Genomic DNA, 45,632 nt, shown 5'->3' on the forward strand with positions numbered 1-45,632 from the left:
AGATGACCTCCGCTGACTCCGACAGCACCAGGAAACCGTGGGCGAATCCTTCCGGCACCCACAACTGAGCTTTGTTGTCAGCGCTCAGGAGGTCGCCCGTCCACTGTCCGAACGTGGGCGACGAACGCCGCAGGTCAACGGCGACGTCGAACACGCTGCCCGCCACGACCCGCACCAGCTTGCCCTGCGTCTGCCGTATCTGGTAATGCAGGCCGCGTAGCACGTTCCGCACCGACGTCGCATGGTTGTCCTGCACGAAAGCCACCTTGCGTCCTATTGCCTCCTCGAAGCGGGCCTGCTGGAAACTTTCATACACCGAGCCGCGCTCGTCGGCAAACACGCGCGGCTCGATCCGCACGACATCCGGAATAGCGAGGCGGGTCATCCGCATCAGATCACCTTTTCGCTCAGGACTCGTAAGAGGTACTGTCCGTAACCATTGTTGCGCATCGGCGCGGCCAGTTCAGCCAGCTGTCCGGCACTGATCCAACCCATGCGGAACGCGATCTCCTCCGGACATGCTACCTTCAGCCCCTGGCGACGTTCGATGGTGGCGATGAACTGGCTGGCGTCGAGCAAGGACTCGTGGGTGCCGGTATCGAGCCAGGCGTAGCCGCGACGCAGGATCTCTACCTGCAGGCGCCCGAGCTCCATGTAGATGCGATTCATGTCCGTGATCTCGAGTTCGCCGCGCGCAGATGGTGTCAGCGAACGGGCGATCGCGACGGCATCGCCGTCGTAGAAATACAGGCCGGTCACGGCATAGTTCGAGCGCGGCACGCGCGGCTTTTCTTCCAGGCCGATGGCGCGCCAAGTGGAATCGAATTCCACGACCCCATAGCGCTCGGGATCCTGCACGTGGTAAGCGAACACGCTTGCCTCACTGCGCGCCGAGGCCTGGCGCAACATGTGGGGCAGATCGTGGCCGTAGAAAATGTTATCGCCCAACACAAGCGCCGATGGGCTGCCCGACAGGAAGTCGGCACCCACCAGGTAGGCTTGGGCGATTCCGCCGGGAGTAGGCTGAACCGCGTAGGAGATGTTCAGGCCGAAGCGAGCACCGTCACCGAGCAACTGCTCGAAGCGCGGGGTGTCCTTGGGAGTCGATATGACGAGGATGTCCTGGATCCCGGCCAGCATCAAGGTGCTGAGCGCGTAATAGATCATCGGCTTGTCGAACACCGGCATCAGCTGCTTCGACACCGCGAGCGTTGCCGGATACAGGCGCGTACCGCTGCCGCCTGCCAGGATGATGCCCTTGCGCCGCGGAGATTCGTTCATTGTTTTCCTCATGGGTTGCCGCCTGCCGCCAGCTCTGCGACGAGGCAATTGACGTGGTCGCGCCACTCCGGCAGCGCCAGGCCGAAGGTGGTGCGAAACCTGGTGGTATCGAGCAGCGAATTTTCCGGACGCGCCGCCGGGGCACCCCAGTCGACCGCCGCGACGGGCACGATCCGGTCCGGCGCAGCCGCCAGTCGTGCGCCGTGCGCCAGCGCCAGCTCGACGACATGGCGTGCATAGGCGTGCCATGTCGTCCGGCCCGATGCCGTCACGTGGTAGGTTCCCGACAGCGCGTCTGCTCTCTCACGCTCCAAGGCGATGCGATACAGGGCCAGCGCGGTAACGTCCGCCAACAGATCCGCACTGGTCGGCACCCCGTGCTGGTCGGCGACGACATCGAGCTGCGCCCGCTCCTTCGCCAGGCGCAGTATGGTCTTCGGAAAGTTCGCGCCATGCCGTCCGAACACCCAGCCGGTGCGCAAGACCATATGACGCACCCCGCTCGCACGGACGCGTGCTTCGCCGTCGAGCTTGGTACGGCCGTAGGCGGACAGCGGCCCGGTCGGGTCGTCCTCGACCCAGGCGCCATCGATACCACTGCCCTTTCCGTGACCGAACACGTAGTCCGTCGAATAATGCACCAGCCAGGCGTCGCAGGCACGGGCTTCCTCGGCAAGCACGCCCGGGGCCAGCGCATTGACGGCGTACGCGACGGCTTCGTCACGTTCGGCACGGTCGACCGCCGTGTAGGCGGCAGCGTTGACGATGACGTTGGGCCGGTGGCTACGCACACAGGCGCGCAGGATGTCCGGGTCGGCGAGATCGGCTTCTCTACGGCCGAAGGCACGCAGTTCACCCAGGGGTGCGAGCGCACGCCGCAGCTCCCAGCCCAGTTGCCCGTCCTTGCCGAACAGGAGAATCTTCATATACCGGGACGCCCGCCGGCGTATTGCTGCGCCACCCAGTCGCGGTAAGCGCCGCTGGTCACCTCCCGCACCCAGTCCTGGTGCGCCAGGTACCATGCGACAGTCTTGCGGATGCCGGTCTCGAAGGTCTCCACCGGGCGCCAGCCGAGTTCGCGCTCGATCTTGCCGGCGTCGATCGCATAGCGGCGGTCATGGCCCGGGCGATCCTTTACGAAGCTGATCTGCGCCGCGTAGGGCGCACCGTCCGGCCGCGGGCGCAGTTCGTCCAGGATGGCGCACAGCGTGTGCACCACGTCAATGTTCGCCATCTCGTTCCAGCCGCCGACGTTGTAGGTCTCGCCCGGTTTGCCGGCCTCGAGCACGCGGCGGATCGCGCTGCAATGGTCGAGCACGTAGAGCCAGTCGCGTACCTGGCGGCCGTCACCGTAGACCGGCAGCGGCTTGCCCGCAAGTGCATTGTGGATCACCAGCGGGATCAGCTTTTCAGGGAAATGGAAAGGACCGTAGTTGTTGGAACAGTTGGTGGTCAGCACCGGCAGGCCATAGGTGTGGTGCCAGGCCCGCACCAGGTGGTCCGACGACGCCTTGCTGGCCGAATACGGACTGTTCGGCTCGTAGCGGTGCTGCTCGTCGAATGCCGGGGCGTACGGAGGGAGGGAGCCGTACACTTCGTCGGTCGAAACATGCAGGAAGCGGAAGACCGCGCGCTCGCCTTCATCCAGGTCGCTCCAGTAAGCACGCACCGCTTCCAGTAAGCGGAAGGTACCGACCACGTTCGTCTCGATGAAGGCCGCCGGGCCGGCAATCGAGCGGTCAACGTGGCTCTCTGCGGCAAAGTTCAACACCGCCCGTACCCTGTGCTTGCGCAGCACGCTCGCCACCAAGGCGCTGTCGCCGATATCGCCTGCCACGAAATGATGGCGCGGGTCACCCTGGAGGCATGCAAGATTGTTCAGGTTGCTGGCATAGGTCAACTTATCGAGGTTCACGACGGGCTCGTCGCCACCTACCAGCCAGTCGAGCACAAAGTTGGAACCAATGAAGCCGGCGCCACCGGTTACTAGGATGGTCATACGTTATCCGGGCTGGTTAAATCCGGGCATGCGCCCGCTGCCCCGAATTATGGCGCGTTTAGGCGAACAGCGGGAAGCTCATTGCCCGGCTGGATCAAGGAAGAATCGGTCTGGCCGATGGCAAAGGCCCGTGGCGCACTACGCGCGATGCGGCGCTGCTGCGCCCACGAGGCCGATATCACGAGGGCGTACACCGCCTGGTACAGCAGGAAGCTGGCCAGCATACTGTGCATTAGGACTTCCGGCATCGCGGCGAAGCGCACCGCCGTCACGGCAGGCATAGCGCGACCGCCCACCAGAACGGCGCCACGCAGGCATTGCGCAACGGCGCCGGCAGGGCGCGAAAGTAGCGCGCCGCGATGGCCATCTTGACTAGGCTGCGCAGGTGCCAGCTATCCGGCAGGCCCGAAACGAGCATCACCGACGTCCAGGCCAGCAGGAAACCGAGAATACAGGCGCCGCCATCGCCGGGGAACAGTTTGCCGAACGGGAAATTCACGACAAAAAAGCCGACTGTGACGGCGCAGACGACAAAGCACAGCTGGGCCAGGCCAGGGTCGCCCGCGTCCTGCGCCAGGCCCAGCGTGGCTATGCCGATCAGCACGACGGCTCTGGCCAGGCCATTGAAACCGTCGATGATGTTGACCGCGTTGACTATGCCCCCCAACCACGAGTGCGGTGAACAGCACCGAAGCGGGCAGCCAGCCCAGCAGCATGTCGAGCGGCGCGATGCCGATGTGCAGTAGCGTGACACCGGTCACGCCCCAGCAGCAAACGCCGCTAGCCACGGTCAAAAGAAGATGCGCCCACACCGACACCTTGCGAGTCAGGTCTTCGGCAAGCTCGAACATGAAGGCCGGCATGGCCGCCACCAGCACCGGCAGCAGCAGTTCATGCTGCTCCGGCGGCGGCATGCCGAGCGTGAGCCACAGGCCGAGCATGATGGCGGCGCCACCAATGCGCGGCGTCGGGGTGACGTGGAATTCTTGCACGCCATGCATCGCGTCGAGCGAATACTACCCGTGCCAGCGCGTCGTCAGGACGAGCAGCAGGGGACAGGCGAGCGAAACGGCAAAGCCGAGCTTCAGACCGGTAAAAGGAAATTAATGATGCTCATACAACCATTTGGTAAACTCAAAAATTTTACCGCATTTCCATTTAGCTAATGCCAGATTTTGTCGCAGCCTGTTTGCCGGTCGTGGGCAGGATGTAAATATGCATGAGTAATCGGGCGATTCTATGGCGCTTGATATATCGCAATCAACTGTCCCGAAACTTCTCCTAATCTTTTCGACAGTTTCTTACATTTATTGCAGGCAATTATTTCTGTTTATACCAGTACAGCCGAAAGCTGCCATGTCGCGTACCCGTTCTCTTGTCGCGTTCCCCTGGTCCCGCTTTCCGGCGCTGCCGTATTTTGCGGCCTGCATCCTGTTCGTACTGCTAGCCCTGCCATGCGCGGCGGCACGTGCCCAGCCCTCGACTGAACTGGCCGAGCTGCGCACCCGCCAGCTCGAAGCCGAGGCACGCCAGGCCCTGGCCGAAGCCGAGCGCGCCGAACTGCTCGCGCGCCTGCCGCCCGCCCAGTCGAAACCGCTAGCCGGAACGATCGACACCCGCCAGTTCGGCGCTGCCGGACTGGTACGCGCGGTCGACCTGGCGCGCGAGCTGGCCGTCGGCCTGTGCAGGCGCCTGCCGCCGGACCGGCCCACTGTCCTCTACGATCCCGCCACGGCCCAGGGCATGGTGGCGGCCCGCATGGTGGACAGCGCCCTCACCCGCCTTGCCATTGAACTGGCGGAGCGGAACCGGGCGCTGCAGCGTCTGCTCGACGCCTTCCGCCCAGCCGGCACGGCGGCGCTGGCGCCAGGCTTGCCCGCGCTATTGACCGTGGTCCCGGCCACGGTACGCGCCGGCGCCGACCTCACGGCCCTGCTGCGCAGCGACGTCGCCGTGGCGGGAATGGCTTATGGCGACGGTGCGCGCAGCCTGTTCGCCAGCGCCTTGGCCCAAGCCTGTCCGGAGCGCATCAGCGGACTCGGCGGCGGCTACCTCGGCGAACTCGACTGGCAGCGCTACGAGCAGCTGCTCGGCCGCCTACAGGGTCTTGCCACCCAGCGCGCCACCTACGCCCAGCGCATTGCCGAGCTGCAGGGACTGGTCGATGCGGCCAAGGGCGAGCAGAAGAAGGAGATTGCGGCCGTGGTCCAGGCCGCGCAGGCACAGCTGAAGGCGGTGGATGCCTTCGTCGATTCGCTCAGGGCCGGGGAAGCCAGCGACAGGAGTCCGCTGTTTAATACGGCGCGCTATCTCGGGTATGGCGAACGGACGGCGGGCAGCCTGGTACTCGATGTGGACCTGCGCCTGGAAGGCATGAGCATCGTGAAGGAGAACCTGTTTACGGGACAGCACCTGCGGCTGTCGGGGGTGGCCTTGCTGTGGTATCGGCTGCATGAGCCGGATGGGCGGCTGGTGGCGGCGGAGGTGTTGCGGCGGATCAGCCGGCCGGTCGAGGTGGATTTGCGTGGGGATGGCGCGCTGGATTCGTTTTGGTCCGTAGGGTGGGCGGCTTCGCCGCCCACGCGGTGATAGGTAGCGGCGAGATCATCGGGCACGAGAATGGAGCCGATCGCGATCACCGCGTGGGCGGGGGACCCGCCCACCCTACGCCAGGCGTTTCACAGCCTGGTCGATGGCGCCGAAGATCGACTTGCCCTTCTCGTCTAGCATCTCGATGCGGATGGTGTCGCCGAAGCGCATGAAGGGCGTGCTGGCTTCGCCATCGGCAATCAGTTCCAGGCAGCGCTGCTCAGCGATGCATGAGTAACCGCGCGACGCATCCTTGTTCGACACCGTACCCGAGCCGACGATGCTGCCGGCACGCACATTGCGCGTCTTGGCCAGGTGCGCGATCAGCTGCGGGAAGTTGAACACCATGTCGGTACCGGCATCCGGCCGCCCGACAAGGTGGCCGTTCCAGGTCGAGCGCAGCGGCAGGTGCAGCTTGCCGCTGCGCCATGCGTCGCCCAGCTCGTCCGGCGTGACCGCCACCGGCGAAAAGCTCGTCGCCGGCTTCGACTGCAGGAAACCAAACCCCTTGGCCAGTTCGTCCGGGATGAGATTGCGCAGCGAGACGTCGTTGGCCAGCATGAGCAGGCGGATCTGGCCGTGCGCCTCGTCCGGCGTCGCGCCCATCGGCACGTCGCCGGTGATCACCGCCACCTCGGCCTCGAAATCGATGCCCCATTCCTCATGGGCCAGCACGATGTCGTCCTGTGGACCGAGGAAATCGTCGCTGCCGCCCTGGTACATCAGCGGATCTTCCCAGAACGAGGCCGGCATCTCGGCCTTGCGCGCCTTGCGCACCAGTTCCACGTGGTTCACGTAGGCGGAGCCGTCGGCCCACTGGTAGGCACGCGGCAGCGGCGCCATGCAGCGCGCGGGATCGAAATCGAAGGGGCGGCGCGCCGTTCCTTCCACCCGCCCTTCATTGAGCAGCAGGGACAGTTCGGCCAGCTGGGGCGCGATGAATCCCCAGTCGTCGAGGGCGGCCTGGAGCGTGGGCGCAATGCCGTCGGCGACATGGGCGGTTTTCAGGTCGCGCGCGACGACGATCAGCTGGCCGTCGCGGCTGCCATCCTTGAGTGTGGCGAGTTTCATCGGTAGCGAGGTGTATTGGGAACCCGCTATTGTAAAGCCTCAATACTGGACAACGACGCCCGCGCCGATCGTGCGCTGGAAGTAGTTGTAGTCGATCAGGCTCTGGCCATAGCCCGAGAACCAGTGCACATATCCCTTGAGCGGCCCCACCAGCGGGAAGGCCCAGCCGAGCTGGGTCGCGCTTTTGCTCGTATGGAAATTATGGCGCACCATGGCCGAGAACTCGTGCCCGTCCATGCGGTAGCTGCCGCTCAGCTCCATGCGGCCCATGTAGTCGACGATGTCGGGGTTGTTGTCGTCTTCGAGCGCTTCATTGATGCGCTTCCAGACGCGCCCGGTCAGCGCCAGCCGCCCGCGCTCGAGGCCGACCTGGGCATAGATCCGGTTCCAGCTGCGCGACAGGCTCGATGCCTGGCCGTTGGACTGGTGGTTCAGGCCCAGGTTCAGGTATTTCAGGTTGGCGCCGAACACGCTCACGTTCAGCGGCGTCACCAGCATGACCTCTGGCTGGTAATTGGTCTCGCGGAAGGGGCTCGAGGCTTCGCGGTTGCCGGCCTGCCAGAAGCTGTTCTGGGTATAGCCGAACCAGAGGTCGACCGGCAGCGAGAACGCGGTCTCGATCGCCTTCATCTTGAAGCCGAGCTGGTACTGCAGTTCGGCGTGCGACAGCTTGCCGGTGAAGTCGGCCGCGCGGAAAGGCTTGTAGGGCGCTTCATTCGGACGGTAGGTGCGCGCCCCGATCAGGTAGTTCGGATTGTGCGGACGGAAAATGAAGATGCCGCGCTTATGCTTGTCGTCCAGTTCCCAGTGGCTGGCCATGGTGTACTCGGCGGCCGCCTCCACGGCAGGGTCCACCGAAGCGCTTGGGTTCGGCAAGGTCTTGGTTGGAAAGGCGGTGGGCGCCTGGCCGGGCGTGGCGCTGGCGATCGGCGGCGGCGCGGGCTCGGCGCCGAGAGCGGTGGCCGGGACAGCCGGTGCGGCCGGGGTGGCGCCATGGGCAGCGGCCAGGCTGTCGAAGCAGGCCAGGCGCTGGCGGGTATCGGTGAGCCGGGTGCACTCACCCAGTTGCTGGGTCAGCGCGGGAGCGGATTGCTGGGCAAATACGGGCGAGGCGAGCAGGAACGGCAGCAGGGCTGCGGGAAACGGTTTTAATTGCATGGTTTTCTTTGGAAGCGGCCATGACATGGCGAATTGTCAACAGCAGTGTCGCGGAAAAGCTGCGTTGGTGTCGCACCGTTAGGCGTGATGTGCACGTAGGGTGGGCGGCTTGTCCGCCCACGCGGTGATAGTGATAGCGGCAAGATCATCCGGAGTGGAAGCAGAGCCGGTAACAATCACCGCGTGGGCGGGAAACCCGCCCCACCCTACACGAGTAGGTCCAGCTGGGCCTGTTCGAGGAAGCACCACTCCCCTTCCTGCAGGCCCAGCGCTTCCAGGGTCAGGCCGCCGATCTGCGAGCGGTGCAGCGCGCTGCAGTGGTTGCCGGCGGCGGCCAGCATGCGCTTCACCTGGTGGTACTTGCCCTGTTCGAGCACGATCTCGAGCTGGTGCTCGCCGCGCTGCACGCAGGAGATGGCTTTCAGGGGCGCCGGCTCGTCGTGCAGCTGGACGCCGGCCAGCAGCTGTGCGACCAGCGCCTCGGTGACCGGTTCGGCGGTCGTCGCCTGGTAGACCTTGGGCACATGGCGCTTGGGCGACGACTGGGCGTGGATGAAGGGACCGTCATCCGACATCAGGAGCAGGCCGGTGGTGTCGTGGTCCAGGCGGCCGACCGGCTGCACCTCGCGCCAGCTGAACTGTTCCGGCAGCAGGGTCAGCACGCCCGGGTGGTGGCTCGGCTTGCGCGAGCACTCGTAGTTGGCCGGCTTGTACAGCGCGATGTACAGGTGCTCGCGGTAGCGCCATTCCTCGTCGAATACGGTCAGCACCAGGTCGGTGGTGTCGAACGTGGCCTTGTAGTTGTCCTCGAGCGTGCCGTTGACCAGCACGTCGCCGTCCTCGATCAGGGCGCGGCAGTATTTGCGGGTGCCGAATCCCTGCGATTGCAGGATCCGGTCCAGGGAAAGTTTGCTCATGGGGCGCCACTTTAACAGAAGGGCCAGCACCCAACCAAACGCCGCCACGGCCGCGCGCATCCCCGGCGCCCCCATCGGGGGTGGAGCATCCCCTGCGGTCGCGTTAGATGCGTGCGCTCATTTGATTAACGTCAAACTTTGCGGGCTTCTCATTGATAGACTTCAACGCGTTAGGAATCCGCCTAACGCACTAGGGAGTTCTTACCGTAGAGCTTCCGCGCATCGACGAGGACCCATATCGTGCACACCGCCCCCCAATCGAGCGATCGATCATCCCCGCCCACAAGCGACGCCGAACAACGGCGACGCCGCGCCCGCCTGCATGCCGCCCTGTTTCCGACCCGGCTGGCACTCGACCGCTGGCAGCACGGCAGCCCCCTGCTGCACCTGCAGCGCGGCAGCCCGCTGGCCCTGCGCAGCGGCTGGCATGCGGCCGCGCAGCGCAATTTCCAGGCCTGGCTCGATCGGGGCGGTTTCAGCCAGTATGACGAAGCGCCGCAGTCGCCCTGTCCGCAACCGCCAGCGGCCTACCGTCCCGCGGGCGAAGGCGATGCGCAGCAGATCGGCACCTGCACCTGATACCGGAGACGCGATGGCGACGGGAATACGAAAACGACGGCCGAAGCCGTCGTTTCCACTTCCTGGGAAGTTTTCACTACTGTGAGGAATTGAATTCTCTCGAAGCTGCACCGCTGGTGCAGTTGGGGAGCGGCTCCTGATCCGGGTGATCACGATGGATGGTGTCGTGGCCGGCCCGTCTCCAAGTCGCTACACGTAATATAGAACATGTTCCGCCGGATGCAAGCAAAATGTCATCGCACCTGCGGCACGGCGCCCTTGAATGCCGCGCTGACGGCGCCATTGCCGACCGCGGCGCCGAATCTCTTCAGGACACGTTCTGGCAAGCCTTCATGGGCCGTGTAGTCGACGATGTCCTCGGCCTTGACGATGTCGCGCGCCACGCTGTCCACGGTGCCGAAGCCATCGGCCAGGCCCATCTCGACGGCCTTGGCGCCGGTCCAGTACAGGCCGGAGAAGGTTTCCGGCGTTTCCTTCAGGCGCTTGCCGCGGCCGGCGCGCACCACCGAGATGAACTGCTGGTGGATTTCGTTCAGCATGGCCTGGGCGTGTCCCTTGTGGCGCTCGGACTGTGGGCTGAAGGGGTCGAGGAAGCCCTTGTTCTCGCCGGCGGTCAAGAGGCGCCGCTCCACGCCCAGCTTCTCCATCGTGCCGGTAAAGCCGAAACTGTCCATCAGCACGCCCACCGAGCCGACGATCGAGGCCTTGTTGACATAAATGCGGTCGGCCGCCGAGGCGATGTAATAGCCGCCCGAGGCGCACATCTCGTCCACCACGACGTACAGCGGCTTGTCGGGATAGCCGCGCTTGAGGCGTTGGATCTCGTCCACGATGATGCCGGCCTGCACCGGACTGCCGCCCGGGCTGTCGATGCGCAGTACCACGGCCGCCGAACCGGCGTCGGAAAAGGCTTTGTTGAGCGAGGGAATCACGGTATCGGCGGCGCCGCTGCCTTCCGATTCGATCTCGCCATTGATTTCGATGAGTGCGGTGTGGCGGCCCAGGTTCTCGTCCCCGCCCAGGCCGAAGGTCGAATCCATATAGGTCAGCAGGGCCAGGATGGCCACCAGCAGGAAGCTCAGCTTGAAGAAGATGCCCCAGCGGCGCGCCGCGCGGCGCTCCTGCACGGTGGCAAACACCAGCTTCTCGAGCGTTTCGCGCTCCCAGTTGCCCACGGTGGGATTGGCGGCAAGCAGCTTGCCGTCCGGTAGTTCGTGACTCGTTTGCTCGCTCATTCGCTCACTGTTTCGCTGATTTTCGCTGATTGTTCCATTCCACGCGGGGCTAGGCCGCGGGTGCGCGCACCGCGTCGTCCGGCTGCCACCAGATGCCGCCATCGCGCTCGCTGACGGCGATCGGCCGCAGCCGGCCGCCGCGGCAGGGTCCGCCGGCGCACTTGCCCGTGTCCGGCTGGTAGACCGCGCCGTGGGTCGCGCACATCAGGTAAAGCCCGCTCGACTCGAAGAATTCGCCTTGCGACCAGTCGAGTTCGATCGGCACATGTGCACAACGGTTCAAGTAGGCAAATGGTTTACTGTCGTAACGTACCACAAAGCCCGTGGCTGGGTGTCCAAAAGCAAGCACCGGGAAGCGCACGCCCTTGCCGCCATCCACCAGTGCCGCCGCATCGCAGACGAACAGCGCACCGTTCCCCTCACCAAGGGCGGCCATGCTCAGGCATGCTCCAGCAGCCATGCATGCAGCTCGGGGATCGAACGGGCCGAGAAGATCGGCTTGCAGGCCTGCAGCTGCTGCACCGGATGGGCGCCGAACTCGACCGCGATACCGGCCGCGCCGGCGTTGTTCGCCATCATCAGGTCGTGGGTGGTGTCGCCGATCATGACGGTGCGGCGCAGGTCCTGGCCCAGTTCGCGCGTCAGTTCCTGCAGCATCGCCGGGTGCGGCTTGGAGAAGGTTTCGTCCGCGCAACGGGTGGCATCGAACATCGACAGCAGGCCGGCCGCGTTCATGGCCCGGTTCAGGCCGACCCGGCTTTTTCCCGTGGCCACCGCCAGGAAGTAGCCCAGCTGCGCGAGTTCGGCCAACATTTCACGAACGCCCTTGAACAGCACCAGTTCGTGGTCTTTCGTCAGGAAGTGATAGCGGTAGCGCTCGATCATGCGCGGGTACAGCACCGGGTCAATGTCGGGCAGCACGGCCTGCATCGCTTCCAGCAGGCCGAGGCCGATCACATGCGAGGCCGAGGCGTCGCTCGGCACCGGCAGGCCGAGGTCGCGCGCGGCGGACTGGATGCAGCGGACGATGGCCGCGGTGCTGTCCATCAGGGTGCCGTCCCAGTCGAAGACGATCAGGTCAAATTGCTTTCTTGGCATTTTCTTTTCTTTTGTTGGGTGGACGGGGTAATTTCGGGCAATGCCCGGAATGACAAACGCCCACGCGGTCAACCAGTTGCGAGATCATCGTGATCAGTATTGTGAACGTCAACAATCACCGCGTGGGCGGCATAGCCGCCCACCCTACGTTTCTTTATATCAGTGGTTGCCCCAAGCTTACCAAGAATCGGTCGCACTCAGCAGGCAGCGGCGCCCGCAGGGTGAGCGGCTGGCCGGTATCGGGGTGGGTAAACGTGATCTGGTACGCATGCAGGAACATGCGCTTGAGCGCCCCGCGCTCGTTGTTTGCCTTCTGAAGCTGCTTGTTCAATGCGAAATCGCCGTACTTCTCGTCACCGAGGATCGGAAAGCCACTCGAGGCCAGGTGCACCCGGATCTGGTGCGTGCGCCCCGTCTTGAGCTCGGCTTCAAGCAAGGCGAAGTCCTTCCACTTGCGCTTCAGGTTGAACACCGTGTGCGCTTCCTGGCCGCCGGCCTGCACCACCACGCGCCGCTCGCCATCCGGCGTCGTGAATTTATGTAAAGGGAGCTTTACATGCTGGCGCTTGTTCACCCAGTCGCCGTACACGGCAGCCAGGTAGCGCTTGTCGGTCACCCCGTCGCGCATCTGGTCGTGCAGGTTGGTCAGTGCCGAACGCTTCTTGGCGATGAGCAGCAGGCCGGATGTTTCGCGGTCGAGCCGGTGCACGAGTTCCAGGAACTTGGCCTGCGGCCGCGCCGCCCGCAATTGCTCGATCACGCCATACGACACGCCCGAGCCGCCATGCACGGCCACCCCGGCCGGCTTGTCGATGACGAGCAGGTGCGTGTCCTCGAACACGACGGGAAACTCGGCGCCGGGCGTGGCCCCCTGGCTGGCCTTCTCGGCGATGCGGATCGGCGGGATGCGTACCAGGTCGCCTTCCACGAGCCGGTACAGCTGGTCGATGCGGCCCTTGTTGACCCTGACCTCTCCCGAACGGAGGATGCGGTAGATATGGCTTTTCGGGACGCCTTTGCAGACGCGCAACAGGTAGTTATCGATGCGCTGCCCGGCTTCTTCTTCGGTAATTGTGACGAATTGCGCCTGGATCGTTGCCTGTGATGAAGGGGAAACATCCTTGTTCTGGTCCACTGTTCGCATTGTCTTCCCAGAAATTCTCTCTAAGTCCTTCATTTTGAATATATAATCGACAGGCGGCGGTCAAACCTCTGCTGGTGTAAGAATTAAAACGATATTTTACACAAGGGGCGCGTTCCACCGGCCCTGCCCTGAGCAAATTCGGTGGAAAAAAACGTGTACGCACATTCAGGCGCGAATCAGGGTTGCACCTGCAGTTGTAATCGGGTTGCGCGGCTGAGTGCAGGATTGGATTGTCTGGATTTGTATGGATAAGTACCGGCAAGCCGCCCACTGGCGGCTTGCCGGTTGATGGTGTCGATAACGCTTGTCGTTGTGGCCCGACCCGAAGTAAGCCTCACCTGAAGGCTTGAGTGTTACAGAAGGCTGATTGATCGCCTCGGTATCGAAGTCTTGGTTGTTCGCTGGTTACGGTCTGGCACGTTGTTGCACACCGCCCCGCCGGTCCCGCCGTGCCCACCCCAACGTGGTGGCAGTCGGGACCAGTCGCTGGTTGCGGCGTGCGTAGACAATGACGTTCGGCTCCACTGCGCCCCGTGCGGCAGCGATGCATTGCGTCGCCCTGCCCCGTCCCGGGTATTCCCCCCTCCAGCATGTCTGCTCCGCGTACATCCCTGTACTTTCGCCGCGCCTGAAAAACGCGGCATGACACGGCCCCCGGGCCGCGGAGTTTATAAAAATGAAACGTATGTTGTTTAACGCTACGCAGCAAGAAGAGCTGCGCGTAGCGATTGTCGACGGCCAAAAACTGATCGACATCGATATCGAGACCGCCGGTCGCGAGCAACGCAAGTCGAATATCTACAAGGGTGTCATCACCCGCATCGAACCCTCCCTCGAAGCCTGCTTCGTCTCCTACGGCGAAGACCGCCACGGTTTCCTCCCCTTCAAAGAAGTTGCCCGTTCCTATTTCCGCGATGGCGTCGACGTGCGTAACTGCACCATCAAGGAAGCCCTCAAGGAAGGCCAGGAGATCATGGTCCAGGTCGAGAAGGAAGAGCGCGGCAACAAGGGCGCAGCCCTGACCTCGTTCATCTCGCTGGCCGGCCGCTACCTGGTCCTGATGCCGAACAACCCGCGCGGCGGCGGCGTGTCGCGCCGTGTCGAAGGCGAAGAGCGCCAGGAACTGCGCGAGACCATGGACAAGCTCGACCTGCCGCAGGGCATGTCGGTGATCGCCCGCACCGCCGGCATCGGCCGTACCGTCGAAGAACTGCAGTGGGACCTGAACTACCTGATGCAGCTGTGGCGCGCGATCGAAGGCGCCGGCAAGTCGGCCGCCGGCCCGTTCCTGATCTACCAGGAATCCTCGCTGGTGATCCGCGCGATCCGCGACTACTTCCAGCCGGACATCGGCGAAGTCCTGATCGACACCGACGACATCTATGAACAGGCGCAGCAGTTCATGTCGCACGTGATGCCCGACATGGCGCACCGCGTCAAGCGCTACAGCGACGACGTGCCCCTGTTCTCGCGCTTCCAGATCGAACACCAGATCGAAACCGCCTACGCGCGCACCGTGCCGCTGCCATCGGGCGGCGCGATCGTCATCGACCACACCGAAGCCCTGGTCTCGATCGACGTCAACTCGGCACGCGCCACGCGCGGCTCGGACATCGAGACCACCGCCTTCAACACCAATTGCGAAGCGGCCGACGAAGTGGCCCGCCAGCTGCGCCTGCGCGACCTGGGCGGCCTGATCGTGATCGACTTCATCGACATGGAAGTGGCTAAGAACCAGCGCGAGGTGGAACAGCGCCTGAAGGATGCCCTGCACCACGACCGCGCGCGCGTCCAGATGGGCAAGATCTCGCGCTTCGGCCTGATGGAACTGTCGCGCCAGCGCCTGCGTCCGTCGCTGTCGGAAGGCTCGCACGTGACCTGCCCGCGCTGCTCCGGCACCGGCCACATCCGCGACACCGAATCCTCGGCCCTGCAAGTCCTGCGCATCATCCAGGAAGAGGCCATGAAGGAAAACTCGGCCGCGATCCACGTGCAGGTGCCGGTCGACGTCGCCGCCTTCCTGCTGAATGAAAAGCGCGGCGAAGTGCTCAAGATCGAGAACCGCCACCGCATCACCGTGATCCTGATCCCGAACAAGCATCTGGACACGCCGCACTACAAGCTCGAGCGCATCAAGCACGACGATCCGCGCCTGGAAGACGCCGCCGCCAGCTACACCATGGCGGAATCGGCCGAGACCGACATGGGCTTCGCCAAGCGCCAGAAAGAAGAAGCCAAGCCGCGCCAGGAAGCCGTGGTCAAGACCATCACCCCGGCCCAGCCGGCCCCGGTGGTGGACCGCAGCGAAGCGGCCAAGCCAGCCAAGGCCGCCGCTCCTGCGCCGGCACCGGTGGCGCCCGCCGCGCCAGCGCCGAGCGAACTGGGCTTCTTCGCCCGCATCAAGAACTTCTTCATGGGCGCGCCGGTCGCACCAGCCCCGGCGCCGGCTCCGGTGGTGGCCGAGAAGCCCGCGGCGCCGGCAGCGGCCGAGCGCGGCGAGCGTGGCAGCCGTAACGGCCAGCGCACCCGCAATGCCCGCGGTCCGAAGGGCGGCCGCGAGCGCGACGAGCGCGAACCGGGCGCCAAGGTAGAAGACACCGTCAAATCCCTGGAAGCCGAAGGCAAGCCGGCGCGCGCACCGCGTCCGCCACGTGAGCCGCGCCAGCCCCGCGAGCAGCTCGACACCGCCCAGGCCGCACCGCGCGCCGAACGTGGCGAGCGTGCCGAACGCGAACCTGGCGAGCGCAAGGAACGCGCACCGCGCCAGCCGCGCGAGCGTGGCGAACGCGCCGCCCAGCCGGTCGAGGCCAAGGCGGAAGAACTGAAGCTGCAGGCCGTCCCGGTAGCGCAGGAAGAAAACGCACTGGCCACCACCACCCCGCACGGCGACGTGCTGGAGCACGCGGTGAAAGTGGCGGCGCATGGCCCGAACGGCGAGGAAGCGGATGCGGAAGGCGGCGACGAGCCGCGCCGCCGCCGCCGCCGCGGTGGCCGCAACCGCAGCCGCCGCGACCGTGACCAGGTCGAGGGCATGGAAGCGGGCGAAGGCGTCGACGGCGCCCCGGCGTTCACCCCGGTCGCCGACGAGGAAGCGGCCAAGGTCGCAGCCCAGGCCCGCGCGCCGAAGAAGCCGGCAAGCCCGTCGGAACCGGGCCCATGGCCGTTCCCCACCGCGGCCTCGGTGGCAGCCAAGGCCAGGGCGCAAGCCGCCGCTGCGGCGCCGCGCGCCGTGGACGCTGCTGCTCCTGCCGCGACCGCGGTGACCGCTCCTGCGGCGGCAGTAGCGCCGGCAGTCGCAGCCGATCCGGGTCCGTGGCCGTTCCCGACCGCGGCTTCGGTGGCTGCGGCCAGGGCGCCAGCTGCCCAGGCAGCGCCGGTCGCTGAGGCGCCGGCGGCATCCGCAGCGCCGGTCGCTCCTGCTGCGCCTGTCGCTCCGGCAGCGCCGGTTGCTTCTGCTGCGCCGGTTTCGCCAGCAGCGCCAGCCGCTACGGCGCCTGTGCAGGCCGCGCCGGCCGCGGTGGCCAGCGTCCCGGCACCGGCACCAGTTCCTGCAGCCGCTCCCGCCGACCTGAGCGACGTGCTGTCGAAGGCCGGCCTGCAGCTCGCTTCGACCGATCCGGAAAAGCTGCGCGCCGCCCAGGAAGCGGCCGCGCAGGCCAGCACGCCGCAGCGCGTGGGCCGCGCCCGCAAGCCGGCGCCGCCGCCAGTGAGCGAGCCGCTGATCCAGGTGGATACGCGCCAGTAAGCACGCCCCAGGCGCGCGTTTGCCGTGACAGCGAAAAGGGAAGCTTCGGCTTCCCTTTTTTTGGCCTGCAATATGGCTTGTCATGTTGACGGGTTAGGATAAAGAAATGCGATCCCCCATCCCCTTGCGTTCCGCGCTGCTCTACTGGATCAAGCTCGGCTTCATCAGCTTCGGCGGGCCGGCCGGCCAGATCGCGCTGATGCACGCCGAACTGGTCGAGCGGCGGCGCTGGATTTCCGAGCAGCGCTTCCTGCACGCGCTGAACTACTGCATGCTGCTGCCCGGCCCGGAGGCGACCCAGCTGGCCATCTACATCGGCTGGCTCCTGCACCGCAGCTGGGGCGGCATCCTGGCCGGGCTGCTGTTCATCCTGCCCTCGCTGGTGCTCTTGACCGGCCTGTCCTGGGTCTACCTGGCCTGGGGGCATCTTCCCCTCATCGCCGGCATCATGGCCGGTATCAAGCCGGCCGTGGTCGCGATCGTCATTGCCGCCGCCTGGCGCATCGGCACGCGCACGCTGCGCAACGGCCTCCTGGTCGCCATCGCCGTATCGGCGTTCCTGGCGATCGCCGTGCTCGACATCCCCTTCCCGCTGATCGTGCTGGGCGCCGCCCTCGCCGGCCTGGCCGGCGGGCGCATCTGGCCGCAGCGTTTCCAGCCCGGCGGCGGACATCCGGCCGGAAGCGTGCCGGCCGGCCCGGCCGTGATCGATGACGACACGCCGACTCCGGCCCATGCCCGTTTTTCGCCGGCCGGCCTGTTCAAGGTCTGTTTCACCGGCATCGGCCTGGCGCTCGGCGCCTGGCTGCTGCTGGCCACCGTCTATGGCGTGGACGGGACGCTGGCGCGCATGGGATGGTTCTTCACCAAGGCGGCGCTGATGAGCTTCGGGGGCGCCTATGCCGTGCTGCCCTATGTGGTGCAGGGCGCGGTGGAGCAATACGGCTGGCTCACCGCCGCCCAGATGATCGACGGGCTGGCGCTGGGCGAGACCACGCCCGGCCCCTTGATCATGATCGTGGCCTATGTCGGCTTCGTCGGCGGCTGGACGCATGTGCCTTTTGGCCCGGAAGCAGCGGTCGTGGGCGGCATTGCCGGCGCATGCGTCGCCAGCCTGTTCACCTTCCTGCCCTCCTTCGTGTTCATCCTGGCCGGCGGACCGCTGGTCGAGTCGGGACGCGGCAATGTGCGGCTGACAGCGCCCCTGAGCGCGATTTCCGCCGCCGTGGTCGGGGTGGTGGCCAGCCTGGCGGTGTTCTTTGGCCAGCACGTGTTCCTCGCCGGCGGCCAGGTCCGCTGGCAAGCCGTCGCCATCGGCGCCATCGCCTGCCTGGCCCTGCTGCGCTACCGGGTGGGTCCGATCAGGCTGATCGCCGCCTGTGCGCTGGCGGGCATCGTGCTATCGTACTGGCATGCCTGAAAAAACCATCCCGCTGAACGATTTGCGCTCGTCCGCGATGCCGGTCCCGGACGCGCCCGAGGCGCCCACCGGGCTGCTGCTGGATGCCCTCGGCCGGCCACTGCACGACCTGCGCATCTCGGTCACCGACCGCTGCAACTTCCGCTGCGTCTACTGCATGCCGAAGGAAGTCTTCGACAAGGACTACGCCTACCTGCCCCACCGCGAGCTGCTCTCGTTCGAGGAGATCACGCGGGTGGCGCGCCTGTTCATCGCCCACGGCGTCGAGAAGATCCGCCTGACCGGCGGCGAACCGCTGCTGCGCAAGGATCTCGAGCGCCTGGTCGGCATGCTGCGCGCCCTGGGCACGCCAAGCGGACGGCCGCTCGACCTGACCCTCACCACCAACGGCTCGCTGCTGGCGCGCAAGGCCCGTGCCCTGAAGGATGCGGGCCTGGACCGGGTGACGGTCTCGCTCGACGCCCTCGACGACAGCGTGTTCCGGCGCATGAACGATGTCGACTTCGCAGTGGCCGACGTGCTGCACGGGCTGGACGCGGCGCAGGCCGCCGGACTGGGGCCGGTCAAGGTCAACATGGTGGTCAAGCGCGGCTCGAACGAAGACCAGGTCCTGCCGATGGCACGCCATTTCAAGGGTTCGCCCTTCATCCTGCGCTTCATCGAATACATGGACGTGGGCGCCTCGAATGGCTGGAACATGGATGAGGTGATTCCCTCGGCCGAGCTGGTGCGCCGGATCGGCGCCGAGCTGCCGCTGGCGCCGGTGGCCGCCAACTACAGCGGCGAGACCGCCGCGCGCTGGCGCTACCTGGACGGGAGCGGCGAAGTCGGGTTCATCTCCAGCGTCACGCAGGCCTTCTGCCACGACTGCACGCGCCTGCGCCTGTCCACCGAGGGCAAGCTCTACACCTGCCTGTTCGCCAGCCGCGGCCACGACCTGCGCGCCCTGCTGCGCAGCGGACGGCCGGATGCCGCGCTCTCGGGCGCCATCGCCCAGCTGTGGCGCGGGCGCGCCGACCGCTATTCCGAGACACGCAGCGTGGACACCACGGGCCTGGCGCGCGGCGGCAGGAAGGTTGAAATGTCGTACATCGGCGGGTAAGACAACATGGACAAGCAACTCATCACGGGACTGATCCTGGCGGGCGGCCGTGGCTCGCGCATGGGCAATGTGGACAAGGGTCTGCAGCCCTTCCAAGGCAAGCCGATGGCCCGGCATGCGATCGAGCGGCTGCTGCCGCAGGTCGGCTCGGTCATGGTCAATGCCAACCGCAATATCGAGCGCTGGCTGGAGCTGGCCGCGCCGGTGTGGCCGGACGAAACGCCGGGCTTCGCGGGGCCGCTGGCGGGCCTGGAAGCCGGCTTGATGCACTGCGCGACGCCCTGGCTGCTGGCGGTGCCCTGCGATTCGCCCTTCCTGCCGCCCGACCTGGCCGGGCGGCTCGCCGCCGCCGTCGAAGAACACGATGCCGACCTGGCCTTTGCCGTCACCCAGGAGCCGGGCATGCGCCCGCAGCCGCATCCGGTGTTCTGCCTGGTGAAGGCGAGCCGGCTGCCGGTACTGTCGCAATACCTGGCGGAGGGCGGACGCCGCATGGACGGCTGGTACCAGGATCTGAAAGCGGTCGAGGTGCCGTTCGAGGATGCGAGCGCTTTTCGCAACATCAACACGATCGAGGAGCTGCAGGGCTACGACGACACGCTGCCCGTGAGCCTGGCAAAGGTGACGAGCTGTTTGTCCGGCTACGATCCCGACGCCCTGCCCGTGCGCGATGCCCAGCGCATCATCCGCGCGTTCGTGCAGCCGGTGCGTGCCATCGAAAAGGTGGCGCTGCGCGCCGCGCTCGGCCGCGTGCTGGCGCTGGATGTGATCTCGCCGATCGACGTGCCGGCGCACGACAATTCGGCCATGGACGGCTTCGCGCTGCGCGGCGCGGACCTGCGTACCGACGTTCCTGTCTCCTTGCGCGTGATCGGCACGACCTATGCCGGCAATGTCTCGGACGCGGTCCCGGCTGCGGGCGAGTGCGTGCGCATCATGACGGGCGGCGTCATGCCGCAAGGCTGCGACAGCGTGGTGCCGCAGGAATTCGTCACCCAGGAAGGCGACGCCATCCTGCTTCCCGCCGGCGTGATCCGCGCGGGCGACAACCGCCGCTTCAAGGGCGAAGACCTGAAGGCCGGCAGCCCGGCCCTGACGGCCGGCCGCGTGGTGCGCCCGCCCGACCTCGGCATGCTGGCCTCGCTCGGCATCGCCGAAGTCGCGGTGCAGCGGCGCCTGCGCGTGGCCTTCTTCTCGACCGGCGACGAACTGCGCTCGGTCGGCGAGCCGCTCGACGAAGGCTGCGTCTACGACAGCAACCGCTACACCATCTACGGCATGCTGCAGCGCCTTGGCGTTGATGTCATCGACATGGGCGTCGTGCGCGACGATCCCTCGGTGCTGGAAGAGGCGCTGCGCAGCGCCTGCGAGAACGCCGACGCCATCATCACCTCGGGCGGGGTGTCGGTCGGCGCGGCCGACTATACCAAGCAGATCATGGCCAGGCTGGGCGACGTGACCTTCTGGAAGATCGGCATGCGTCCCGGCCGGCCGCTGGCCTTCGGCCGCATCCATTCGAACGGCCGCAGTGCCTTCCTGTTCGGGCTGCCGGGTAATCCGGTGGCGGTGATGGTGTCCTTCTACTTCTTCGCGCGCGAGGCCCTGCTGCAAATGATGGGCGCGCAGGCTCCCCTGCCTTTGCTGCGTGCGCGTTCGCTTGGTGCGATCCGCAAGAAGCCCGGCCGCACCGAATACCAGCGCGGGATCCTGGCGCCCGGCGCGGACGGCGAGCCCGAAGTACGCATCACCGGTTCGCAGGGCTCGGGCATCCTGCGCTCGATGTCTGAGGCCAACTGCATGGTGGTGCTGCACGACGGGCAGGGCAATGTCGCGGCAGGCGACATGGTCGATGTCCTGGTCTTCGAAGGTTTGATGTAGGGTGGGCGGATTTCCCGCCCACGCGTTCAACGCACATTTGATCTGACCCACTGCCCGATACCGGCGCCAACTTACCATGCGCCGATGCCCCACTACCGCCGCGCCCTTGCAGGATCCACCTACTTCTTCACCGTCGTGACGCACCGGCGCCGTCCGATCCTGTGTGATGAACCCATGCGAATCGCCCTGCGCTCGGCGATCGGCAAGGTTCGCGGCCGGCTGCCATTCGATATCGATGCCATGGTCTTGATGCCGGATCATCTCCATTGCATCTGGACGCTCCCGGACGGCGATACCAACTTCTCTTTACGCTGGTCGCAGATCAAGCACCATGTGTCGTACACGTGCCGGCGCTTGTATCCTGCAACGGTTTCAGCATCCCGTCAGCGTCAGCGTACCGCCGCAATCTGGCAGCGGCGCTTCTGGGAGCACCAGATCCGGGACGAACGCGATTTGGAACGACACGTTGACTACATCCATTACAACCCCGTGAAGCACGGCTTCGTTCAGGCTGCATTTGCCTGGCCCTATTCGACGTTCAATCGTTTTGTACGCAATGGGATGTATGCAGTGGATTGGGGTGGAAACCCGGCGTGTGATGGGATGGAGTTCGAATAGCGCCAACACAGCGCACCCGACAGTTGAACGCGTGGGCGGAGAACCCGCCCACCCTACTCGTCGGGACCAAGCATGAGCTGGGCCGCCTCGCTCGGCAGCGCTTCCACCGATTTCAGCTTGCGCGCCATCTGGCGGCTGCGCACTTCGGCGCTTTCGATGTTCTTGGCGGCCTTTTCCAGGGTTGCCTTGGTGGTGGCCAGCACGTCGCCGAACTTGGTGAACTCGGTCTTCACCGCGCCCAGCACCTGCCACACCTCGGACGAGCGCTTTTCCAGCGCCAGCGTACGGAAGCCCATCTGCAGGCTGTTGAGCAGCGCACTCAGGGTGGACGGTCCGGCGATCGTCACGCGCAGGGAGCGCTGCAGGTCGTCGGCCAGGCCCGGACGGCGCATCACTTCCGCGTACAGGCCTTCGGTCGGCAGGAACAGGATCGCGAAGTCGGTGGTCTGCGGCGGCGACACGTATTTCTCGCAGATCGTCTTCGCCTCACCCCGCACCGCGCGTTCGAGCTCGGCGCCGGCGCGCGCCACGCCGTCGGCATCGGCCAGCTCGGCCGCCTCCAGCAGGCGTTCGTACTGCTCCTTCGGGAACTTGGCGTCGATCGGCAGCCACAGCGGCGGACCGCCATCGACCACGCCGGGCAGCTTGATCGCGAACTCGACCCGCGCACCGCTGCCATGGATGGTCTCGACGTTCTTCGCGTACTGGTCCACCGTCAGCACCTGCTCGAGCAGCATCTCGAGCTGCACTTCGCCCCAGGTGCCGCGGGTCTTGACGTTGGTGAGTACGCGCTTCAGGTCACCCACGCCGATCGCCAGCTGCTGCATCTCGCCCAGTCCCTGGTGCACCTTTTCAAGGCGCTCGCTGACCTGTTTGAAACTTTCCGTCAGGCGCGTCTCCAGGGTCGCGTGCAGCTTTTCGTCGACCGTCTGGCGCATCTCTTCCAGGCGCTTGGCGTTATCAATCTGCAGGTCGCGGATCTTGCTTTCCAGCGTGCCGCGCACTTCCAGCATGCGCTGGGCGTTCGATTCGGTCAGGTTCGACAGGGTCAGCTGCAGGGTGTCGGCGAAGCGCTTCAGCGCCCGCGCCTGCTCCTCGCGGCCGCTGGCGGAATGCAGCTGCATCTGCTGGCGCATGCCGTCCAGCTGCTGCACGGTGGCGGCATGGTACTGGCCCATGTGGCCCGCCACTTCCTGGCGCGTGGCCTGGGCGGTGGACTGCATCTCGCCGCGCAGCTCGCGCTCCAGGCGTTCGATATGGCGGCCGTCGCCCGCATCGGAGCCGGCCTTGCCGGCGCGCGCCAGCAGCAGCACCTGCAGGCCGATGATCACGGCCGCGGCGAGGAGAATCAGGAGTTCGACGATGCCCATGCTTGCTAATCCGCCTTGTTCCGCATCCAGTCGGCGGTGTTGTAGAAGGACTGCATCAGGCGCATGCGCAGGTCGTCGTCATAGCCCAGGTCTTCCATCGCCCAGGCCATGGCGCGCAGCCACTGGTCGCGCTCGCTGGTGCCGATGGCGAACCCCAGGTGGCGCGCGCGCAGGCGCGGGTGGCCGTGGCGTTCGACGAAGAGGTCGGGCCCGCCCGTCCAGCCGGACAGGAACATGAACAGCTTCTCGCGCGAGCTGTCGTTGGGGACCGGGTGCATGGCGTGGATGCCGGCGAATTCAGGCTCCAGCTGCATCAGGTCGTAGAAGCGGTCGACCAGTTCGCGCAGGCGCTCGGCGCCGCCCATGACCTCGTAGAGGGTGGGTGTTTCGGGGGTGTTCGGTTCGGACATGCCGCCATGATAGCGCAGCCGGGACAGCCCTGGGGCTGTCCCTTGCCCACTTGTTGCTATCCGCTTCAGGCTTCGCGCAGCGTCTGCAGCGGCGGCTGGCGCAGCACGCTGCGCAGGCCCAGCCAGCCGCCGACCAGCGCGCAGGCGGCGCCCACCGCGATACCGGCCAGCCATACCTGTGGCTCGAACTTCCATGGGAATTTGAACACGTACTCGGCCAGCACCCAGCCCATGGCCGCCGCGCCGCTCGCGGCCAGCAGGCCGGACAGGCCGCCGACCAGCACGAACTCGATGCGCTGCGCGGTCGCCAGTTGTCCGCGGGTGGCGCCGAGCGCGCGCAGCAGGCCGGCTTCGCGGGTGCGCTCCGACTGCGACCCCATCAGCGCCGCATACAGCACCAGCACGCCGGAGGCGAGCGTGAACATGAACAGGAACTCGACCGCCACCACTACCTGGTCGAGCACTTCCTGCAGCTGGCGGATGATGCCGGAGACGTCGATCACGGTCAGGTTCGGGTAGGCGCGCGTCAGCGCGCTGGTGAGGTTTCCTGCCCCAGTCCCCTCACCTTCGGGGAGGTGGAAGGCAGTCATATAGCTCTTCGGCGCATTCGCCATCGCCTGCGGGTTGATGATGACGAAGAAGTTGGCCCGCATCGAGCCCCATTCGAGCTTGCGCAGGCTGGTCACCCTGGCCTGCACTGGCATGCCGGCCATGTCGAAGCGCATCACGTCGCCCAGCTTCAGGCCCAGCGTCTTGGCCAGGCCCTGCTCCACCGACGCCTCGGCCACGCCCGGCGCATCCCGGTACCAGCTGCCCGCGACGATCTCGTTGGTTTCGGGCAGGTCGGCCACGGTGGAGAGGTTGAATTCGCGTTCGGCCATGCGCCGCGCGTCGCCGTCCTGGTAGGTGTTGCGGGTGAGCTGGGTGCCGTTGATGTGGGTGAGGCGGCCACGGATCATCGGATACAGGAACACGTTCTTCACCCCGGCCCCGGCCAGCTGCCGTTCGACGCCGGGCGCCTGCTCCGGCTGGATGTTGATGATGAAGCGGTTCGGCGCGTCCGGCGGCGTGGCGCTGCGCCAGGCCGCCATCAGGTCGCCGCGCACCACGGTGAGCAGCAGCAGCGCCATCAGGCCGAGCGACAGCGACACCACCTGTACCACCGTGGCACCGGGGCGGCGCTGCAGCGAGGTGATGGCGAAGCGCCAGCTCTGGTTGCTGGAGGCGCCGCGCAGGCGCCGCAGCAGGCGCAGGCCGAGCCAGGCGACGAAGGCGAACAGGGCCAGGCCACCCAGGAAGCCGCCGGCCGTCATCAAGGCCAGTCTGGTGTCGCCGGCCTGCCACAGCAGCAGCGCCAGGAACACGCCGATCCCGAGGCCGTAGGTGGCCAGCGCCAGCGGCTGCGGGGCGGCCGCTTCGCGCCGGATCACGCGGTTATGCGGCACGTTACGCAGCTGAAGCACCGGCGGCAGCGCGAAGCCGACCAGCAGCAGCATGCCGGTCGCCATGCCCTGCAGCGCCGGCAGCGGCGACACCGGCGGCAGGTCGGGCGGCAGCAGTTCGCCGATCATCTGGACCAGGAGGTAGTGCGCGCCGAAGCCGACCGCCACGCCCAGCAGGCTGCCCGCCAGGCCGACGATGGCGAATTCGGTCAGGTACAGGGTGCCGACCTGGTTCTGGGTCATGCCCAGGCAGCGCAGCATGGCGCAGGCGTCGAGGTGGCGCTGCATGAAGCGGCGCGCCGCCATCGCCACCGCGACCGCCGCCAGCATCGCCGACAGCAGGCCGACCAGCGACAGGAAGCTGTCGGCGCGGTCGAGCGTGGCGCGCATCTCGGGGCGGCCGTTTTCCAGCGTTTCGATGCGCACGCCGCGCACGTTGCGCGCGGCGATGTCGGCGCGCAGCCATTTTTCATAGGCGGCCACGGCGGACATGTCGTTCTTGGAAGGCGAGGCCACCTGCAGCCGGTAGGTGACGCGCGAAAAGGCATCCACCAGGCCCGTCGCGGGCAGGTCCTGCAGCGACAGCATCACGCGCGGCGCGAAGTTGGAGAAGCCGGCCCCCTTGTCCGGCTCGGTGGCGATCAGCTGCGCGATGCGGAAGCTTTTATCGCCCAGCTGGATCGTGCCGCCCACTCCGGTGCGCAGCGCCGGCAGCAGGTTGGCGTCGACCCAGACGGTACCGGGCGCCGGAATTCCGGAGGTTTTCTGTCCGATCGCGCGACTGGCCTCGTCGGGGTTCGTGGTGATGCTGAGCTGGCCGCGCAGCGGATAGCGGCTTGATACCGCCTTGACCGCGGAGAGCTGGGCCATGGAGGCGTCGCCCTCGCCCGCCTGGGCCATGCTCTGGAAGGCCGCCGTTTCGGCAACCAGGAGGCCGCGCCGCTTCGCCTCGTCTTTCCAGGCCTGCTGGACCGGGTCGTCGGCATTCACCAGGAGGTCGGCGCCCAGCAGCTGGTGCGCGTCGCGATTCAGGCCAGCGCGCATGCGGTCGATGAAGAAACCGACCGAAGACAGCGCCGACACGGCCACGATCAGTGCGACAAGCAGGAAGCGCAGTTCGCCGGCGCGCCAGTCGCGCGCGGTCATGCGGAGGGACTGGAGGAACATGGGCATGCCTTAGTGTGCGGTGGCGTTGGCGAAGAAGGCGTCGACCTCGGCGAGGAAGGCGCGCTTGCGCTCCGGGTCGAGGAAGGAGGCGGTAAAGCTGTTGCGGGCCAGCTGGCGCGCGTGGCCGGCATCGAGCGGCAGTGCCTCGAAGGCCGCGATGAAGTTGTCGTTCAGATAGCCCCCGAAATAGGCCGGGTCGTCCGAGTTGACGGTGACGGCCAGGCCGGCGTCGAGCAGCTGGCGCAGGTTGTGGCTGCCCATTACGTCGAATACGCGCAGCTTGATGTTCGAGAGCGGGCAGACGGTCAGCGCCATGCCTTCGCGTGCCAGGCGCTCGGTCAGTTCCGGGCTGTCGAGAGTGCGCACGCCATGGTCGATGCGCTCGACCTTGAGCACGTCGAGCGCGCTCTCGATATAGCTTGGCGGGCCCTCCTCGCCCGCATGCGCGACCAGGCGCAGGCCGAGCTGGCGCGCGCGCTCGAACACGCGCGCGAATTTCTCGGGCGGGTTGCCGACCTCGGACGAATCCAGGCCGACGCCCAGAACCTTGTCGCGGTAAGGCAGGGCTTCGTCGAGCGTGGCCAGCGCTTCTTCTTCGGACAGGTGGCGCAGGAAGCACATGATCAGGCTGGCGCTGATCGGCCCCTCCTGGCAGGCGCGCCAGATGCCGTTGATGACGGTCTCGAAAGGCACGCCGCGCGCGGTATGGGTCTGCGGATCGAAGAAGATCTCGGCGTGACGGACATGGTCGGCATGCGCCCGTGCGAGATAGGCGGCGGTCATGTCGTAGAAATCCTGCTCGGTCAACAGCACGCTGGCGCCAGCGTAATAGATGTCGAGGAAGGATTGCAGGTCCGTGAATGCATAGGCCGCACGCAAGTCCTCGACCGAGGCATAAGGCAAGGAGACACCGTTTCTTTGCGCCAGCGCAAAAATCAGTTCTGGCTCCAGCGAACCTTCGATATGGATGTGTAATTCTGCCTTGGGCATGTTCTGCACGATGCTGCGTAGCTGGTCATTCAGCATGATGGTCTCCGGCGCCGGATTCGATGGACGTGAACGAGAGTGTAACCGATGCGTGCTACCCCTCGCGCCATAGGGAAAAAAGGGGCCGGGAAAGCGCCATCCGGAAGCCGCGTCTTGACGATACGCGTGCGCCGCCGCTCGGGCATATCGTGCAAGATCGGTTCACCACAGTTGATATTTAAACAGCCTGAAGCATGCGGATCCGGACCTCCACATGGTGCATGAAGGGCCGTTCAGGCGTCGCGATAAACGCGCTTCCAGGCTCTGCCTGGTGTCTGTTTGGCGGTTGCCTGGAGGGGGCTTCATGGGGGCTTAATGGGGGCTTAATGGAAGCTTAATGGGAGCTCGGCACCCCCTCGAGGGCTCCGTCCGGGAATGCCATGGAATCGTACTTTTTTCAATGTTTTCAAATACTTGAAGAATCATCCAACACGCACACGGCAGCGCTTTACTTCACCACCCAATAGGCACATAATAAATTTCATAAACGCAAAAAAGACGTTCTCCAGCAACGGGAGACCCGGGCACGACCCGGGATGACAACAAGAAGACCGCCAGCATTTCCGGCGCCGGACATCCCGGCTCCGCACGCGTGGCGACCACGAGGAGTACGCCAGACAAAGACCGGGGAAGCAGGCAGTCCTTGCACAGCCGGCTGCCATGACAGTGACCGTTGTTCGCAATACGCAGTTGCACATAAAGGACATTCGAAATGAGCATCTTTGACAACTACGCAGCCCGCTATGAGCGTACCCGGGAAGAGGAATACTCCATGACGGAGTTTCTCCAGCTGTGCAAGAAGGATCCCCTCACCTACGCCAGCGCGCCGGAACGCATGCTGGCCGCCATTGGCGAACCGACCCTGGTCGACACCCGTCTTGACCCGCGTCTGTCGCGCATCTTCGCCAACAAGGTCATCAAGATCTACCCGGCTTTCCGCGAGTTCTACGGCATGGAAGAGGTGATCGAGCAGGTCGTCTCCTATTTCCGCCACGCGGCGCAGGGCCTGGAAGAGCGCAAGCAGATCCTCTACCTGCTCGGCCCGGTCGGCGGCGGCAAGTCCTCGATCGCCGAAAAGCTGAAGCAGCTGATGGAACAGGTGCCCTTCTACGCGATCAAGGGTTCGCCCGTGAACGAATCGCCGCTCGGCCTGTTCAGCGAGGAGGAAGACGGCACCATCCTCGAAGAGGACTACGGGATCCCGCGCCGCTACCTGCGCACCATCCCGAGCCCGTGGGCGGTCAAGCGCCTGCACGAGTTCGGCGGCGACATCAACAGGTTCCGCGTGGTCAAGCGCTATCCGTCGATCCTGAAGCAGATCGCGATCGCCAAGACCGAGCCGGGCGACGAAAACAACCAGGACATTTCCTCGCTGGTCGGCAAGGTCGACATCCGCAAGCTCGAAGACTATGCCCAGGACGATCCGGACGCCTACAGCTACTCGGGCGGCCTGTGCCTGGCCAACCAGGGCCTGATGGAATTCGTCGAAATGTTCAAGGCCCCGATCAAGGTGCTGCACCCGCTGCTCACGGCCACCCAGGAAGGCAACTACAAGGGCACCGAGGGCTTCGGCGCGATTCCGTTCGAGGGCATCATCCTGGCGCACTCGAACGAGTCGGAATGGAAGACCTTCCGCAACAACCGCAACAACGAGGCCTTCCTCGACCGGATCTACATCGTGAAGGTCCCCTACTGCCTGCGCGTGTCGGACGAGATCAAGATCTACGACAAGCTGCTGCACAATTCCTCGCTCGACAAGGCGCCCTGCGCCCCGGGTACGCTGCGCATGATGGCGCAGTTCGCGATCCTGTCGCGCCTGAAGGATCCGGAAAACTCCAGCATTTATTCGAAGATGCTGGTGTACGACGGCGAGAACCTGAAGGACACCGATCCCAAGGCGAAGTCGATGCACGAATATGTCGATTACGCCGGCGTGGACGAAGGCATGAATGGCCTGTCGACCCGCTTCGCTTTCAAGATCCTGTCCAAGGTCTTCAACTTCGACAATACCGAAGTGGCGGCCAATCCGGTGCACCTGCTGTACGTGCTCGAGCAGCAGATCGAGCGCGAGCAGTTCCCGCCCGAGACCGAGCAGCGCTACATGTCCTATATCAAGGAGCACCTGGCGCAGCGCTACGTCGATTTCATCGGCAAGGAAATCCAGACCGCCTACCTGGAAAGCTATTCCGAGTATGGCCAGAACATCTTCGACCGCTACGTGACCTTTGCCGACTTCTGGATCCAGGACCAGGAATTCCGCGACCCGGATACCGGCGAGAGCTTCGACCGCGAATCGCTGAATGCCGAACTGGAAAAGATCGAGAAGCCGGCCGGCATTTCGAATCCGAAGGATTTCCGCAACGAGATCGTCAACTTCAGCCTGCGTGCGCGGGCTACCAATGCCGGCAAGAACCCGGCCTGGACCAGCTACGAGAAATTCCGTAGCGTGATCGAGAAGAAGATGTTCTCGAACACCGAAGAACTCCTGCCCGTCATTTCCTTCAATGCGAAGGCGAGTGCCGAGGATGCCAACAAGCATGCCGACTTTGTCGCCCGCATGGTCGAGAAAGGCTATACGCCGAAGCAGGTACGGCTGCTGTGCGAATGGTATCTGCGTGTGCGGAAGTCCTCCTGAGGACCGCTCCACGCAGGGCGCAGGCGCGTGCGAAAGCGGCGCGCCGCCGCGGATGCACCGGTCCGGCCGCCTGGCCGGCCCGGCCCGCGCACCGGCGCGCGTGCGCCGCTGCGCGCGATTGCGCGGCGTATTAAGATAAGGGTACCGGGAAGCTTGCCGGTGCTGAGAGCAGGAGGCCAGTTTTGACTTACCTCATCGACCGTCGCTTGCAGGGCAAGAACAAGTCAGCGGTCAACCGCGAACGTTTCCTGCGCCGTTACAAGGCGCAAATCAAGGATGCGGTCGGCCGCGCGATCAAGGGCCGCTCGATCACCGACATCGAGAACGGCGAGAAAGTCACGATTCCCGTGAAGGACGTGAACGAGCCCCATTTCGGCCATGCCCATGGCGGGGTCTGGGAAACCGTCAACCCCGGCAACACGGAATACCAGAAAGGCGACCAGTTCAACCGTCCGCGCAGCGGTGGCGGTGGCAGCGGGCGCGGCCGCGCCGGCAACAGCGACCAGACCACCGAGGACGATTTCATCTTCGAGCTCTCGCGCGAAGAATTCATGAATTACTTCTTCGAAGACCTCGAGCTGCCGAACATGATCAAGACGCAGCTGTCGCAGACGGTCGAGTTCAAGAGCCAGCGCGCCGGCTACAACGTGTCCGGCACCCCGTCCAACATCCATGTCCTGCGCTCGCTGCGCGGGGCGCTTGGACGCCGCATCGCGGTGGGCGGCCCGGCCAAGCGGCAGCTGAAGGAGGCCGAGGCGGCGCTCCAGGCCCTGCTCGACGAAGGCGCGCCGGCCGACGACGAACAGGTGCTGGCACTGAAAGACAAGATCCACCACTTGCACATCCGGCTCAACGCGATTCCCTTCATCGATCCTTTCGATTTGCGCTACTCGAACCGGATCAAGGTGCCGAAGCCGAGCACCTCGGCGGTGATGTTCTGCATCATGGACGTGTCCGGATCGATGGACGAGACGCGCAAGGACACCGCCAAGCGTTTCTTCATCCTGCTCTACCTGTTCCTGAAACGGGTGTACGAAAAAATCGAGGTGGTCTTCATCCGCCACCACACGGCCGCGGCCGAGGTCGACGAAAACGAGTTCTTCCATTCGCGCGAGTCGGGCGGGACCGTGGTGTCCTCGGCCCTGCACCTGCTGCAGAAAGTGCTGTCCGAACGCTATGGCAGCGCCGACTGGAATGCCTATGTCGCCCAGGCCTCGGACGGCGACAACTGGGACAACGATTCGGTGCTGTGCAAGCAGATCCTGGGCCAGTCCATCATGCCGCGCGTCCAGTACTACACCTATGTCGAGATCACCGACGGCCCGCCCCAGAACCTGTGGGAACAATATTGCGAAGTGGCCGAGCAGCACCGCAACTTCGCCATGCAGAAGATCGTCACCCCGGCCGATATCTATCCGGTCTTCCGCGAGCTGTTCAAGAAACAGCCAAAGTAATCAACACGGAGGCCTGCCATGCCACGAGACCCGAACAACCCGCGCGCCCTGCCCGAGCAGTCGGAATGGACGTTTGAGCTGATCGAACAGGCGCACGAGGAGATCAGGCGGGTGGCCAAGCGCTACGGCCTGGATACCTATCCGACCCAGCTCGAGATCATCACCGCCGAGCAGATGATGGACGCCTATACCTCGGTGGGGATGCCGGTGTCTTACAACCACTGGTCCTTCGGTAAGCACTTCCTGACGACGGAGAAGAGCTACAAGCGCGGCCAGATGGGCCTGGCCTACGAGATCGTCATCAATTCGAATCCTTGCATCGCCTACCTGATGGAAGAGAACAGCCTGACGATGCAGGCCCTGGTGATCGCTCATGCTGCGTACGGGCACAACTCCTTCTTCAAAGGCAATTACCTGTTTCGCACCTGGACCGATGCCGACGCCATCGTCGACTATATGGTCTTTGCCAAGAACTATATTGCCGAGTGCGAACAGCGCTATGGCATCGATGCGGTCGAGGAGTTGCTCGATTCCTGCCACGCCCTGCAAAACTATGGCGTCGACCGTTACAAGCGTCCGGCCAAGCTGTCGGTGGCGCAGGAAACCGCGCGCCAGAAGGAGCGTGAGGAATATGCGCAGTCTCAGGTGAACGAGATCTGGCGTACCCTGCCCTTGCGCGAGGAACAGGTCAGCGCTGCGGCGCCAAACCGTTTCCCGCCCGAACCGGAAGAAAACCTCCTGTATTTCATCGAAAAGTACGCCCCCCTGCTCGAACCCTGGCAGCGCGAGCTGGTGCGGATCACACGCAAGATCTCCCAGTATTTCTATCCGCAGCGCCAGACCCAGGTGATGAACGAAGGCTGGGCCACCTTCTGGCACTACACCATCCTGCAAGACCTGTACAAGGAAGGCATCGTCGGGGACGGCTTCATGCTCGAGTTCCTGCAGAGCCATACGAACGTCGTCTACCAGCCGCCAGCCACCAGTCCCTATTACAGCGGCATCAATCCATATGCGCTCGGTTTCGCGATGATGTCCGACATTCGCCGCATTTGCGAAGACCCGACCGACGAAGACCGAGCCTGGTTCCCGGATCTGGCTGGCAGCGACTGGATCAAGACCCTGGACTTTGCGATGCGCAATTTCAAGGACGAGAGTTTCATTGCCCAGTACCTTTCGCCGAAACTGATCCGTGAATTTCACTTCTTCGCCGTACTCGACGATGACCGCAGCGACAAACTGACCATCTCGGCCATCCACGACGAGCAAGGCTACCGCTACGTGCGCCAGAAGCTGGCCGAGCAGTACAACCTCGGCAGCCGCGAGCCGAACATCCAGGTGTGGCAGGTGAATACCCGGGACGATCGCGCCCTGACCCTGCGCCATACCCAGTTCAACCGCCGGCCACTGAACCAGCAGGCCCAGGAAGTGCTGAAGCACGTGGCGCGGCTGTGGGGTTTCGACGTGCGGCTGGAAACGGTGGACCCGGGTGGCCACGTGGTCAGTTTCCTGGAGTGCCGGCGCGAAAAGCGCGGCCGCTGAGCGCACCGCAGGCGTAGAGCCCCATGCGGCCGGAGGCGATCCGTCCGCCTATCCCTTCCTTCGCCGCGGTCACCCGGTGCACCAGCATCCTGCCGGGCCCGCGCAGGTGCGCCAGCCTGGCAGCACTGCCCGTCCTGCACGGCAGCCGGACCTGCGAGCCCAGCTTCCTTGTCCTACCCATCTCCCCCAGACTCCCTTTCCATGCCTGACCGCAGCTTTTACTACCCCCGCCCCCTTCTTTCGACCATGCTGAGGTAATTTTTTTGCGCATCGGTGCGTGAACACACTGTTCAAAACGATGATTTCCATGTAGTTTTGCCATGTACGGCAATCAGATATGCCTGAGAAGCTTGTCAGACGCACAATCAAAGTATGCCAGAACAGGGATTTCCCATTACTTTGAGCTATGGCTGGCGGGAAGGAAAATCGCTGGGGCTGGCCTGCCTGGCCACAGGCGTGCGTATCGCCAAACTAGCTATAGTTTGCAAAAATAGCAGTAACTCAATATAGGAAATTTGCCGTTGAGCTTTTTTGGCATGAAAAATTTGGCAAAACCGGCATCCATGCCTGACGATCCACACATGGAGGAGAATCACTACGCAAAATTACAAAACATCCCTGCTTTCTGGACCACATGCACCCCGCGACCGCAGCTGTACAGATGAGCTTGTTTGGGCGTTTTTAGAGGCAGTTATGCCCTCTTTCAGGGGTGTAAAAATGTCTCCTCAAAAAAGAATTCGTAGGTATAATTCTTTGATGTCCCGGATGCGGCCCTAGGTTTTTGTCGTGTTTAGTGGGTTTAGTGGCAACAAAAAGAGTTGGTATTGGAGAAAGATGGCATGAATTTTACGCATGATAAGAACCCGGGGAAGAATTACACCGGTCTCGCCATTGTTATCCTGTTGCACGTGGTGGTCGCTTGGGCATTTATCAATGGCCTGGGCACCCGTATCGTCACCAAGGTAACCGAGGCTGTTGAAACAAAACTGATTGAAGAGGTGAAGCCGCCTCCCCCGCCGGAAACGCCGCCACCGCCGCCACCGCCGGAAATGAAGGCTCCGCCGCCGCCGTTCATTCCGCCGGTCGAAGTCCAGGTGCAGCAGCCGCCGCCGCCGCAGAACGCGATCACGACGGCCACCAATACGCCGCCGCCGACCACCCAGCTGGCGCCGCCGGCACCTCCGGCACCGCCGGCCCCGCCAGCAGCACCGCGTGGTCCGAGCCGTACCGAGGCAGGTGTGGACTTCAACACTTGCGCGCGTCCGGAATATCCGCGTTCGTCGCAGCGTAACGAAGAAACTGGTACCACGACCCTGCAGTTCCTGATCGGTGTCGATGGTCGAGTAATCGAATCCAAACTGCAGAAGTCGTCTGGCTTCCGCGACCTGGACCGGGCTGCGCAATCGGCCCTGAGCAAATGCCGGTTCAAGCCGGGAACTGTTGATGGCCAGCCGCAACAGTCGTGGACAGCGGTGCAGTACGTCTGGACGCTGGAATAAAACCGAGACAGACCATCGTCTCAACTCTATGATTTTCGTTGTTACTAAGTTCAGCGAACTGTCTATTTAATATTTTTGGAGGAAGCATGTTTAAGAATACCCGTTTGTCCGCTATGCTGGCGGCTGTCCTGTTCTCGGTAACGGCGGCATCGGCCCTGGTCTCCGCACCGGCCTTCGCTGACGCTCCTGCCGCAGGCGCTACCGCTCCGGCGGCTGACGCTGCTGCCCCCGCTGCCGACGCAGCTGCACCGGCAGCCGACGCTGCAGCCGCTCCCGCTGGCGATGCAGCCGCACCGGCCGCTGGCGGCGAAACGACTGAAGAAGTCCACAACCCGTACGGCATCGAAGCCATGTGGGAAGAAGGCGACTTCGTCAACAAGGGCACCATCATCATCCTGTCGCTGATGTCGATCGGTTCGTGGTACATCATCATCACCAAGCTGATCGACCAGCAGAAGATCATGCGCCAGTCGAAAGAAGCTTCGGCCAAGTTCTGGAAAGCACCGTCGATCGCCGCTGGCTCGGCTCAGCTGAAAGAAGGCTCGCCGTTCCGCTTCATCGCTGAAACCGGCACCAAGGCAACCCAGCACCACGACGGCGCCCTGCTCGAGCAGATCGACCTGTCGACCTGGGTGACCATGCAGATCCAGCGCGCCGTGGACCGCGTCCAGTCGCGCCTGCAGGATGGCCTGTCGTTCCTGGCAACCGTCGGTTCGACCTCGCCGTTCATCGGTCTGTTCGGTACCGTCTGGGGCATCTACAACGCGCTGACCGCCATCGGTATGTCGGGTAACGCGTCGATCGACAAAGTGGCAGGCCCGGTGGGTGAAGCACTGATCATGACCGCATTCGGTCTGTTCGTTGCAGTCCCGGCGGTTCTGGGTTACAACTGGCTGGTTCGTCGTAACAAGTCGGTCATGGAAGACGTCCGTTCGTTCTCGGCTGACGTGCACTCGGTCCTGATCTCGGGCGCCATGTCGACCTCGAACGCTGCCGCTGGTGCCAAGAAGGCTGGTTAATCATGTCGATGAGTGTCGGCTCCGATTCCGGAGATGAAGATACCGTGATGTCGGAGATCAACACGACGCCCCTCGTGGACATCATGTTGGTTCTCCTGATCATCTTCCTGATCACCAGCCCGGTGGTATTGAATCTGCAGAAAGTGAATCTGCCTGCCGAGACGAACCAGGTCACCAAGACCAAGCCGGAAGACGTCAACATCACCATCAACAAAGATGGCGAGATGTACTACAACCAGACGCGCATCGCGAACACGGACGAGCTGTTCAAGTTCCTCGCGGAGCAGTCGGTGAAGCAGCCGCAGCCTGCCGTCAAAGTTCGTGGCGACCAGGAGTCGCGCTACGAATCGGTCGGCCGGGTGATCTACACGGCTCAGCGTGCTGGGATTCAGAAGGTCGGTTTCGTCATCGAACCGCCTGACAAGGGCTAATACCCTGTCCGCGATATCGGGATTTTCCCCGGAAGGTCTTGATATCGCGTCCGAGACCCCAACATTTGAAAAGGAAACACCATGGGCATGAACGTAGGTTCGGGCTCCGCTAAAGGAGCTGATCCGGAACCGATGATGGAAATGAACATGACGCCGCTGATCGACGTCCTGCTCGTTCTCATCATTATGATGATTATCACGATTCCGAAGCAAAACCACTCGGTCAATCTGAACATGCCGGTTGGCACCCCGCCACCGCAAACCACCCAGCCGGTGGTCGTGACGATCGACGTGGACTTCGATGGCACCATCCTCTGGGATGGCCAGGTCGTGAATAACCGTTCGGAACTGGAAGCCAAGATGAACGCGGTCGCCGCGATGCCTGACCAGCCGGAAGTGCACCTGCGTCCGAACAAGCTGGTCGAGTACAAAGTCGTTGCCGGCGTCATGGCAACCGCACAGCGTCTCGGCGTCACCAAGATCGGCATGGTCGGTAACGAGCAGTTCCAGTAATCGATCCATGTTTGACCAACACGGCAGGGTTTCCCTGCCGTGTCCATTTTGAAGAAGGATGTTTTCAGATGATTAAATTCCGTCTCGCACACCTTGGCTTGGCAATGGCCGCCCTCGGGTTCACCGCTGCCCTGCCGGTCGTCGGCCTGGCACCTGTGCACGCCGCTGTCTCCCTGCGCCCGGAAGTCGGCAAGCCGCTGCAGCAGGCGCAGACCCTGCTGAAACAGGGCAACGCCAAGGGCGCCCTGGCTGCCCTGCGCGATGCGGATAAGGCAGCAAAGACCGATGACGAACGCTTCCTGATCGAGCGCGTGCGCGCATCGGCGGCCTCGTCGGCCGGTGACTGGAACACCGCTGCCAACTCGTTCGAAAAACTGCTCGATTCCGGCAAGCTGAGCGCAGGCGAGCGTTCGCAGTTCTCGGAAGGCCTGGTCGGCATCTACATGCGCGCCGGCGACCTGAACAAGGCGAATGCCACCATCCAGAAGCTGCTGCAGAAAGGTAACGATCCGAAGCTGCGCGCCTACCTGCTGCAGAACTATTACAAGCAGGGCAATGTCGCCGCGCTCGAGCAGGAACTGCGCAATGCCGAGAAGAGCGGCCGCCTGAGCGAAGACGAACTCGGCATGCTGGCCAACATCCAGCTCAAGAAGAACGACAAGGCAGGCTACGTCAACACCATCGAGAAGCTGGCCGCCAGCTATCCGAAGGCCCAGTACTGGAACGACCTGCTCAATCGCGTGCAGGGCAAGCCTGGCTTCTCCGGCCGCCTGATGGTGGACGTGTACCGCCTCAAGCTGGCCAATAACCTGATGAAGAAGCCGAGCGAGTTCATGGAAATGGCCCAGCTGGTGCTGCAGGCGAAAGCCCCGGCCGAAGCGCTGAAGGTCATCGACAAGGGCTACAAGGCGGGCGCCCTGGGCACCGGTGCGGACGCCGAGCGCCACAAGCGCCTGAAGGACCTGGCCGACAAGAACATGGCCGAGCAGAACAAGGGCGTCGCCGCCCTGGAAGCCGAATACACCGCCGCCAAGGACAACGATGCGCTGGTGGGTCTCGGCTATGCGCTGGTCCAGGCTGGCCAGGCCGACAAGGGCCTAAAGATGATGGAAAACGCCATCAAGGCCGGCGGCCTGAAGTACGGCGAAGAAGCCAAGCTGCGCCTGGGCGAAGCCTATGCCGCGGCCGGCCGCAAGCAGCAGGCCATCAACACGCTCAAGACCGTATCGGGCAAGGAAGGCACCGCCGACCTCGCACGCTACTGGATCATGGCGATCAACCGTCCGATCTCCGGATAAAGCGGTTCGCCCGAGCGACCGGAAACGCCGCCTGTTCGCAGGCGGCGTTTTTTTTCACCTGCGCATGCGGTTCGCAGGGTGGGCGGCTCCACCCGGCCGCTGCACAGCCGCCGACAGCCCCGCCGCCCACGCGGAGACCGCCGGCGCCATGCCAACCCCGCGCCAGCGATCACCAGATCGCCCCTCCCCGCATGGCGGCCATGGCGGCCAGCATCGACCGACGTTGCTGTGCAACATCCGAGTTACCGTATAATCGGGTATTTCGCGCCGGACCGGCCGGCTGCGCCACTGGAAGCATTGATGAAGGTATTTCGCGGACTCCCCAACGACAGGGCACGCGCACCCTGCGCTCTCACGATCGGCAACTTTGACGGTGTCCACCGTGGTCACCAGGCATTGTTGGCGCACGTGCGCGGCGCCGCATCGGCGCTCGGGATCGAGGCCGCCGTGATGACCTTCGAACCGCACCCGCGCGAATACTTCGCCCGCAGGATGGGCGACCTGTCGAAAGCGCCGGCCCGCATCGCCAACCTGCGCGACAAGCTGGAAGACCTGTCCGCGGCCGGCATCGACCGCGTGATCGTCGAACATTTCAACGAACATTTCGCCGCCCAGTCGCCGCAGGACTTCATCGAGCGCGTGCTGGTCGACGGCCTGCACGTGAAGTGGCTGATGGTGGGCGACGACTTCCGTTTCGGCGCCAGGCGCATGGGCGACATCGCGATGCTGCAGGAGGCCGGCCGCAGGCACGGTTTCCAGGTCGAGACCCTGGACGCCGTGATGCTGGGCGAACGCCGCATCTCATCCTCGGCGGTGCGCGAAGCGCTGGCCGCGGGCGACTTCGGCGCCACCCAGCAGCTGCTCGGCCATCCGTATGCGATCTCGGGCCACGTGATCCACGGCCAGAAGCTGGGCCGCACGCTTGGCTTTCCGACCCTGAACCTGCGCGTGATGCACCGCCCCGCCCTGTGCGGCATCTTCGTGGTACAGGTGCATGGCCTGGCGGATGCACCCCTGCCCGCCGTGGCCAGCCTGGGCGTGCGTCCGACCGTGGAAGACGCTGGCCGCATGCTGCTCGAAGTCCACCTGTTCGGCTACGACCAGCCGGCCTACGGCAAGCTGGTGCGGGTCGAGTTCCTCGCCAAGCTGCGCGACGAGGAAAAATACGCCGACCTCCCCACCCTCACCGCCGCGATCGAGCGCGACGCCCGACAGGCGCGCACCTTCTTCGCGCACCGCAATGGCGCGCTCACCGCGACCGACCGAATTTGACGCTCCCGGCATCGCGCGGCGCCAACGCGCCACCGCCGCCCCGGCGCGGCACCTGAACAGAATCCCCTAGAGAAAAAGCACATGTCCGATACCAAACCCGCCAACACCGACGCTGCCCAGAACAAGCCCCAGAAGGGCCAGAAGAAACCAGAGAGCAAATATCCGGTCAACATGACCGACACCCCTTTCCCGATGCGCGGCGACCTCGCCAAGCGCGAACCGGGCTGGGTGAAGCAGTGGCAGGACAAGAAGATCTACCAGCGCATCCGCAAGGCGGCCGCCGGGCGTCCGAAGTTCATCCTGCACGACGGTCCACCGTATGCGAACGGTGACATCCACCTCGGCCACGCCGTCAACAAGATCCTCAAAGACATGGTCGTGAAGTCGCGCACCATGGCCGGCTTCGACGCGCCCTACGTGCCGGGCTGGGACTGCCACGGCATGCCGATCGAGATCCAGATCGAAAAACAGTTCGGCAAGAACCTGCCGACCGCCGAGGTCCTGCAGAAAGCACGCAGCTACGCGCTCGAGCAGATCGACCGCCAGCGCGCCGGCTTCATCCGCCTGGGCGTGCTGGGCGAATGGGAAAACCCCTACATGACCATGGCCTACGGCAACGAGGCCGATGAGCTGCGCGCCCTCGGCAAGCTGCTCGAAAAGGGCTATGTGTACCGCGGCCTGAAGCCGGTCAACTGGTGCTTCGACTGCGGTTCGGCCCTGGCCGAGGCGGAAGTGGAATACCAGGACAAGCGCGACCCGGCGATCGACGTCGGCTTCCCGTTTGCCGAGCCTGAAAAAGTGGCGGACGCCTTCGGCCTGGCCGCGCTGCCGACGACGCATGGCTTCATCGTGATCTGGACCACCACGCCGTGGACCATCCCGTCGAACCAGGCGCTGAACGTCAATCCGGAGGTGACTTACGCGCTGGTGCAGGCCGAACGCGAGGGTGAGCCCCTGCTCCTGATCCTGGCCCAGGACCTGGTCGACGCCACCCTGCAGCGCTACAAGCTGGAAGGACAGGTCGTCGCCACCACCCTGGGCGAGAAGCTCGGTGGCCTGCGCTTCAAGCACCCGCTGCACGCGCAGGACCCGTTCTATGACCGCAGCTCGCCGGTTTACCTGGCCGACTACGTCACCACCGACAGCGGCACCGGCGTGGTGCACTCGGCGCCGGCCTACGGCCTGGAAGACTTCCAGTCGTGCAAGGCGCACGGCATGAAGGACGACGAGATCCTGAAACCGGTGATGGGCGATGGCCGCTTCGCGTCCACCCTGCCCCTGTTCGGCGGCATGAGCATCTGGGAAGCATCGAAGCCGATCTGCGAGGCGCTGCGCGGCGCGGGCGCGCTGTTCGAACTGAAGATGTTCGACCACAGCTACATGCACTGCTGGCGCCACAAGACCCCGATCGTCTACCGCGCAACCAGCCAGTGGTTCGCCGGCATGGACCTCACCCCGAAGGACGGCGGCCCGACCCTGCGCGAGACCGCGCTCGCCGGCATCGCCGAGACCCGGTTCTTCCCCGACTGGGGCCAGGCCCGCCTGCATGGCATGATCGCCAACCGTCCCGACTGGACCCTGTCGCGCCAGCGCCAGTGGGGCGTGCCGATGGCCTTCTTCATCCACAAGGAGACCGGAGAACTGCACCCGCGCACTCCGGAGCTGCTGGAGAAAATCGCCCAGCTCATCGAGCAGAACGGCATCGACGCCTGGCAGACCCTCGACCCGGCCACCCTGCTGGGCGAGGATGCGGCCCACTACGAGAAGAACAAGGACACGCTGGACGTGTGGTTCGACTCGGGCTCGACCCACCAGACCGTGCTGCGCGGCTCGCACAAGGAACAATCCGCCTTCCCGGCCGACCTCTACCTGGAAGGCTCGGACCAGCACCGCGGCTGGTTCCATTCGTCGCTCTTGACGTCCTCGATGCTCAACGGCCGCCCGCCCTATAAAGCGCTGCTGACCCACGGCTTCACGGTGGACGAGAACGGCAAGAAGATGTCGAAGTCGCTCGGCAATACGCTGGCGCCGCAGAAGATCTCCGACACCCTCGGCGCCGACATCCTGCGCCTGTGGGTGGCCTCGACCGACTATACCGGCGAGCTGTCGATCGGCGAGGAGATCCTCAAGCGCGTGACCGAGTCCTACCGCCGTATCCGCAACACCCTGCGCTTCCTGCTGGCCAACACCTCGGACTTCGATCCGGCCAGGGACGCCGTGAAGGTAGAAGAGCTGCTCGAGATCGACCGCTACGCGATCGCCGCGATGGACCAGCTGCAAAAGGACATCGCCGGCCACTTCGAGCGCTACGAGTTCCACCCGGTGGTGGCCCGCCTGCAGAACTACTGTTCGGAAGACCTGGGCGGGTTCTACCTCGACATCCTGAAGGACCGCCTGTACACCACCGGCGTCGATTCGCCTGCACGCCGCTCGGCCCAGACCGCGCTGTGGCACATCGCTCATTCCCTGCTGCGCGTGATGGCGCCGATCCTGTCCTTCACCGCCGAGGAAGCCTGGGCCGTGTTCGCGGGCCAGCAGGCCTTCCAGGACTCTGACGAGACCATCTTCACGCAGACCCTGTGGACCTTCCCGGACATCGCGGACGGTGCGGCGCTGCTGGCCAAGTACGCGGCGCTGCGCGAAGTGCGCGCCGACGTCACCAAGCAGCTGGAAGAAGTGCGCGCCTCGGGCGCCATCGGCTCCTCGCTGCAGGCGGAACTGGCCATCAAGGCGGCCGGCGACAAGTACGCCCTGCTGGCCAGCCTGGACGATGAGCTGAAGTTCGTGTTCATCACCTCGCAGGCCAAGGTCGAGCGCGTCGACGACGCCGCCAGCGAGGCGGTGGCCGTGACGCCGTGCGAGGCGGAAAAGTGCGAGCGCTGCTGGCACTACCGCCGCGATGTCGGCCACGATTCAGCGCATCCGGGCCTGTGCGGCCGCTGCACCAGCAACCTGTTCGGCAGCGGCGAACCACGCCGTTTCGCTTGATCCATTCCCGGTACCACCGGCCTGTCGCGCAGCGTGCATGCGCGGCAGGCCGGTCATCATCTGACTGACCATGGCCACCAAAACCAAAAAAGCAACCCCGGGCTTCAAGCCCGTCTCCAAGCCTTCCGCCAGCCTGCTGCCGTGGTTCGGCATCGCCGTGCTGGTCGTGCTGTTCGACCAGGTGACCAAGCTCACCGTCGAGCGCAGCTTCGCCTACGGCGAGACGCTGCCGCTGACGGGCTTCTTCAACCTGATCAAGGTGTACAACCCTGGCGCCGCCTTCAGCTTCCTGGGTGACGCCGGTGGCTGGCAACGCTACTTCTTCACCGGCATCGCGATCGCCGCGGTCGCCTACATCCTGTACCTGATGAAGAAGCACGCCAACCAGCGCCTGTTCTGCTTCGCCCTGGCCCTGATCATGGGCGGCGCGATCGGCAACGTGATCGACCGCCTGGCGTATGGCCACGTGATCGACTTCCTCGATTTCTACTGGAAGGGCCTGGGCCACTTCCCGGCCTTTAACATCGCCGACATCGGTATTTCGGTGGGCGCCTTCCTGTTCATCGTCGACGAACTGCGTCGCGTGAACAAATCCTGACTGACGAGGGCGATGATGAGCATGGACCTGAAGGACAAGAAGATCGTCCTCGGCCTGACCGGGGGCGTGGCCTGCTACAAGGCTGCGGAGCTGTGCCGCGCCCTGGTGAAGCAGGGTGCGAGCGTGCAGGTGGTGATGAGCGAGGCGGCCACGCACTTTATCGGCGCGGTCACCATGCAGGCCCTCTCGGGCCGCCCGGTCTACACCGACCAGTGGGACCCGCGCATGGCCAACAACATGGCCCACATCGACCTGACGCGCGACGCCGACGCGATCCTGATCGCGCCCTGCTCGGCCGATTTCATCCGCAAGCTGGCGCACGGGGCCTGCGACGACCTGCTGTCCACCCTGTGCGTGGCGCGCCCGCGCAGGGTGCCGCTGCTGGTGGCGCCGGCCATGAACGTCGAGATGTGGGAAAACCCGGCCACGGCGCGCAACGTGGCCCAGATCCGCGCCGACGGCGCGTGCCTGTTCGGCCCCGCGGCCGGCGCCCAGGCCTGCGGCGAGACGGGACTGGGCCGAATGCTGGAGCCTGAAGAACTGCTGGAAGAGCTGGTCGCGGCCTTCCAGCACACGGTGCTGGAAGGCCGGCGTGTCCTGATCACGGCCGGGCCCACCTTCGAACCGATCGACCCGGTGCGCGGCATCACCAACCTCTCGTCCGGCAAGATGGGCTATGCGGTGGCACGCGCGGCGCGCGAGGCCGGCGCCGAGGTGACGCTGGTGAGCGGCCCTACCGCCCTGCCGACCCCGCACGGCGTGCGCCGCATCGACGTGCTCACCGCCCAGCAGATGCACGACGCCGTGATGGCGGGCGTAGGGGGCCAGCACGTGTTCATCGGCGTGGCCGCCGTGGCCGACTGGCGGGTGGCGAATGCCAGCGGCCAGAAGATCAAGAAGGCCGAAGACGGCGGCGCCCCGCAGCTGGAGTTCGTGCAGAACGCCGACATCCTGGCGTCGGTGGCGGCCACCACCTCGCTGTCCGGCTGGCCGTATTGCGTGGGCTTCGCGGCCGAATCGGAAAACCTGATGGCCTACGGCGCCGCCAAGCGCGAGAAAAAAGGCATTCCCTTGTTGGTGGGCAATATCGGGCCCCAGACTTTCGGCCAAGATGACAACACGATCATCCTGTTCGACGAGAGCGGCCACACGGTGCTGCCGCGCGCCGACAAGCTGAGCCTGGCGCGTCAGCTGGTTTCCGAAATCGCGAAGCGCCTCGAACAGCGCTCGCTGCTCACCTAGCCTCATCGCATCAATACAAGAACAGCATGAAGAACATCGACCTCAAGATCCTCGACCCGCGCATGCGCGACCTGCTGCCGGCCTACGGCACGCCCGGCAGCGCCGGCCTCGACCTGCGCGCCTGCATCGATGCGCCACTGGTCATCGAGCCTGGCCAGACGGTGCTGGTGCCGACCGGCCTGGCGATCCATATCGGCGACCCCGGCTATGCCGCCATGATCCTGCCGCGCAGCGGGCTCGGCCATAAGAGCGGCATCGTTCTCGGCAATCTGGTAGGCTTGATCGACTCCGACTACCAGGGCCAGCTGATGGTATCGACCTGGAACCGTGGCCACGCCACCTTCACCCTGCAAGCGATGGACCGCCTGGCCCAGCTCGTGATCGTGCCGGTGCTGCAGGTCGGCTTCAACATCGTGGAAGAGTTCGCGTCGAGCGAACGCGGCGCCGGAGGCTTCGGCAGCACCGGCAAACAATAACGAACAAGGAGGACCATGTCCCGCATTCGCATCCATCTGCGTCCGTATTTCCGCTCCGCCGCGCTGGGCATCGCCGCCGCGGCGCTGCTGTCGGCCTGTGCCAGCCAGGGCCCCGTCCAGCCGGGCCAGCAGCTCCCGCCAGGACAGACCGCGCCGCAGACGGCGCCGGTGACGCCGGAGATGACGGCGGCGGCCGAGACCCTGACCCAGATGGCGGCCCTGCACGACCGCCTGTACAAGGTCGCGGCGCCGCTCCTGATCGATAACGCGGAACTGTGCACGCGCCACGCGCGCAACCTGCTCGGCTTCACCGCGAAGAACCGGTATTCGTATTCGGGCCAGTACAACGAGGCCGCGTACCGCGTGCTGGGCATGGGCGAAGTGCTGCAGGTGACCAATGTGCTGGTCGGCAGCGGCGCCGCCAAGGCCGGGCTGCGCCAGGGCGACCTGCTGCTGGCGGCGGGCGCCAAGCCGCTGCCGCCCGGTCCCGATGCGCTGAAGCAGGCCGGCGCCATCTTCTCGCCGATCGTGGCGAAGCAGGCGGCGCTGCCGCTGACGGTCGAGCGCGATGGCCAGCAGCGCAGCCTGAGCGTCCCGGTCACCCGTGCCTGCGGCTACAGCATCGAACTGGGCAACGCCGACAACGTCAACGCCTATGCCGACGGCCAGCGCATCCTGGTCACGCGCGGCATGATGGGCGTGACCGAGAACGACACCGAACTGGCCTACGTGCTGGCGCACACGATGGCGCACAACATGCTCGGCCACGCGGCCAGCCAGCGCAATGCCGGCACCATCGGCAGCATCATCGACAACCTGAACAGTATCGTGCCGGATACCTCGATGCTGATCGGCAGCGGCGGCATCAAGGCGATGCCGGCCGGGCTCGATGCCGGTGCCGAGCGGCTCGCGGTCTACCTGCTGGCGCGCGCCGACTACCGCCTCGACGGCCTGGCCGCGTTCTGGAAGCGCTTCGCGGCGGCCCATCCGGCCACGGTGCTCAATGGGCATACCGCCAACCACCCGGCGCTGGCACAGCGCCTGGGCGCCATCGACAAGGCGGTGGCCGAGGTCAAGGCGAAAAAATCGGACAGGAAGCCGCTGGTCCCGTAAGGCTGGCGCCGCACTGGCTGGCAGGCCGGCCAGCGCGGCTGCGTATTGCACAAGTGTATTTACATTTGTATCCGCTTTCTCCGCCGAAGTCGATTAGGTGGCAAGTTTCGTCAGGCATACACAACAAAGTAATCAAAAGTCTGTCCTGAATAGGGCAACTGACAGTTTCTCCTAATAAAATATCTGCCGGGTAACATTTGTTACTGTCACGGGAACCTCCGTTCCCTTCCACCGCAGAGAACTGTCATGACGACTTCCGGCGAACTCCTCGCTCCTGGCGGCAACACGCCCTCCACCTACCAG

General features: G+C 64.8%; 39 protein-coding genes. 22 read left to right on the forward strand and 17 right to left on the reverse strand.

The annotated features are described in order from the left end of the window. The 6 genes from rfbC to LCI23_RS18195 all read right to left on the reverse strand — a co-directional run. Positions 1 to 391: dTDP-4-dehydrorhamnose 3,5-epimerase (rfbC, locus tag LCI23_RS18170; protein ID WP_224947862.1), on the reverse strand; the 391-nt coding region annotated here is incomplete at its 3' end. Beyond that, a complete protein-coding gene (gene rfbA, locus LCI23_RS18175; protein ID WP_224947863.1) occupies positions 391 to 1,281 on the reverse strand; it encodes a glucose-1-phosphate thymidylyltransferase RfbA in 891 nt (296 codons plus the stop codon). The genes rfbC and rfbA, both read right to left, overlap by 1 nt. A gap of 8 nt (positions 1,282 to 1,289) precedes the next feature. Continuing rightward, positions 1,290 to 2,207 (reverse strand): dTDP-4-dehydrorhamnose reductase, encoded by a 918-nt coding sequence (gene rfbD / locus LCI23_RS18180; RefSeq protein ID WP_224947864.1) that lies wholly within the window; start codon positions 2,205 to 2,207, stop codon positions 1,290 to 1,292. After that, positions 2,204 to 3,280, reverse strand: a complete 1,077-nt coding sequence (gene rfbB / locus LCI23_RS18185; RefSeq protein ID WP_224947865.1) for a dTDP-glucose 4,6-dehydratase — start codon at positions 3,278 to 3,280, stop codon at positions 2,204 to 2,206. Before rfbB ends, rfbD begins: the two co-directional genes overlap by 4 nt. A 47-nt stretch (positions 3,281 to 3,327) precedes the next feature. Next, positions 3,328 to 3,561 carry a hypothetical protein gene (locus tag LCI23_RS18190; protein WP_224947866.1) on the reverse strand — a complete coding sequence of 78 codons (234 nt, stop codon included), beginning with the start codon at positions 3,559 to 3,561 and terminating at the stop codon, positions 3,328 to 3,330. Then, positions 3,549 to 3,947 carry a hypothetical protein gene (locus LCI23_RS18195; protein WP_235584487.1) on the reverse strand — a complete coding sequence of 133 codons (399 nt, stop codon included), beginning with the start codon at positions 3,945 to 3,947 and terminating at the stop codon, positions 3,549 to 3,551. The genes LCI23_RS18190 and LCI23_RS18195 overlap by 13 nt, the downstream gene beginning before the upstream one ends. A 133-nt stretch (positions 3,948 to 4,080) precedes the next feature. Here LCI23_RS18195 and LCI23_RS18200 point away from each other — a divergent pair, with 133 nt between their 5' ends. Together LCI23_RS18200 and LCI23_RS18205 are read left to right on the forward strand one after the other, a co-directional pair. Continuing rightward, positions 4,081 to 4,446: a hypothetical protein gene (locus tag LCI23_RS18200; RefSeq protein WP_224947868.1), complete on the forward strand. Its 366-nt coding sequence runs from the start codon at positions 4,081 to 4,083 to the stop codon at positions 4,444 to 4,446. 190 nt (positions 4,447 to 4,636) lie between these two features. Continuing rightward, positions 4,637 to 5,869: a hypothetical protein gene (locus LCI23_RS18205; RefSeq protein WP_224947869.1), complete on the forward strand. Its 1,233-nt coding sequence runs from the start codon at positions 4,637 to 4,639 to the stop codon at positions 5,867 to 5,869. A 75-nt stretch (positions 5,870 to 5,944) separates the two neighbouring features. On the opposite strand, the gene LCI23_RS18210 is transcribed toward LCI23_RS18205, so the two are convergent. The 3 genes from LCI23_RS18210 to LCI23_RS18220 form a co-directional block, all read right to left on the reverse strand. Then, complete coding sequence (locus LCI23_RS18210; protein WP_224947870.1) at positions 5,945 to 6,940, reverse strand: fumarylacetoacetate hydrolase family protein; 996 nt, start codon at positions 6,938 to 6,940, stop codon at positions 5,945 to 5,947. 39 nt (positions 6,941 to 6,979) lie between these two features. Beyond that, the gene (locus tag LCI23_RS18215) at positions 6,980 to 8,098 is read right to left on the reverse strand and encodes a phospholipase A (RefSeq protein ID WP_224947871.1); all 1,119 of its coding nucleotides are present in this window, start codon (positions 8,096 to 8,098) and stop codon (positions 6,980 to 6,982) included. Between the two features lie 206 nt (positions 8,099 to 8,304). Beyond that, positions 8,305 to 9,015 carry a pseudouridine synthase gene (locus tag LCI23_RS18220; RefSeq protein WP_224947872.1) on the reverse strand — a complete coding sequence of 237 codons (711 nt, stop codon included), beginning with the start codon at positions 9,013 to 9,015 and terminating at the stop codon, positions 8,305 to 8,307. A gap of 240 nt (positions 9,016 to 9,255) precedes the next feature. Between LCI23_RS18220 and LCI23_RS18225 the strand changes: the two genes are divergently transcribed. After that, positions 9,256 to 9,594: a hypothetical protein gene (locus tag LCI23_RS18225; protein WP_224947873.1), complete on the forward strand. Its 339-nt coding sequence runs from the start codon at positions 9,256 to 9,258 to the stop codon at positions 9,592 to 9,594. Between the two features lie 233 nt (positions 9,595 to 9,827). Here LCI23_RS18225 and LCI23_RS18230 read toward each other — a convergent pair whose 3' ends face one another. The 4 genes from LCI23_RS18230 to LCI23_RS18245 form a co-directional block, all read right to left on the reverse strand. Next, positions 9,828 to 10,829, reverse strand: coding sequence for a S49 family peptidase (locus tag LCI23_RS18230; RefSeq protein ID WP_224947874.1), 1,002 nt, complete (start codon positions 10,827 to 10,829; stop codon positions 9,828 to 9,830). A 49-nt stretch (positions 10,830 to 10,878) separates the two neighbouring features. Further along, complete coding sequence (locus LCI23_RS18235) at positions 10,879 to 11,265, reverse strand: Rieske 2Fe-2S domain-containing protein (protein WP_224947875.1); 387 nt, start codon at positions 11,263 to 11,265, stop codon at positions 10,879 to 10,881. 2 nt (positions 11,266 to 11,267) lie between these two features. After that, positions 11,268 to 11,927, reverse strand: coding sequence for an HAD-IIIA family hydrolase (locus LCI23_RS18240; RefSeq protein WP_224947876.1), 660 nt, complete (start codon positions 11,925 to 11,927; stop codon positions 11,268 to 11,270). A gap of 154 nt (positions 11,928 to 12,081) precedes the next feature. Next, positions 12,082 to 13,071 carry an RluA family pseudouridine synthase gene (locus LCI23_RS18245; RefSeq protein WP_224947898.1) on the reverse strand — a complete coding sequence of 330 codons (990 nt, stop codon included), beginning with the start codon at positions 13,069 to 13,071 and terminating at the stop codon, positions 12,082 to 12,084. A 676-nt stretch (positions 13,072 to 13,747) separates the two neighbouring features. On the opposite strand from LCI23_RS18245, the gene LCI23_RS18250 reads away from it, so the two are divergent. The 5 genes from LCI23_RS18250 to LCI23_RS18270 all read left to right on the forward strand — a co-directional run bounded on the left by LCI23_RS18250 (position 13,748) and on the right by LCI23_RS18270 (position 21,834). Continuing rightward, complete coding sequence (locus tag LCI23_RS18250) at positions 13,748 to 16,816, forward strand: Rne/Rng family ribonuclease (protein WP_224947877.1); 3,069 nt, start codon at positions 13,748 to 13,750, stop codon at positions 16,814 to 16,816. A gap of 106 nt (positions 16,817 to 16,922) precedes the next feature. Next, positions 16,923 to 18,236: a chromate efflux transporter gene (gene chrA / locus LCI23_RS18255; RefSeq protein WP_224947878.1), complete on the forward strand. Its 1,314-nt coding sequence runs from the start codon at positions 16,923 to 16,925 to the stop codon at positions 18,234 to 18,236. Continuing rightward, positions 18,229 to 19,338, forward strand: coding sequence for a GTP 3',8-cyclase MoaA (gene moaA / locus LCI23_RS18260; protein ID WP_307727742.1), 1,110 nt, complete (start codon positions 18,229 to 18,231; stop codon positions 19,336 to 19,338). The genes chrA and moaA overlap by 8 nt, the downstream gene beginning before the upstream one ends. 6 nt (positions 19,339 to 19,344) lie before the next feature. After that, positions 19,345 to 21,216: a gephyrin-like molybdotransferase Glp gene (gene glp / locus LCI23_RS18265; RefSeq protein WP_224947879.1), complete on the forward strand. Its 1,872-nt coding sequence runs from the start codon at positions 19,345 to 19,347 to the stop codon at positions 21,214 to 21,216. An 84-nt stretch (positions 21,217 to 21,300) separates the two neighbouring features. Then, a complete protein-coding gene (locus LCI23_RS18270) occupies positions 21,301 to 21,834 on the forward strand; it encodes a transposase (protein WP_224947880.1) in 534 nt (177 codons plus the stop codon). Between the two features lie 53 nt (positions 21,835 to 21,887). Here the strand turns inward: LCI23_RS18270 and rmuC are convergent, their stop codons facing one another. From rmuC to LCI23_RS18290, 4 genes are all read right to left on the reverse strand, one after another. After that, positions 21,888 to 23,204 carry a DNA recombination protein RmuC gene (gene rmuC, locus LCI23_RS18275; protein ID WP_224947881.1) on the reverse strand — a complete coding sequence of 439 codons (1,317 nt, stop codon included), beginning with the start codon at positions 23,202 to 23,204 and terminating at the stop codon, positions 21,888 to 21,890. 5 nt (positions 23,205 to 23,209) lie between these two features. Beyond that, a complete protein-coding gene (locus tag LCI23_RS18280) occupies positions 23,210 to 23,614 on the reverse strand; it encodes a group II truncated hemoglobin (RefSeq protein WP_224947882.1) in 405 nt (134 codons plus the stop codon). A 65-nt stretch (positions 23,615 to 23,679) separates the two neighbouring features. Beyond that, positions 23,680 to 26,223: an ABC transporter permease gene (locus tag LCI23_RS18285; protein WP_224947883.1), complete on the reverse strand. Its 2,544-nt coding sequence runs from the start codon at positions 26,221 to 26,223 to the stop codon at positions 23,680 to 23,682. 9 nt (positions 26,224 to 26,232) lie between these two features. Further along, positions 26,233 to 27,249 (reverse strand): adenosine deaminase, encoded by a 1,017-nt coding sequence (locus LCI23_RS18290; protein ID WP_224947884.1) that lies wholly within the window; start codon positions 27,247 to 27,249, stop codon positions 26,233 to 26,235. Between the two features lie 712 nt (positions 27,250 to 27,961). Here LCI23_RS18290 and LCI23_RS18295 point away from each other — a divergent pair. The 14 genes from LCI23_RS18295 to LCI23_RS18360 all read left to right on the forward strand — a co-directional run bounded on the left by LCI23_RS18295 (position 27,962) and on the right by LCI23_RS18360 (position 45,329). Continuing rightward, the gene (locus LCI23_RS18295; RefSeq protein ID WP_224947885.1) at positions 27,962 to 29,884 is read left to right on the forward strand and encodes a PrkA family serine protein kinase; all 1,923 of its coding nucleotides are present in this window, start codon (positions 27,962 to 27,964) and stop codon (positions 29,882 to 29,884) included. 182 nt (positions 29,885 to 30,066) lie between these two features. After that, positions 30,067 to 31,338, forward strand: coding sequence for a YeaH/YhbH family protein (locus LCI23_RS18300; protein WP_224947886.1), 1,272 nt, complete (start codon positions 30,067 to 30,069; stop codon positions 31,336 to 31,338). Positions 31,339 to 31,356: 18 nt separating this feature from the next. After that, positions 31,357 to 32,880, forward strand: coding sequence for a SpoVR family protein (locus tag LCI23_RS18305; RefSeq protein ID WP_224947887.1), 1,524 nt, complete (start codon positions 31,357 to 31,359; stop codon positions 32,878 to 32,880). Positions 32,881 to 33,719: 839 nt separating this feature from the next. Beyond that, positions 33,720 to 34,379 carry an energy transducer TonB gene (locus tag LCI23_RS18310; RefSeq protein WP_224947888.1) on the forward strand — a complete coding sequence of 220 codons (660 nt, stop codon included), beginning with the start codon at positions 33,720 to 33,722 and terminating at the stop codon, positions 34,377 to 34,379. 86 nt (positions 34,380 to 34,465) lie between these two features. Further along, a complete protein-coding gene (locus tag LCI23_RS18315) occupies positions 34,466 to 35,398 on the forward strand; it encodes a MotA/TolQ/ExbB proton channel family protein (RefSeq protein WP_224947889.1) in 933 nt (310 codons plus the stop codon). A gap of 2 nt (positions 35,399 to 35,400) precedes the next feature. After that, a complete protein-coding gene (locus tag LCI23_RS18320) occupies positions 35,401 to 35,829 on the forward strand; it encodes a biopolymer transporter ExbD (RefSeq protein ID WP_224947890.1) in 429 nt (142 codons plus the stop codon). Between the two features lie 81 nt (positions 35,830 to 35,910). After that, positions 35,911 to 36,342 (forward strand): biopolymer transporter ExbD, encoded by a 432-nt coding sequence (locus LCI23_RS18325; RefSeq protein WP_224947891.1) that lies wholly within the window; start codon positions 35,911 to 35,913, stop codon positions 36,340 to 36,342. 68 nt (positions 36,343 to 36,410) lie between these two features. Next, the gene (locus LCI23_RS18330; protein ID WP_224947892.1) at positions 36,411 to 37,640 is read left to right on the forward strand and encodes a lipopolysaccharide assembly protein LapB; all 1,230 of its coding nucleotides are present in this window, start codon (positions 36,411 to 36,413) and stop codon (positions 37,638 to 37,640) included. Between the two features lie 300 nt (positions 37,641 to 37,940). Continuing rightward, the gene (locus LCI23_RS18335) at positions 37,941 to 38,912 is read left to right on the forward strand and encodes a bifunctional riboflavin kinase/FAD synthetase (RefSeq protein WP_224947893.1); all 972 of its coding nucleotides are present in this window, start codon (positions 37,941 to 37,943) and stop codon (positions 38,910 to 38,912) included. An 81-nt stretch (positions 38,913 to 38,993) separates the two neighbouring features. Then, positions 38,994 to 41,900, forward strand: a complete 2,907-nt coding sequence (ileS, locus tag LCI23_RS18340) for an isoleucine--tRNA ligase (protein WP_224947894.1) — start codon at positions 38,994 to 38,996, stop codon at positions 41,898 to 41,900. 70 nt (positions 41,901 to 41,970) lie between these two features. Beyond that, positions 41,971 to 42,498, forward strand: a complete 528-nt coding sequence (gene lspA, locus LCI23_RS18345) for a signal peptidase II (protein ID WP_224947895.1) — start codon at positions 41,971 to 41,973, stop codon at positions 42,496 to 42,498. 21 nt (positions 42,499 to 42,519) lie between these two features. Next, the gene (gene coaBC, locus LCI23_RS18350) at positions 42,520 to 43,740 is read left to right on the forward strand and encodes a bifunctional phosphopantothenoylcysteine decarboxylase/phosphopantothenate--cysteine ligase CoaBC (protein WP_224947900.1); all 1,221 of its coding nucleotides are present in this window, start codon (positions 42,520 to 42,522) and stop codon (positions 43,738 to 43,740) included. A gap of 26 nt (positions 43,741 to 43,766) precedes the next feature. Next, a complete protein-coding gene (dut, locus tag LCI23_RS18355) occupies positions 43,767 to 44,216 on the forward strand; it encodes a dUTP diphosphatase (RefSeq protein ID WP_224947896.1) in 450 nt (149 codons plus the stop codon). A gap of 15 nt (positions 44,217 to 44,231) precedes the next feature. Next, positions 44,232 to 45,329, forward strand: a complete 1,098-nt coding sequence (locus LCI23_RS18360) for a M48 family metallopeptidase (protein WP_224947897.1) — start codon at positions 44,232 to 44,234, stop codon at positions 45,327 to 45,329. Positions 45,330 to 45,632: the final 303 nt, after the last annotated feature.

Origin of the sequence: Massilia sp. MS-15, from assembly GCF_020176695.1 — a bacterium.
GTDB lineage: Bacteria > Pseudomonadota > Gammaproteobacteria > Burkholderiales > Burkholderiaceae_D > Telluria > Telluria hydrophila.

Coding starts and splice junctions, on each gene's coding strand:
- rfbA (WP_224947863.1), bottom strand. CDS start 1,281: ATGAACGAATCTCCGCGGCGCAAGGGCATCATCCTGGCAGGCGGCAGC.
- rfbD (WP_224947864.1), bottom strand. CDS start 2,207: ATGAAGATTCTCCTGTTCGGCAAGGACGGGCAACTGGGCTGGGAGCTG.
- rfbB (WP_224947865.1), bottom strand. CDS start 3,280: ATGACCATCCTAGTAACCGGTGGCGCCGGCTTCATTGGTTCCAACTTT.
- LCI23_RS18190 (WP_224947866.1), bottom strand. CDS start 3,561: ATGCCTGCCGTGACGGCGGTGCGCTTCGCCGCGATGCCGGAAGTCCTA.
- LCI23_RS18200 (WP_224947868.1), top strand. CDS start 4,081: ATGCGCCCACACCGACACCTTGCGAGTCAGGTCTTCGGCAAGCTCGAA.
- LCI23_RS18205 (WP_224947869.1), top strand. CDS start 4,637: ATGTCGCGTACCCGTTCTCTTGTCGCGTTCCCCTGGTCCCGCTTTCCG.
- LCI23_RS18210 (WP_224947870.1), bottom strand. CDS start 6,940: ATGAAACTCGCCACACTCAAGGATGGCAGCCGCGACGGCCAGCTGATC.
- LCI23_RS18215 (WP_224947871.1), bottom strand. CDS start 8,098: ATGCAATTAAAACCGTTTCCCGCAGCCCTGCTGCCGTTCCTGCTCGCC.
- LCI23_RS18220 (WP_224947872.1), bottom strand. CDS start 9,015: ATGAGCAAACTTTCCCTGGACCGGATCCTGCAATCGCAGGGATTCGGC.
- LCI23_RS18230 (WP_224947874.1), bottom strand. CDS start 10,829: ATGAGCGAGCAAACGAGTCACGAACTACCGGACGGCAAGCTGCTTGCC.
- LCI23_RS18235 (WP_224947875.1), bottom strand. CDS start 11,265: ATGGCCGCCCTTGGTGAGGGGAACGGTGCGCTGTTCGTCTGCGATGCG.
- LCI23_RS18240 (WP_224947876.1), bottom strand. CDS start 11,927: ATGCCAAGAAAGCAATTTGACCTGATCGTCTTCGACTGGGACGGCACC.
- LCI23_RS18245 (WP_224947898.1), bottom strand. CDS start 13,071: ATGCGAACAGTGGACCAGAACAAGGATGTTTCCCCTTCATCACAGGCA.
- LCI23_RS18250 (WP_224947877.1), top strand. CDS start 13,748: ATGAAACGTATGTTGTTTAACGCTACGCAGCAAGAAGAGCTGCGCGTA.
- chrA (WP_224947878.1), top strand. CDS start 16,923: ATGCGATCCCCCATCCCCTTGCGTTCCGCGCTGCTCTACTGGATCAAG.
- moaA (WP_307727742.1), top strand. CDS start 18,229: ATGCCTGAAAAAACCATCCCGCTGAACGATTTGCGCTCGTCCGCGATG.
- glp (WP_224947879.1), top strand. CDS start 19,345: ATGGACAAGCAACTCATCACGGGACTGATCCTGGCGGGCGGCCGTGGC.
- LCI23_RS18270 (WP_224947880.1), top strand. CDS start 21,301: ATGCCCCACTACCGCCGCGCCCTTGCAGGATCCACCTACTTCTTCACC.
- rmuC (WP_224947881.1), bottom strand. CDS start 23,204: ATGGGCATCGTCGAACTCCTGATTCTCCTCGCCGCGGCCGTGATCATC.
- LCI23_RS18280 (WP_224947882.1), bottom strand. CDS start 23,614: ATGTCCGAACCGAACACCCCCGAAACACCCACCCTCTACGAGGTCATG.
- LCI23_RS18285 (WP_224947883.1), bottom strand. CDS start 26,223: ATGTTCCTCCAGTCCCTCCGCATGACCGCGCGCGACTGGCGCGCCGGC.
- LCI23_RS18290 (WP_224947884.1), bottom strand. CDS start 27,249: ATGCTGAATGACCAGCTACGCAGCATCGTGCAGAACATGCCCAAGGCA.
- LCI23_RS18295 (WP_224947885.1), top strand. CDS start 27,962: ATGAGCATCTTTGACAACTACGCAGCCCGCTATGAGCGTACCCGGGAA.
- LCI23_RS18305 (WP_224947887.1), top strand. CDS start 31,357: ATGCCACGAGACCCGAACAACCCGCGCGCCCTGCCCGAGCAGTCGGAA.
- LCI23_RS18310 (WP_224947888.1), top strand. CDS start 33,720: ATGAATTTTACGCATGATAAGAACCCGGGGAAGAATTACACCGGTCTC.
- LCI23_RS18315 (WP_224947889.1), top strand. CDS start 34,466: ATGTTTAAGAATACCCGTTTGTCCGCTATGCTGGCGGCTGTCCTGTTC.
- LCI23_RS18320 (WP_224947890.1), top strand. CDS start 35,401: ATGTCGATGAGTGTCGGCTCCGATTCCGGAGATGAAGATACCGTGATG.
- LCI23_RS18325 (WP_224947891.1), top strand. CDS start 35,911: ATGGGCATGAACGTAGGTTCGGGCTCCGCTAAAGGAGCTGATCCGGAA.
- LCI23_RS18330 (WP_224947892.1), top strand. CDS start 36,411: ATGATTAAATTCCGTCTCGCACACCTTGGCTTGGCAATGGCCGCCCTC.
- LCI23_RS18335 (WP_224947893.1), top strand. CDS start 37,941: ATGAAGGTATTTCGCGGACTCCCCAACGACAGGGCACGCGCACCCTGC.
- ileS (WP_224947894.1), top strand. CDS start 38,994: ATGTCCGATACCAAACCCGCCAACACCGACGCTGCCCAGAACAAGCCC.
- lspA (WP_224947895.1), top strand. CDS start 41,971: ATGGCCACCAAAACCAAAAAAGCAACCCCGGGCTTCAAGCCCGTCTCC.
- coaBC (WP_224947900.1), top strand. CDS start 42,520: ATGGACCTGAAGGACAAGAAGATCGTCCTCGGCCTGACCGGGGGCGTG.
- dut (WP_224947896.1), top strand. CDS start 43,767: ATGAAGAACATCGACCTCAAGATCCTCGACCCGCGCATGCGCGACCTG.
- LCI23_RS18360 (WP_224947897.1), top strand. CDS start 44,232: ATGTCCCGCATTCGCATCCATCTGCGTCCGTATTTCCGCTCCGCCGCG.